A 57671-nucleotide genomic window follows, 5' to 3' on the forward strand; every position below is an offset into this window, starting at 1 on the left:
CGTAACAATTAAGATGGCATCTGCATTGTCCATATCAGCCGTCGAACATGGAATATTTAACATCGTATTATGCCCAACTTCAGATAAAGTTAATTTAATTAGCTCTGCAAGTTCTTGCGCTGCACCAAATACACTGCCGCACATTATCGTAATATTCGCCATGTTAAACTCACTATTAGTAAACTCGCTTTAACTTAACACAATGGTTTAAAAAAGCATCAATAGATAGGTTTAATAAATCAAGACGAATCTGGACTAAATAAGTTGAATAAGTGCGTTAAAGTCGGATCTATATCAGCACTAATATTTATTATGTCATTAGAGATTGGGTGTGGAAAAGATACGTTTTTTGCAACGAGTGCTAAACGGTCTAATCCTAAATGTTCTTTTGCTGCTTTATTTTGTTTACCGTCGCCATGATTTGTATCACCAATAATAGGGTGGCGAATATGGGCCATATGTCGTCTTAATTGATGTTTGCGACCTGTATGGGGTGTTAACTCAACCAATGAATATCTAGTTTGAGCGTACCTTCCAGAAGGAAAGGGTAACTCTACCTGTGCTAATCGACGCAAGCTGGTTTGTGCAGATTGTGGTTCTTTATCTTTATTGGCTTTTTTATCTGACTTTTTATCTAAAATTTCTTTTAAAGCGTAATCAATATGTAATTGTTCTGGGCAAGTACCCCGTATGACTGCTAAATAGGTTTTCGAGACTAAACCGGCAATAAATAACTCAGACATTTTACGGGCTACCTCAGATGACAAAGCAAACAATAAAACCCCCGAGGTTGGCCTATCCAAACGATGAACGGGATACACATGTTGACCAATTAAATCTCTGGTCAGTTGCATGGCAAATAAAGTTTCGCGTTTATCTATCTCACTACGATGAACTAACAAACCAGATGGTTTATCGATGGCGACCAAATATTCATCTTGGTACAAAATTGTAAGCTCGGGTGCGGTATCAAAAACAACTTTTCTCATTTACTCACCACGGCTAATAAGTTGATCGAGTGACTTAATTGTTGCTAACAGGGGGGTAATTGTTTTGTTTTTGTGTTTAAGTGACTCTTCTGCCATTGGGTAAATGTTCATGTTTGATGGTAAGTTTGTTTTGTTATTGACTAATTCAGTCATTTTAGGAATAAAGATAAACTGTAACCATTGCTCAAAACGTAAAGTATCAAGCGCGAAAGGTTCAGTGCTAGACAATTGTTCCTTTGATGGTGTCTCGTTACTCCATAAATCACATTGTTTTAAATCAATCGTTAATTGGGCTAACAAACTGGCGCATTGATGATGAATAGACATATTAATAACAATAATAAATTAAAAACCCATATTACCATCTGATTAATAATCCATATACGTCCCAACCAACAAAATATATAATGCGCCAGAAATTAAACTCTAAAGATTGTGAAAGGTTTTGTTTATGTCTGCCAGTTCTGCCAATAACCCAGTTCCAACGTTGTCTTCCTTAATGGAAAGTGCCAATGCCCAGTGGCGGGTTTATGATTCTAGGACGAAAAATCCAGTCAATTTCCAAAGCAGAATTTACCGCCGTCGAAAATGGACAAAAACCTTACCCATACCCAATTCAAAAAAAAGCACGTTTTGCTATGGTATTTTGGGACCAAGATGAAAAAGGTCCTCAAGCTAAAGAGAATCCGTTTATTTGGTTTTTACAATTTGATTTAGATGAAATTGGTTTGTTAAAACTGCAACAAAGAGATCATTATATTTCTATGGTTATTAAAGAGTTGGGCAGTAAAATGCTGGATTCGAATAACCAACAATCTGAACTTGATAATCATCCTTATAGTTTTACACCAGATCAAAACCGCCAAGCGGCGTTTAATGCAAAAGTTAAAGTTGCGCTGAAACAACCTGCTTCAATGCATTATGAACATGTACAAGCATTTTTTGCAGGACAAATTGACGCAGATAAATGGCAAGAATTAACAGTTCAAGGTATCGCTGATTTTACTGCAAGAATCGACCAAGCGAATAACGAATCTGACTTAATCAAACATTTACCAGAGTTATCTATTCAGACGTTATGTGCTATTGGTGCGACGTTGGAACATGATCAGATCGGACTAGCGTTAACGCAACGTATCGTCGAAGTGCAAAATCGAGCACTGGAAGAAAATGACAATGAACAAGTTTTACATTTATTACGTTGTCTTGCCGGAAGTTCAGCAAAAGCGATTGTTTTAGCACAGTTAAAAAAATTATTAATTAGTGCAGAAAGTGCAGAAGAAACTCTGTTTATTGTCATTGCTGGACGTTTTTGGCAATACTTCGATGATAAAGCGTTGTTGCATTTATTTTTTGAAAAAGCGGCTACCAATACTAATAAACACCTTTTTGGAGGCTTGTTTATCGACTTGGTCGCGATCCCTTCAGTGCGTCAACATATATTAAGTTTATTACGAGATCCAACTAGACCTGAAGCCGTGTCGGTAGCGATTGGAACCGTTTTTGGAAAACAATAAACGAGTTTTTAGTGAACGTTGTCTACGAAGCTTTTAATCTCATTGATAATGGCATGGACACCGTTTGCTCTTGATGGGCTAAGTTGATTTAATAAGTTGAGCTGAGCAAAATAATTATCTAGATTGAACTCAATTATTTGTGTTTGCGTTTTAAGGTTAAATGCAGCTAAAACCACGGCAATTAATCCTTTCACAATTTTTGCGTCGGATGTTGCTGCTAAACTTAATGTTTGGTTATGCCATTGATGTACTAACCACACTTTACTTTCGCAACCAGACACTAAGTATTCATCTAATTGGTGATCTATAGGTAAAATTGGTAGTTTTTTCCCTAATAACATTAGCTGTCTAAACTTTTCTTCCCAATTTTTTAGCGGAGAAAATAACTCTATAACGGCTACTTCATTTAACTCAAATTGCTCACCAAGTTCTATTATTATTTTTGGATTGGTTGGCATTAAAACCTCTCTAATTGCATTGTTAGCAGCATAATATATCTAATGATTTTTTAAGTGCGTTAATAAACCCATCTACATCTGATTTATCGTTATAAATGGCCAAAGAGACTCTTACTGTGCCATTAACTTTTAACGCCTGCATTAATGGCATTGCGCAATGATGACCGCACCTTACCGCAATGTTCTGTTCATTTAATAATGCACCAATATCAGCAACAGATTCTCCGTCAACAACAAATGAAATTACACCAATATTATTTTCGGTTGAACCTAATAATCGTACTTTGTCGATTTGTGATAATTGAGAAACCAGATAATTATATAAATCGGAGGTGCTCGCCAAGTCGTGTTGAGTTTGTTCATTTTGCATAAATTTCACTGCAGCATCAAAGCCCAAAACCCCTGATATATTTGGCGTTCCTGTTTCTAACAGTGCAGGAATTGGTCGGAAAGAGGTTTTCTCTATGGTGACCGATTGGATCATTTCCCCACCAAAGTGAAATGGATTCACCTCATGTTTGATATCTTCAGCGATATACAAAACGCCAATACCTGTAGGCCCATACATTTTATGGCCAGAAAAGGTATAAAAATCACAGCCAATATCCTGCACGTCTACCTTTATATGAGCAACAGCCTGTGCTCCATCAACTAATACGGTTGCACCTACTTGTTTGGCTAATTCAGTAAGCTGTTTAATAGGGTGTATATTACCTAACGCGTTTGAGCAGTGTTGAACTGCAACTAACTTAGGTTTTTTATCCATAAGATTCTGGTAATGAGCTAAATCAAGATCGCCATTTTCTAATACGTTCACCACTTCAAAATTGGCTCCTTTACGCAGAGCTAATTGTTGCCACGGCACAAAATTAGCGTGATGTTCTGACCCTAATACGACAATAGTATCACCATCTGAAATATGTGTTTCGCCCCAAGCATAAGCAACTAAATTTATACTTTCAGTGGTGCCTTTAGTCCAAACAATGTTTGTATCGCTTTTAGCTCCAATGAAGTTTGCTAGATTCACTCTGGCTTGTTCGTATCGTGCGGTAACTTGGTTGGCTGTGTTATACGATCCCCGATGAACATTCGCATTTTGATGTTGATAAAAGTGAGTTATAACATCAATAACAGATTGAGGTTTTTGCGTAGTCGCAGCATTATCAAGATATATGAAGGGGGTCGGTGTATTGAGTTCTTGATTGGAAAATAGAGTAAACTGGCTGCGTATTGACATAATTCATTGGGCAAATACAAAAGGTAAAACCAGTATACCATTTTGTTTTCTGCTTAACATTTTCAATTCAACGAATCTTTTTATTAGTCCCTTAATTAAAAAAAACGGAATTAAAACAAGTAATAATATATGCAGTTTCAATTTACATTAATTGATTATTAGGTAAATTGAATGTTAGCGTTTTATCAGGTGTAGTTTCGTTTTAATTTTTAGGTTGTACAATGGCAGAAGAAAACATAACCGAAATAGAGTTTAAAGGAAGGGGACGTAACGTTTTTCTTGTCGTTGTGTGTAATACAGTCACGAAATTATTAGATCAAAACACAATCGTAAACCTATTTGAGCAAAGTAAATATCGCAATTGTGCTAAACAGTTGGAAAAACTATCAGATTTTATAACCACTACAAATGAATTAATTGAGAAAATTCAACAACACCAAGACCGAATTCAAAAAGTAGACTTTCATTTTGCCACTATCCTTGATGCCAGTATTAGTTTTGAAATCAGTGAAGACTTAATGTCTGCAACAGCCAATGTTGTTACTGCACAAGGCGGAAAACGCCTGTCTATGGCTGAGATTAAAAGGGCGTGTTTAGAACACAATATTAAATTTGGCTTAAAAACCACATTAGTAAAACGATTATTAAAAAATGTCAGAGGATTGCCGCCAGGTACTAAAGTTAAACAGTTATTAGTGAAAGGTAAACCCGCCAGTGATGGAATAGATGCAGAGCTAAAGCCGAAAGTAAATATGTTCGGTGAGCAGTTAAGACAACATAGAATTAACCCAGACGGTTCGTTTAATTTAAGGGATTTAGGTGAAATAGAAACGGTTAAAAAAGGGCAAGTGGTTGCGTATAAAACACAACCTAGTAAAGGTTTAGAGGGCAAAGACATTCTCGGCAATGTACTAATCCCAACGCCAGGCAATGATTTTGAATTAAAAGCAACTCAAGGCACAGAAATTTCAGAAGATGATCCAAACTGTTTAGTCGCCATTTTTGAAGGTATGTTAAGAAAAACAGGGGAGAAATTAGTCGTTGATGACGTGTTTGTGATTAATGAGCTAACCGCAAAACAAGGCCATATAGATTTTCATGGTTCTGTGATCATAGAAGGTGACGTTGCTGCGGAGATGAAAATTGAGGCGACCGGGGATGTATATGTAGGTGGTTTTGTTGAATCAGCGATTATTCGCTGTCATGGCAACTTAACAATAATTGGCGGTTGCGTTGGACATATTGTGAATAAAGGTACAAAAAGTGAACTAGAGACTGATCTAAGTTGTGAGTTGGTTTCTGGCCAAAATATTAATGTGGATTTTGCTAGCCAAGTGTTTTTTAGATGTAAATTTGATGTGATGGCCAATAAGTATTTAGCTAATTGTAAAGTGGTGGCTAAAAGCCTAATTGTTGGTGATCCCGAAAAACCTCAGGGTAAAGTCATAGGTGGTAAGTTCACGTTAAGTAAATTGTTAAACGTTGGTATATTGGGTGGGAGCGAAACTAACATACCTGTAGATATTAATATGAACAGGGTATACGACGTATTTTTACAAAAAGAACATGAGTTGTGGGAGTGGACAAACGTCTTAGAACAACGAGTTGGAGAGTTGAAGAAAAAAATTTCAACGATAGACAATCCGACTGAAAAAACCATTGAAGATAAAAAGTTACTTATTTTAATCACCAAAGTGAAAAAATATATCTATTTCCGTCGAGTATTAATTGAAAAACGAGCAGAATATATCAATGAAATAAAAGTGTTAGCGCATAGGCAGTTATATAGAAATGTTTCAGTTAAAATTGGTCAGAAAGCCATGATCACTAATGAACGTAAAAGTGCCAGTGTGATTCGAAAGTTAGACTCCAATATAGTGATAGAACCACTGTAAAAAATTAAAATGTAGCTATAAAAAAAGGCAGCGATTAGCTGCCTTTTTTGATCCTAAGCCGAGTTTTTATCGGTCTGTAGGAGCAACATAATCACGTTTCGCTGCACCAGTATATAACTGACGAGGACGACCTATTTTTTGGCCTTCTTCGCTTAACATTTCGTCCCAATGGCTAATCCAACCAACAGTACGAGACATTGCAAAGATAACAGTGAACATGCTAGTAGGAATACCGATAGCTTTTAAGATAATACCTGAGTAGAAATCTACATTAGGGTATAACTTCTTAGATACAAAGTATTCATCTTCCAATGCAATTCGTTCTAGTTCCATTGCAACGTCTAACAATGGATCACTAACGTTTAATGCAGACAATACTTCATGACAAGTTTGACGCATAACTTTTGCGCGAGGGTCGAAGTTTTTGTAAACACGGTGACCGAAGCCCATTAAGCGGAATGGGTCAGCTTTGTCTTTTGCTCTTGCAACAAACTCAGGAATTTTATCAACACTACCGATTTGTTTTAACATGTTTAAACATGCTTCGTTAGCGCCGCCGTGAGCAGGTCCCCATAAAGATGCGATACCAGCAGCAATACATGCATAAGGGTTAGCGCCAGAAGAACCAGCTAAACGCACTGTTGATGTCGAAGCATTTTGCTCATGGTCCGCATGTAACATGAAGATTTTATCCATTGCATCAGCAAGGATAGGGTTAACTTTATAATCTTCAGCAGGTACAGAGAACATCATGTTTAAGAAGTTTTCTGAGTAAGAAAGGTTGTTGCGTGGGTATACAAACGGTTGACCGATACTGTATTTATAAGCCATAGCTGCAATAGTTGGTAACTTAGCAATTAAGCGGTACGAACTACGTTGACGTTGTTTAGGATCAGAGATGTCTAAATCATCATGATAAAAGCTAGACATAGCACCAACAACACCACATAACATCGCCATTGGATGTGCATCTACAACAAAACCATTAAAGAATGTAGCAATCTTTTCATGGATCATAGTGTGGTTTTTAATTGTATTTTCAAATGTTACTAATTTTTCAGGGCTTGGTAATTCACCATGAAGTAGTAAATAACATAATTCGATATAGTTAGAACCATCAGCTAATTGCTCGATTGGGTAACCACGATGTAATAACACACCTTTATCACCATCGATATAAGTGATTTTAGATTGACATGATGCAGTTGCTAAAAAGCCTGGGTCATAGGTGAAAACGCCTTTTGAACCTAACGTTCTCACGTCAATAACATCATTACCAGCTGTACCAGACATCATTGGCAGTTCGAATGCGTCTTGTCCAGTGATTTGAACGGTGACCTTCTTATCTGTCATGCATGCTCTCCTCAAATTGTTGTTTTATAATTGTTACTAGTCACTAAATGTATTATTGAATTCAACATTTGTCACATAGTTAATTTTGAAAATCCAGCCATTGTAACTACAAAATAGAGTAAAAAGTCAATTTTATTGCACAAATGGTGAATAATTATACGAAAGTATAACTTATTAGCTATTTTTTGTACGCATGAAATTCTTTAACACATTAAATTTAAACAGAAATTGCCATATTGATTTTGGCTATATATACTGAGTCGCACTGCACACGTATTCAATGCAGTTTTTATAAGGGTTGAACATCATTTCATTGGCGTTCATTTTTATAAATAAAATGGGGTGATTCATTTACTTATGGATCAGACATAAAAATAATAAACAGCTCGGATAGGCATGCAACCGTGAAAAAACAAAGACCTGTAAATCTAGATCTGACATCAATCTCAATGCCAGCCTCGGCAAAAGCTTCTATTCTACATCGTATAACGGGCGTTGCGCTTTTCTTCGCCTTAATATTTGTGATCGTAGCATGGGGTATTTCTTTACAATCAGCAGAAGGCTTTGAATTAGCAAAATCGCTAATGCAAGGTGTGATCGGTAAAGTTATTGTTATAGGTACATTGGCAGTTCTTTCTTACCATATTATTGGTGGCATACGTCATCTAATAATGGATATGGGTTATTGGGAAGAGTTAGAGTCAGGAAACCTAAGTGCTACGCTATCCATTGCTATATGGTTAGTAACTGTAATTTTAGCTGGAGTGTGGATATGGTGATCAATCAAGCATCATTAAAGAGAGATGGAGTCCAGGATTATGTTTCTTTAAGGGCTACCGCATTATTTATGACAGCCTATACAATATTCATTTTAGGCTTCTTTTTAACAACTCCAGTCGTTACCTTTGAAATTTGGTCAGCGTTATTCGATAACGTAGCCGTTAAAGTTTTCACGTTTATTACATTGCTTTGTATCTGGGTTCACACTCGAATCGGACTTTGGCAAGTATTAACGGACTATGTTAAAGGTCCAAAACTACGTACGTTCTTAAGCTTTGTTCTTAATTTATTAGGATTAGCTTACGTTGTAACTGGTCTATTCATATTGTGGGGTGTGTAGTGTCTATCACAGTTCAAGAATTTGATGCCGTTGTAATCGGTGCAGGTGGCGCGGGAATGCGTGCGGCCTTGCAAATTGCAGAATCAGGCCAAACGGTTGCCTTGATTTCAAAAGTTTTCCCAACTCGTTCTCATACTGTTTCTGCTCAAGGCGGAATAACAGTAGCATTGGGCAACGCCCATGAAGATCACTGGGAACAACACATGTACGATACTGTTAAAGGTTCTGATTTTATCGGTGACCAAGACGCAATCGAATTTATGTGTAAAGAAGGTCCTGAAGCCATTATTGAAATGGAAAATAAAGGATTACCTTTTTCTCGTTTTGAAGATGGTCGTATTTATCAACGTCCATTTGGCGGTCAGTCTAAAAACTTTGGTGGCGAACAAGCTGCTAGAACAGCGGCTGCTGCAGACCGTACTGGTCACGCTTTATTACACCTTTTGTACCAACAAAATGTTAAACATAAAACTACTGTTTACAGTGAATGGTACGCATTAGATTTAGTTAAAAACTCTGATGGCGCTATTGTTGGTTGTACAGCGATAGATATTGAATCTGGTGATGTTGTTTACTTCAAAGCACGTGCAACTGTGTTAGCTACTGGTGGTGCAGGACGAATTTACGCTTCAACTACTAATGCTCACATCAACACTGGTGATGGTGTTGGTATGGCGGTTCGTGCTGGTGTTGCATTACAAGATATGGAAATGTGGCAGTTCCACCCAACAGGAATCGCTGGTGCCGGTGTATTGGTAACAGAAGGTTGTCGTGGTGAAGGTGGTTACCTATTAAATAAAGATGGCGAACGTTTCATGGAACGTTATGCGCCTAATGCCAAAGACTTAGCGTCTCGTGATGTTGTTGCTCGTTCAATGATGACAGAGATACGTGAAGGTCGTGGTTGTGATGGTCCTTTAGGTCCACATCTTAAACTTAAACTGGATCATTTAGGCCGCGAAACGTTAGAGTCGCGTTTACCTGGTGTTTGTGAATTATCTAAAACATTTGCCCACGTACATCCTGCAGATGAGCCAATTCCTGTTATACCAACATGTCATTATATGATGGGTGGTATTCCAACTAACGTTAACGGTCAAGCGTTAACTAAAGCTGAAGACGGTTCTTTTGCTGAAGTTGAAGGTTTATTTGCTGTTGGTGAAATTGCATGTGTATCTGTTCATGGTGCAAACCGCTTAGGTGGTAACTCATTATTAGACTTAGTTGTATTTGGCCGTGCTGCTGGTAAATATTTAGAAAAATATTTAGGCGAAGGCAAAGGCGCAACAGAAGTAAATGATGCAGACATTGAAAAAGCATTAGAACGTTACAATCGTTGGGATTCTACATCTCAAGGTGAAGATCCAGTTCAAATCAAAAAAGATTTACAACAATGTATGCAGCTTAACTTCTCGGTATTCCGTGAAGGTAAAGCAATGGCAGAAGGTCTTGCTCAATTAAAAGAAATTCGTGAACGTTTAAAACACGCGAAATTATCTGATAATTCTAAAGAATTTAATACACAGCGTATTGAGTGCCTTGAGTTAGATAACTTGATGGAAACAGCTTATGCAACAGCGGTTGCAGCTAATTTCCGTACAGAAAGTCGTGGTGCACACAGCCGTGAAGATTTCTTAGACCGTGATGATGAAAACTGGTTATGTCACAGTGTTTATGATCCAAATAGTGAAGAAATGAGCAAGCGTGAAGTTAACATGAGCCCAGTGCATCGTGAAGCGTTCCCACCTAAAGCTCGTACTTATTAATCAGGAGAGTAACGTATTATGAAAACTTTGAATTTCTCTGTTTACCGTTATAACTCTGACGTAGACGATGCGCCATACATGAAAGACTACCAACTAGAAGTTGAAGATGGTCATGACATGATGGTACTTGATGCTCTTATTCTTCTTAAAGAACAAGATCCAACATTAGTTTTCCGTCGCTCATGCCGTGAAGGTGTGTGTGGTTCTGACGGTTTAAACATGAATGGTAAAAATGGTTTAGCGTGTATTACACCTGTTTCTTCTTTAGGCAAAGGTACTATTATTTTACGTCCTTTACCTGGATTGCCAGTAGTACGTGACTTAGTTATTGATATGACTCAGTTCTTTACTCAGTATGAAAAAGTAAAACCATTTTTAATTAATGATGACAAACAGCCGCCAGCTCGTGAATATCTTCAGTCAGTTGAAGAACGTGACAAGTTGGACGGATTATACGAATGTATACTTTGTGCGTGTTGTTCGACGTCATGTCCGTCATTCTGGTGGAACCCTGATAAATTCGTTGGCCCTGCAGGTTTATTACATGCATATCGCTTCTTAATAGATAGTCGTGATACCGCAACTGATGAACGCCTGGCTGATTTGGATGATGCGTTTAGCGTATTTAGATGCCACGGTATCATGAATTGCGTCAACGTTTGTCCGAAAGGTCTAAACCCTACTAAGGCGATAGGTCATATCAAATCGATGTTATTGCAGAGGTCAGTTTAGCTTTGATAACTGGTCCTTTTATTTAACAGATAAGACAAAAGTCGTTCCGTTTCGGTGGAAGGGCTTTTTTCATTTTTTAACTAGTAAAATTAAGTCTGTAAGACTTACAAGGATATATATCTAATGCACGAAGGTGTTATGCAAAATTGGCTTGATAGTTCGCATTTATCAGCTAACAGCATGGTATATGTTGAGCAGATGTACGAATTATTTTTAGATGATCCTACGTCTGTATCAGACGAGTGGCGTGAGATCTTCGACCATTTACCGAAAGTAGAAGGTGTTTCGGTCGAAACTAAACATTCAGATGTTCGCGACTTATTTGCCCAACTAGCCAAAAACAAAGACCGTATGGTTGTTTCTGGAGCAGATCAAGCAGATGCAAAACAAGTAAAAGTTTTGCAACTAATTAATGCTTTCCGTTTTAGAGGTCATCAAAATGCCAATTTAGATCCACTAGGATTATGGCAGAGAGAAATCGTTAGAGAGCTTAGTTTAGCTCATCACGAACTTGACGACGAAGACATGTCTCGTGAATTTAACGTAGGTTCTTTTGCTGTCGGCCAAGATAAAATGCAATTAGGTGAGTTGTATTCAGCTCTTCAAAATACGTATTGTGGCTCGGTTGGTGCAGAATATATGCACATCACTGATACTGATGAAAAACGTTGGATACAACAACGATTTGAATCTATTCAGAGTCAACCTGCATTTTCTACGGACATTAAAAAACGCATTTTAAAAGGCTTAATTGCGGCTGACGGGCTTGAGAAATATCTAGGTGCTAAATTTCCTGGTGCTAAACGTTTCTCATTAGAAGGTGGCGACGCTTTAGTTCCTATGGTCAAAGAGATCATTCACCGCGCTGGTGAACAAGGACAAAAAGAAGTCGTTATTGGAATGGCTCACCGTGGACGTCTTAATGTATTAGTTAATGTTCTAGGTAAAAAATCTGGCGAGTTATTTGATGAGTTTGGTGGGAAAGTCGACCCATCATTAACTGCAGGTGACGTTAAATATCACCAAGGTTTCTCTTCTGACTTTGCGACAGCTGGCGGCAATGTTCATTTAGCCTTAGCATTTAACCCATCACATTTGGAAATTGTAAATCCAGTTGTTATTGGTTCAGTGAGAGCACGTTTAGATCGTCATAATTGTGATAATGGTTCTAAAGCTTTACCAATTACCGTACACGGTGATTCTGCAATTGCAGGTCAAGGTGTTGTACAAGAGACGTTTAATATGTCTCAAACTCGCGGTTATAAAGTGGGCGGCACAATTAGAATTGTGGTTAACAACCAAGTTGGTTTCACCACATCTAAACAAGAAGATACTCGTTCAACTGAATACTGTACTGATATTGCGAAGATGGTTCAGGCGCCAATATTTCATGTAAATGCGGATGATCCTGAAGCGGTTGCTTTGGTTTCTCAAATTGCAGTGGATTATCGTAATACATTCCGTAGAGATGTGGTTATTGATTTAGTTTGTTATAGACGACATGGTCATAATGAAGCAGACGAGCCAAATGCAACTCAGCCGATTATGTATCAAAAAATCAAAAAGCATCCAGTTCCTCGTCAATTGTATATTGACCGTTTAACTAAAGACGGCGCAATTTCAGCGGATGAAGTGAAACAATTAACGGACAGCTACCGTGGTTTATTAGATCAAGGTGAGCGTACGGTAGAAGAATGGCGTCCAATGGAAGCACATTCGGTAGACTGGACTCCTTATCTTAACCATGACTGGGATATCGCATACGATAAAGCAGTTTCGGTAGAAAAATTAAAAGACCTTGGCAAAAAGATAACCACATATCCTGCTGAGCATAAACTACATTCACGTGTTAAAAAACAATACGATGAACGTGTGAAAATGCTTAATGGTGAGAAATTATTAGACTGGGGTTTTGCAGAAACATTAGCTTATGCAGACATTGTTGAACGTGGTACGGATATTCGTATTACGGGTCAAGATAGTGGGCGTGGTACTTTCTTCCACCGTCACGCTGTTTTGCATAATCAAGAAGATGCATCAACCTATGTACCTCTTGAAAATATAAGTAAAGAGCAGGGCAAATTTGAAATATATGATGCCGTGTTATCAGAAGTTGGTGTTTTAGCATTTGAATATGGTTATGCCACAGCAGAACCGGATTCATTAGTAATTTGGGAAGCGCAGTTTGGTGATTTTGCCAACGTTGCTCAAGTTGTAATTGACCAATTTATTTGTTCTGGCGAACAAAAGTGGGGACGTTTATGCGGCCTTACTATGTTGTTACCGCATGGATATGAAGGACAAGGTCCGGAACATTCATCTGCGCGCATGGAACGTTTTTTACAATTGTGTGCTGATCATAATATGCAAGTTTGTGTACCAACTACACCAGCTCAAGTATTTAATATGATCCGTCGTCAATCTATTAGACCAATGCGTCGTCCATTAGTGGTTATGACGCCAAAATCATTGTTACGTCACCCATTAGCTGTTTCTTCTATGGAAGAGTTAGCTGACGGTACTTATCACAATGTTATTGATGAAATAGATGATATTGATGCTAGTAAAGTTAAGCGTGTAATTCTGTGTTCAGGTAAAGTTTATTACGATTTGTTAGAACAACGTCGTAAAGATAACCAAACTGATATCGCTATTGTGCGAATTGAACAACTTTATCCTTTCCCTCATGCAGAGATGGATGTTGTTGTTGAAAAATACAAACACGTAAAAGACTTTATTTGGTGTCAAGAAGAACCACAAAACCAAGGTGCTTGGTATTGTAGTCAACATCATTTCTGGAAGTCTATTCCAAACGGGGCAAATTTAACTTATGCAGGTCGTAAAGCTTCAGCTTCACCAGCGGTAGGTTATGCATCTGTCCATGCTAAAGAACAACAAGCGTTGGTAAACGACGCATTAACGATTAAATAATCTCAAGGATTAATCATGACTACTGAAATTAAAGTTCCAGTATTACCTGAATCAGTTGCTGACGCTTCAGTTGCCACTTGGCACGTCAGTGTTGGAGATACCGTATCTCGAGATCAAAACTTAGTTGATATTGAAACTGATAAAGTTGTATTAGAAGTTGTAGCACCAGAAGACGGTGTTATCACTGAAATACTACAAGAAGAAGGTGCAACTGTTTTAGGCGAGCAACTTCTAGCTAAAATTGAAGACGCAGCTGGTGCATCTGCACCAGCCGCTGCTCCGGCTGCTAGTGCTCCTCAAGCCCCAGCTGGTGAAACTAAAACAATACAAATCAAAGTTCCTGTATTGCCAGAGTCTGTTGCTGATGCAACGATAGCTACTTGGCATGTACAAGAAGGTCAATCTGTTAGCCGTGATGAAAATCTAGTTGATATAGAAACTGATAAAGTTGTATTAGAAGTTGTTTCTCCAGAAGATGGTGTAGTGACTAAAATCATTAGCCCTGAAGGTGAAACGGTTCTTGGTGATCAACTAATTGCTGAAGTTACTTTTGGAGCCTCTGCTGCGGCAGCCGCGCCAGCTGCAGCTGAAGAATCATCATCTGCGGATGACGTTTTATCTCCTTCTGTTCGTCGTTTAATCTCTGAAAAAGGATTAGACGCTTCTAAAATCACAGGTACCGGTAAAAACGGTCGAGTTACAAAAGAAGATGTTGAAAGTTTTATGAAAGCACAAGCTTCTGCGCCTAAAGCACCGGCGCCAGTGTCAGCGACTCCTTCAAGCCAAGTATTAGGCGAGCGTACGCAAAAACGTGTTCCTATGACTCGTTTGCGTAAAACCATTGCTAAACGTTTATTAGAAGCTAAAAACTCAACGGCTATGTTAACAACGTTTAACGAAATCAACATGAAACCTATCATGGATCTTCGTAAACAATATAAAGATGTATTCGAAGAACGCCATGGTGCACGTCTTGGATTTATGTCTTTTTACGTAAAAGCCGTTGTTGAAGCACTTAAACGTTTTCCTGCAGTAAATGCATCAATAGATGGCGATGACATTGTTTATCACAACTACTTTGATGTAAGTATTGCGGTTTCTACTCCTCGTGGATTAGTAACGCCAGTATTACGTGATTGTGACAAATTAGGTTTTGCTGAAATTGAAAATGGTATCCGTGAACTAGCTATTAAAGGCCGTGACGGAAAACTAACAGTTGAAGAAATGCAAGGTGGTAACTTCACCGTTACTAACGGCGGAGTATTTGGCTCGTTATTATCAACGCCAATTTTAAACTTACCACAAGCGGCTATTTTGGGAATGCATAAAATCCAAGATCGTCCTATGGCAGTAAATGGCAAAGTTGAAATCTTACCAATGATGTACTTAGCGTTATCTTATGATCATCGCTTAATCGACGGTAAAGAGTCTGTAGGTTTCTTAGTAACAATCAAAGAATTGTTAGAAGATCCTACACGTTTACTATTAGACGTATAATAGAACAAAAAATTAGTGTAATTATTCAAATTAAGACTTTTGTCTAGTTGCACTAATCTAAGGGTGTTTTATAATACGCCCCGCATGTTATATCGGGCTACATTTTATGTAGCCTTTAACTTATAAAATAGATGGACAGAACATCATGAACTTGCATGAATATCAGGGCAAACAGTTGTTTGCTCAATACGGGCTTCCTGTATCAAAAGGCATCGCGACTGAAACTCCAGCTGAAGCAGCTGCAGCGGCAGATCAAATCGGCGGTGATATGTTTGTTGTTAAAGCACAGGTTCACGCCGGTGGCCGTGGTAAAGCTGGCGGTGTTAAGCTAGTTAAAACAAAAGACGAAATTAAAGCATTTGCTGAAAAGTGGTTAGGCAACAACCTAGTTACTTATCAAACAGACGAAAAAGGCCAACCGGTTACACGTATTTTGGTTGAACCTTGTACTGATATCGCGCAAGAATTATATCTTGGTGCTGTAGTAGACCGTTCATCTCGTCGTATCGTATTTATGGCATCTACTGAAGGTGGTGTTGAAATTGAAACGGTTGCAGAAGAAACGCCTGAGAAAATTTTAAAAGCTGAGATTTGCCCATTAGCTGGCGCACAACCTTACCAAGGTCGTGACTTAGCATTCAAACTAGGCTTAGAAGGCAAGCAAATTGGTCAATTTGTTAAAATCTTCTTAGGTTTAGCTAAATTATTCAAAGAAAAAGACGTTGAGTTAATTGAAATTAACCCATTAGTAATCACACCAGCTGGTGATTTACATTGTCTTGACGCTAAAGTAGCAATCGACAGCAATGCTGTTGGTCGTCACCCAGATCTTAAAGAAATGCACGATCCTTCTCAAGAAGACGCACGTGAAGCTGATGCTGCTAAATGGGAATTAAACTACGTTGCTCTAGACGGAAACGTTGGCTGTATGGTTAACGGTGCTGGTCTTGCAATGGGTACGATGGATATCGTTAACTTAAACGGTGGCCGTCCTGCAAACTTCCTAGATGTTGGTGGTGGCGCAACAAAAGAACGTGTTGCTGAAGCATTTAAAATCATCTTATCTGACGACAACGTTAAAGCGGTTTTAGTTAACATCTTTGGTGGTATCGTACGTTGTGACATGATCGCTGAAGGTATTATTGCTGCAGTTAAAGAAGTGGGCGTTCAGGTTCCTGTTGTTGTACGTTTAGAAGGTACTAACGCAGAAGCTGGTCGTGAAGTTCTTGCCAATTCAGACGTTGATATTATTGCAGCTCCAAGCTTACAAGAAGCTGCTGAATTAGTTGTTAAAGCTGCGGAGGGCAAATAATGTCTGTCTTAATTAATAAAGATACTAAAGTAATCTGTCAAGGTTTTACTGGTTCTCAAGGTACTTTCCACTCAGAGCAAGCAATTGCATACGGCACTAACATGGTTGGTGGTGTTACTCCTGGTAAAGGTGGTCAAGTTCATTTAGGTCTTCCTGTATTTAATACAGTTGCAGAAGCGGTTGCTGAAACTGGTGCAGATGCATCTGTTATTTATGTACCTGCTGCATTTTGTAAAGACTCTATCTTAGAAGCGGCTAATTCTGGTATTAAACTAATTGTTTGTATCACTGAAGGTGTACCAACATTAGACATGCTTGACTGTAAAGTTAAATGTGACGAGCTAGGTGTTCGTTTAATCGGCCCTAACTGCCCAGGTGTTATCACTCCGGGTGAATGTAAGATTGGTATCATGCCAGGTCACATTCATATGCCAGGTAAAGTAGGTATCGTATCTCGTTCAGGTACGTTGACTTATGAAGCTGTTAAGCAAACTACAGACGCTGGTTTTGGTCAGTCTACTTGTGTTGGTATCGGTGGTGATCCAATTCCAGGTACTAACTTCATTGACGTTTTAGAAATGTTTGAAAAAGATCCAGCGACTGAAGCAATCGTAATGATTGGTGAAATCGGTGGTACTGCAGAAGAAGAAGCTGCAGCTTACATCGCTGAAAACGTTACTAAGCCTGTCGTTTCTTATATTGCTGGTGTTACTGCACCTGCTGGTAAACGTATGGGTCACGCTGGTGCAATCATCTCTGGTGGTAAAGGTACAGCGGACGACAAATTTGCAGCATTAGAAGCAGCCGGTGTTAAAACGGTTCGTTCTCTAGCTGAAATTGGTAAAGCATTAGCAGAAAAAACTGGTTGGTAGTCTCTACTTCTAGTTAATTGATAATGTATAAAAAAGGCGCTTTTAGCGCCTTTTTTAATTTCAGGGATGAAATTATGCAGTATTTACATGGACGTATTTATACTGCCGTTTAAGGGACAAAACGATGCAGCGCTTACAGGGATCTGATTTTAAGAAGAGAATGTGCTGTAGCCTCAAGGATGAGCTGATTTTGCATGAGTGCCGTGAATACATGGATGTTATATAAATAAAGTGCGGAACGGTCGTTTAAGGGACAAAACGATGCAGTATTTAGGGAATGGAAATATTACAGCAAGATCAAAAAAGCCAAATACTGTGTTAAACACTATTTGGCTTTAAACCTTTAAACCTTAATTTTCTATTAAGATTATTTGCCGCCGTTGGCGATGATCTCTTGTGCCATAATATCCGCTACTTTATAGGTAGGCATGTTATCAGCTTTAGAACGTTCAAAGATCTCAGTTAGGGTTTGGTATATTTCACCAACTTTTGCTGTTGCTTTGTCGGCACTGTAACCATCTTCGTCTTGCTCAAAGAAGATATTGATGATGCCGCCAGCGTTAATAACGTAATCCGGTGCGTATAAAATATCTAATTCAGTTAATTTATCACCATGTCGTGGCTCTTTAAGTTGATTGTTCGCACAACCAGCAACTACTTTTGCTCTTAACTGAGGAATAGTTTCGTCGTTAATGGTAGCGCCTAATGCACAAGGCACATAAACATCAACGTCTAGTGCGTAGATTTCATCCAATGCTACCGCTGTCGCAGCGTATTCATTTACTGCTTTATCAATAGAGTCTTGGTTAATATCGGTAACAAATAACTTAGCACCATCTTTATGTAAACGTTCACAAAGGTACATACCAACAGATCCTAGACCTTGAATAGATAACTTAACGCCTGCTAAGTCATCTTTACCTAATCTGTGTTTTACGGCTGCTTTAATACCTAAATAAGTACCTAGTGCGGTAAACGGGGCAGGGTTGCCACTTTTGCCTTCTAAACCGACTACATAATCAGTAACTTGATGGGCGATCATAATATCACCTGTGGTGATATTAACGTCTTCAGCTGAATAATAAGTGCCATTCATGTTATTTAACGCATGGCCAAACGCTCTAAACAGTTCGTCAGATTTCAGTAGTTTAGGGTCGCCAATGATCACGGCTTTACCGCCACCAAAGTTCAATCCAGCTAATGCATTTTTATAGGTCATGCCTTTAGATAAACGTAATACGTCAACCAATGCTTCTTCGTCAGATGCATAATTCCAAAAACGACAACCACCAACAGCAGGGCCACAATTTGTATTGTGTACAGCAATAATTGCTTTTAAACCTGAGGCTTTATCTGAGCAGAATACAACTTGCTCGTGATCATCGAACTCAGCTTGAGAAAATACTGACAAAATCTACTCCAATTAGCATAATTTTAAACAGCGCGACTTTAGCAGAGTGATGTAAGCAAGGCTAGTAATCAATAGGGATTGAAAACAGGTCTAACCAGTGAGAATCGTAAAGAAATCGAGCTAATAAATAGGTGAGGAATTATCATTTATCACGTTAATGTAAAATGGTGTTGTGGCTTTTAAATTTATCTAAAGGACAAGCTAAGGCTTGTTTAGCAATACCAGCGTCCATAAACACATTACTAATAGCGTTAAAGCCATATTTTCGGTATTTCTCAACGTCGTCTAGTTCAGAGTCGATATAAACTTTTTTAAGCCCTTTATTTTTGGCAATCGCGAGTAATTTAGAGATAACTTGGCTGGATACATCATGTTTTCTGTGTTTCATTAAAACGGCAATACGACTAATTTTACCATTAGCACAAATTCTGCCTGTGGCGATTGCTGTATTTTCATTATCCCGTATTAATACATGTTCACAATTGCGGTCAATATTATCAAACTCAGAGTCTTGGGGGAGTCGATATTCGCAAACAAATACCTTCTCCCTGATTAACCTTATTTCATCTGCATTCACTTGCCAGTTAACGTGATCAACTTTGTAACTCATATTTATTCATCTATATACCAATATCCTTGATTTATAAGTGTAGTAACAAGTTGTATATTTTCTAGCCACTTTAATGAACTTTTTAACTGTTCCGATGTCACGTTATTTTGATGATGTAAAAAGCGAATAAAATCAATTTGATGCGATTCACAAACAAATTCTTCACCACAACAAAAAAAGCTTATTGCCGTACCATCATTATAAATTGACGTCTCTACGCCGTTCACTTTATTAATGTTTAAATTAGAATTGAAAAATAAATTCACTAAGTAGTCAGTGGTATGTTGTTCAACTTCTTCAGGGATGTCTAACTCTCTACTCGGTGCGGTTAAGCCTTGGTTTAAGAATTTTTCAAAGTGCCCGTCGTTGTTAATTAAGTCTGTTAACATCAATTGCATTTTTTTAAGTTGTGCATCATTGATTAAACTATCCGATTGATTATTTACGACCAGTTCATCATCTTTGAAGCGGGTTAAGCCTATTTCAGAGTCGATGACAAAATCTGCGAATCCACTGATTAACTCTTGCTGACTAGGCGCTCTAAATCCAATCGAATAATTAATTGCGGTTTCTATGGTTTCACCGTTGTGAGGGCTAAACGGAGGGATATAGATAATGTCGCCAGGCTCTAACACTTCATCGACAATCGCTGTGAAATCGTCAACTTGTAACAAGTCTTTGGCTTTTTCTGTTTGTTGTAACAAGGAATCAACAGCCCCAGCTTTCCAACGACGTTTACCTTGTCCTTGAACAATAAATACATCGTATTGATCTAAATGACTGCCAACGCCTGCATGAGGAGTTGAATAAGATACCATGACATCATCAATACGCCATTTAGGAATAAAGTCCACCGCAGATCTCAAATCAAATACCGTTGGGATCCATCGGTCAACCCCTTGCACTAATAAACTCCAATGACTATCACCAAGTTCATCAAATTGTTCAATTGGGCCGTGAGTCACTTTCCAATCACCGTTTTTATTGGTTACTAAACGAGAATCTATGAACGACTCCATCGCCAAACCTGCGACTTCATCTGGCGTAATAGGCTCTGCAAAATTGGGAAGGGCATTTTTAAGTACCACAGGCTTTTTTTGCCAATAGTCAGAAATGAATTCTTGTTGGGATATGTTTTGCCAATTAATGTTCATAGGTACTCGTGGTTGATCTTGGTTAAATGGAATAGAGTTTTAATAAAGCGCTTAACGCGAAAATAGTCAAACACAAAAAATGCCAGTCAACGACTGGCATTCTTGATCTGAAAAATGACGTTTAGCGATTAAACTAATTCATCAATAAAGGCGATTGCACGGCCAATATAGTTAGCAGGCGTTAATAACTTAAGTTCGGCTTTAACAGCATCAGACAATTCTAAACCGTCAATAAACTCAGCCATAACTTGCTGGTTTACTTTTTTACCGCGTGTTAAGTCTTTTAATTTTTCGTATGGTTTTTCAATGCCGTAACGACGCATAACCGTTTGAATTGGCTCTGCCAATAATTCCCAGTTATTGTCTAACTCATCTAATAAACTCTGAGCGTTCACTTCTAACTTACTAATACCTTTTAATGTAGCTTGGTAAGCAATAATTGAGTGAGCAACACCAACACCTAACGTACGTAATACGGTAGAGTCAGTTAAGTCACGCTGCCAGCGAGATACTGGAAGTTTAGTCGCTAAGTGACCATAGATTGCATTTGCAATGCCTAAGTTACCTTCTGAGTTTTCAAAATCAATTGGGTTAACTTTATGCGGCATGGTTGAAGAGCCAATTTCACCAGCAATGGTTTTTTGTTTGAAGTGTCCCATCGCAATATAACCCCATATGTCACGATCGAAGTCGATTAATATAGTGTTAAAACGTGCCATCGCGTCAAAGATTTCAGCAATGTAATCATGTGGTTCAATTTGAGTGGTGAATGGATTAAAGGTTAATCCTAAAGACGTTACAAACTCTTCAGCATGTTTATGCCAATTATGTTCTGGATAAGCTGAGATGTGAGCATTGTAGTTACCTACAGCACCATTGATCTTGCCTAACATTTCAACTTTAGCAATTTGATCACGTTGACGTTGTAGACGAACATAAACATTAGCCATTTCTTTACCCATAGTTGATGGCGTAGCTGGCTGACCATGCGTACGACACATCATAGGCATAGATTTATATTCGTTAGCAAGACGTTTTAGTTCAGATAAAATCTTGTCACAGTAAGGAAGAACAACGTCTTCACGTGCTGCTGATAACATTAAACCATGAGATAGGTTATTGATGTCTTCAGACGTACAAGCAAAGTGAATGAATTCATTAACTGCAGTTAATTCAGCATTGTCTGCTACTTTTTCTTTTAAAAAGTATTCAACCGCTTTTACATCGTGATTGGTTGTTGCTTCAATGTCTTTTACACGTTGAGCATCCGCTTCACAAAAGTTGTCAACAATGGCATTTAATAATGCATTTGCTTCGTCAGAGAAGTTTGGTACTTCTTTGATTGCGCTTGTTGTCGCTAATTTTTGTAACCAGCGAACTTCAACAACGACACGGTATTTTACTAAACCGAATTCACTGAATATTGGACGTAACTCTTCAGCTTTGCTGCCATAACGGCCGTCTACTGGAGATATTGCAGTAAGTGCAGATAATTGCATGAATTTACTTTCCTATACGTGTTTAAAGTTAATTAATTGGATGTTAATTCTTGGTTAAACGATATGACGTCTTGTAACACCGTTTTACGATTAAAGATAAAATCTCGACGCTTTCCGCCCATTTGTCGCCATAATACTGCTGCCCTGACACCCGATAACAACAGAGCTCGTACTTTATGTTGCACACTCGTTTGTTTTAATAATGCTGGGTTGCCGATGACTTGAATTTTTTGACCTAACGGACTGATAATTTCGCTGTAACAGTCAGCAAAGTTTTGAATTATAGAAGGGTCATCCAATTCAAAATGAGTAAGTCGTCTTTGCACTTCATCTAGTTTTTCTTTTAATCCTCCTAACGCAGAAGGATTTTTCAATAATTTTTTCGATATAGACATAATGCCAGCTAAATAGCGGGTAACTTCCACGTCTTTTTTGGTGGCATTACCCGATAACTGGTGTTGGACCAATTTTTGCGCCATCAGCCAGTGTTTCTATTGAGCTATACACGTCAAAGACTGATTGCGGATCGGTTGCAATGACGCCATTAAATAAACACATTAAACTGTCTTTATCTAAAATAGTTCCTTTTGAAACATGTTGGATCATTAACGCCGATTGACACATAGCTGATAACGCTATGGTTTGAGAACGTCGTGAAGTCATTGAAGTCTTGTCTGTCATGTTATCGAATATACTGCTCTATAATACCGCCACCTAAACACACTTCGCCGTCGTAAAATACTGCGGATTGGCCGGGTGTAACAGCGCGTTGTGGTTGATCGAATATGACTCTAACATTGCCGTTATCATCAGGGAAAACTTCACAATCAACGTCTTCTTGACGGTATCGAGTTTTAACAGTGTATCTACCTTTAGCCGGGCCTTTATGATCAACCCAGTTTAATTGATTGGCAATCAAACCATTAGAGAAGAGCAGTGGGTGGTTTTTACCTTGCCCAACGATTAACACGTTTCGTTTAACGTCTTTATCTACTACATACCAAGGTTGGTCGTTAAAGTCTTTTAAACCACCAATTAACAATCCTTTACGTTGGCCTAAAGTGTGATACATCAAACCTTCGTGTTCACCAACAACGTCACCTTCTGGAGTTTCAATTTTGCCAGGCTGTGCCGGTAAATACTTTTGTAAAAAGTCTTTAAATTTACGCTCACCAATAAAACAAATACCCGTTGAGTCTTTTTTATCCGCTGTAACTAAACCTTGTTCTTCTGCGATTCTTCGCACTTCTGGTTTTTCTAATTCACCAACTGGGAATAGGGTTTGACCTACTTGTTCTTGGCCAACCGCATACAGAAAATAACTTTGGTCTTTGTTTTGGTCTAATCCGCGTAACATTTTTGTATTAGTATCGTCTTTTGTTCTTCTTACGTAATGACCGGTTGCAATATAGTCTGCACTTAAAATTTCGGCTGAAAATTGTAAAAAGGCTTTAAACTTAATTTCTTTGTTACACATTATGTCAGGGTTTGGCGTTCTGCCTGCTTTGTATTCTTCTAAGAAATGTTCAAATACATTATCCCAGTACTCAGATGCAAAATTGACTGTATGCAATTCAATGCCAAGTTTTTCACAAACTGACTCTGCATCTTTTAAGTCTTCAGCCGCAGCACAGTATTCGTCATTATCATCCTCTTCCCAGTTTTTCATAAACAGGCCTTCAACTTGATAGCCTTGTTGTAATAACAAATATGCAGATACAGAAGAATCAACGCCTCCTGACATACCAACTACGACTTTTTTATTTGCATTAACTGAATTTGAATCTGACATAAAAACTTAAAAATTAACCCGTACAAAATTGGCGCGTATTCTACCATACAAGATGGATAAAAAGTATTGCTAAGGATGAGTTAATTTGAAGTTTTTAACGGGATTAACCTGATATTAATTGTAAATAAAAGTAAAGACCTCGAAGTTATTTTCAATTAGTCGATATACAAAACATATACATGTACTTAAAGGAACATAATTCACTTTTAAAGTGTTAAGTTTAATTTCTTCTACAAAATAAAATATATTGACATTAATTCAATATCCTCTACATTGTAGAGGTGTTTTTAAATAGGACTCTTTAATGTCAAAAGATAAATTTTTAGGTGAGTTTGAACAATTTGTATTGTTAGCAATTTTAAAACTTGATGAAGATGCCTACGGCAGTAAAGTGAGGCAGTTATTGTCTGAAAGCATTGGTCGAGATGTAACCATAGGCGCGTTATATACGACTCTAGACAGGTTGGAGGGCAAAGGACTATTACAAAGTAGGATAGGGGAGGCTACTTCTGAACGTGGAGGACGAGCTAAAAAGTATTTTAAAGTAACAGCTCAAGGTCAGTCAGCATTAAAACGTTCTAAACAAGCCTTGCATTCGTTATGGAAAGGTTTAGCACTTAAGGCGGTGCACTGATGGAAACTCCTAAATACAGCAGTAAATTTTTGTATTGGGCTTTGCCAAAGTCATTAAAAGATCCAGTGTTAGGGGATCTAACTGAAGAATATTTGTCGAGGACAATTCAACATCCAATTAAGGCGCGTATCTGGTTTCAAAACCAAGCGATACGATCTGCCTTTCAATTTTTATGGAAAACAAAAAAAGGGTTAATTATGTTTATATTTAGTATTTTAGTTTTTGTTGGGTTTACACTTTTTGCCATGCTGCTAAGTGGGGGGTAAGTATGTTTATTGATTTACCAAGTATTTTAATCGTATTACCGCCTGCAATTCTCTTTGGTTTGGCCGCAACATCAAAAGCCGATATAAAACGAGGACTTTCGATACTTATTTCGAATGAACAAGATTGGACTGTTATTGAATACCGTAAAGCGGCACATTTTTATAATGTGACAGGTAATTCAGCCATATTATTGGGTGCTGTGATGACATTAATTGGCTGGATAGCAATGGGCAGTAGTTTACCTGCCGATGAATTTGCAATCACTTTTGGACCCGCTTTTGCCGTTTCAATTTTAACTATGGTATTGGGGATAATGATTAAAATAATTTGTCATATAGCAGAAGAGAGGATTCGTTACGCGGCAGATTTTTATTAAATATTTTAGAGACATAAAAAACACTAACGTTAAGTTAGTGTTTTTTTGATTTATCAATAAATAATAATTAAAAGCCGAATTGAATCAAACCTACTGAGATATTAATCTTCAACAAATATCTGCATCTCTTCGCCAATTTGTTTACGCATGTCCATTAGTTTTTTAGCCGTACCGTGCTGAGCGATATCGGCTTCTGTTTTTGGTATCCATTCTGGAATTTTTTCAGGCTGGCCGTTTTGATCAACTGCCACCATAATGACAATACAATGTGTGGTTAATCGACGGTTTAATGATTTAGGGTCACAAGCATTTACTTCAAGGGCAATATGCATAGATGAAGTACCGGTATAAATTACTTTAGCTTCGACTTCCACCAAACTTCCAACATGAATAGGGGCAACAAATCGAATGCCACCGGCATAAGCCGTTACACAATAGCGACCACTCCAACCCGCAGCACAGGCGTAAGCTGCTAAATCTATCCACTTCATAACGGCACCACCATGAACTTTGCCGCCAAAGTTAACGTCTTGAGGTTCGGCTAAAAATCGTAAAGTGATATCACGTTGAGGTTGGTTCATATTGTGCTCTGTTAGGTGAATTGGGGTTTATGCCTTTGATATTATGTCAATTTGGTCTAAACACCAAGTTTTACAACCAGTTATAGTTATTCGTAAACGCTATAATAAATTTGTTTTTAATTTACAGTTTTAACAAGGTGTATTGACCATTAGGAATATCATCAATTGTCCATTCCCCCACACGATACCGTATAAGTCTAAGGGTTGGGTGTCCTATATGGGCTGTCATTCGCCTAACTTGTCGATTACGGCCCTCTGAAATTGTGATCTCTAACCAACAATCTGGAATGTTTTTACGTTCACGGATTGGAGGTTCTCTGTCCCACACTATTTGTGGCTGTTCAATTATCTTAACTAAGGCAGGTTTAGTCATGCCGTCGTTTAATTCAACACCATCTCGTAATTGTTGTAATTTTTTTCATCTGGGATGTTTTCAACTTGCACCCAATAACATTTGCTGGTTTTGTGTTCAGGACTGGCAATTTTGTTTTGTAATTGTCCATTGTTGGTCAACACCAATAAACCTTCACTGTCACGATCCAAGCGCCCTGCAGGGTATACACCTGTTATCGGTATGAAATCTTTTAAGGTTTTTCTTCCATCGGCATCGGTGAATTGAGTCAGCACTTGAAAAGGCTTATTAAACAAAACAACTTGTGTCTGCTCTGGTGCTTGATTAATTGATTTTTTATTTCGATTAAAAGAGGGTGAGGATTTATGTTTAACCACACCAGAGGTCTGACCTGATCGACTTGCAACTTTAGGCCGGTTCTGAGACGTAGATTTATTTTTATTACTTTTAAATTTGGTCTTATTTGAAAAATTCATATCAGCTATTTGGATAAAATGCTTTCATTAATGGCCTGTATTTTATAGTATTCACACCCAAAATTCAGACTTAATTCTAGTTTGTTTGGAATTGTTTAAATTTCGAACGATTATGTAAAGTTAAACTGTTTGAATTAGCTAAATGTTGTAATTAAACAACACTTGATGATTATCGTCATCGGCATTAGCTAATTTTTCAGACATTCACACTGTACAATGTAGGGAAAAACAATGACATCTAAAATCATCTATACAAAAACAGATGAAGCGCCAGCACTAGCAACGTATTCATTTTTACCAATTGTTGAAGCTTATAGCGCGACAGCCGGTATTGAAGTTACAACAAGTGATATTTCATTATCTGCACGTATTATCGCAAACTTGTCAGATTTTTTACCTGACGACCAAAAGATGAATGATGAATTAGCGTATTTAGGCAATGTAGCTAAACAGCCAGATGCTAATATCATTAAACTTCCAAACGTTAGTGCGTCAATCCCTCAATTAAAAGCAGCTATCGCTGAATTACAAGCTAAGGGTTATGCCTTACCTGAATTCCCAGAAGATGCTAAAACTGACGAAGAAAAAGCAATTAAAGCAAGTTATGCCAAAGTATTAGGTTCTGCAGTAAACCCGGTATTACGTGAAGGTAACTCTGACCGTCGTGCTCCAGGCGCTGTAAAACAATATGCTAAGAAAAACCCTCATTCAATGGGTGCTTGGGCTAAAGACTCTAAATCACATGTTGCGCATATGAGTGACGGTGATTTCTTCGGAAGTGAACAGTCTACAACGGTTGAGAAAGCGGGTTCAGTAAAAATTGAATTAGTATCAACCGATGGAACAACTCAAGTACTAAAAGAAGCGTTTGATGTTTTAGAAGGTGAAATCATCGATGCAACCTTTATGAGTGTTGCTAAATTACAAGAATTCTTAGCTGTTGAAATTGCAGACGCTAAAGAAAAAGGTGTTTTATTCTCGGCTCACTTGAAAGCCACTATGATGAAAGTATCAGACCCAATTATCTTTGGTCATATCGTTAAAGCTTTCTATAAAGATGTATTTGCTAAACACGGTTCAACGTTTGAAGAATTAGGTGTTGATGTTAAAAATGGTCTTGGTGATGTTTACGCTAAAATTGCAACTTTAGACGCAGCTAAACAAGCTGAAATCAAAGCAGACATCGAAGCGGTTTATACGACTGCACCAGATATCGCTATGGTTGACTCTGACAAAGGTATCACTAACTTACACGTACCATCAGACGTTATCATCGACGCATCTATGCCTGCAGCAATCCGTAGCTCAGGTCAAATGTGGAATGCAGCTGGTAAATTACAAGATATGAAAGCGGTTATTCCTGACCGTTGTTATGCTGGTATCTACCAAGAAACAATCACATTCTGTCGTGAAAATGGTGCATTTGACCCTTCAACTATGGGTACGGTACCTAACGTTGGCCTTATGGCTCAAAAAGCGGAAGAGTATGGTTCACATGACAAAACATTTGAAATTCCAACTAGCGGTACTGTAAAAGTAACGGACCAAGACGGTAACCTTGTTTTTGAACATAATGTTGAAGCAGGCGACATTTACCGTATGTGTCAAGTTAAAGACGCACCAATCCAAGATTGGGTTAAATTAGCGGTTAACCGTTCTCGTTTATCGGGTATGCCAGCGGTATTTTGGTTAAACGAAGCGCGTGCACATGACGCTCAAATCATTAATAAAGTTAACAAATATTTAAAAGATCACGACACTGACGGTCTAGATTTACGTATTCTTACTCCAGAAGCTGCTGCTCGCTTTACATTAGAGCGCTTAAAGAAAGGTGAAGATACTATTTCTGTAACGGGTAACGTATTACGTGATTACTTAACTGACTTGTTCCCAATCTTAGAATTAGGTACTTCAGCAAAAATGTTATCTATTGTTCCATTAATGAACGGTGGTGGTTTGTTTGAAACAGGTGCAGGTGGTTCAGCTCCTAAACACGTTCAGCAGTTCGAAAAAGAAAACCATTTACGTTGGGATTCACTAGGTGAGTTTTTAGCGCTAGCGGCTTCTTACGAGCATTTAGCTAACACAACGAACAATGCTAAAGCGCAAGTTTTAGCGGACACGTTAGATAAAGCGACAGCTAAGTTCTTAGACAACAACCGTTCTCCATCACGTAAGGTAAATGAACTTGATAACCGTGGTTCTCATTTCTACTTATCTATGTATTGGGCACAAGAATTAGCAGCACAAACTGCTGATGCTGAATTACAAGCTAAATTTAGCCAAGTTGCTGAATACTTAGTAACAAATGAAGCTAAAATTGTTGCGGAATTAGCAGAAGTGCAAGGTGTTGCTATGGATATCTCTGGTTATTACAAACCTGATGATGCAAAAGGCTTCGCGGCAATGCGTCCAAGTGCAACATTTAATGAAGGTTTAACCTTAGTTAAATAACTTAAGCACTGACTTGTCATTGGAAAGCCAGAGAACTATCTCTGGCTTTTTTGTATAGAAACTGACGAAATTGATTAAAGATACAAAATTATACTAATTGGAGATTGAATTAGTTTGCTTTTGTGATTAAAGTCAGAACATAAATATTTGATCAAGACCGAGAAAAAGATGAAAAAATTAGCTAGTGTATTAATCGCAACTGTTTTAGCGTTCGGTGTTAATGCTAATCAAAATCAAAGTTATAAACTTATTACTGTTTCTACTTATTTAAACTTTTACCTATTAAACTTAAATGCTTGTGAAGATTATCACCCATCTACACGTCAAGCGGCATATAAAGCAGAAGCAACCTTATATCCTTATTTTGAGAGCCTAGATAAAAAAGTATCAGCATTAAAAATCGATCAAGACGATAAAGATGCAATTGCTAAAACGGTATCTGCTCGTAGAGATAAACTTAATACGCAAATCGCAGAAGGCGAGTTTACAATAGAACATTGTAACGCTGTGGTTAGAATCGTAAATGAAGGTTTAGACCCAACAATCTTAGCTTCAATTAAATAATTACAATTAATTGTCGAAAAAAAACCAGCTAAACGCTGGTTTTTTTATTGGTGAATTTAATAACCGATTAAAACAGTGATTATTTTTTCAAACGTTTTTCAAAAAAGGCTTTTTCCTGTTCTTTAATTTCTTTTATCTTTGGTAAAGCCATACCAAGCTCACGTCCTCGGTAACGAGCAAAATAGGTATTCCCTATAAACGCCCCCGTCAATAATACCACTTCAATTATGATCAGCCCAATGTGACCTGTGTATGTCCATAACGCGGTTAATCCATGAATATAACACCACATTAATACAAAGTTACTCCAAGCATAAGTGTATGGATTTCCTTGTATTAGCCCTTTAATTGCAAATAACATTGGTAACCAAAATAAGGTCATTGGTATATAAGACGCCGCATCAGGGTTAGGTTCTAACAATACAAAAAGGATAGGGTAATAAACAACTAATAATAAATAACTGGTTAATCCTAACCGTTTCAGTTTTTTTACAAACTGAGCCATAGGTGCATTTTTAAAAGCATCTTGTACATTTTCAAATTTTTGCATGAATTTTTCTTTTGTTAGTTAAATGATTGGTTAAGGAATTGAACAAGGAGTTAACCTAACTTTTGAGCAGTTATGGCGAGTCGCTGCCCCAGGGTTTTACAAATGGCTACTTCACTGTAGGTTAGTTCGTTTGACGAATTTAACCCGGATACATGACTTGCACCGTAAGGCGTGCCACCGCTGGTTGTATTATGTAATTCAGGTTCAGAGTAAGGTACGCCCATAAGTAACATACCATGATGTAACAAAGGCAAAGATAGAGTTAATAACGTGGCTTCGTTGCCACCATGTAAACTTGAACTTGAAGTAAAGACACATGCCGGTTTATCAATTAAATCTCCACTTAACCAATTGATAGATGTGCTTTCCCAAAAGGTTTTAAGAGGGGCGGCCATGGTTCCAAATCGACATGGGCTTCCCATGGCTATCCCTAAGCACGAAACCAAATCATCTTGTGTTACCAAAGGGTAATCGGATTCGGTCTCATCTCTAGCAGATACCGTTCTAATTTTAGCTTCTATTCCTTGGCTTTCTATTCCTTTAGCAATTTGTTTTGCCAAATTTAATACCGATCCATGCCGTGAGTAATAAAGCACTAAAATAAATGGTGAAGTTGTCATTGTCATCAACTTATAAAATGGCCAATACGTTTTCTGGAGGACGACCAATAGCCGCTTTATCTCCATTGATCACAATAGGACGTTCAATTAATTTAGGGCTATTAGTTAAGATAGTGAAAATCTCATCATCAGTGAGCGATGTATTATCTAACCCTGTTTCTTTGTATTCTGTTTCTTTTGAACGAATAATATCTCTTACGTTAACGCCGAGTTTTGACACCACTGAAGCTAACAACTCTTTGCTTATTGGTGTTTTTAAGTATTCAAATACCTCAGGTGTTACACCATTATCTTCCAACAAAGCTAATGTTTGACGGCTTTTAGAACATCTAGGGTTATGAAAAATAATGATACTCATTAGTTAAAATCCTTTAATATTTTTTATGTATTTATCACGTTCACGATATTTAATTTTAAGTGCTTCAATTCGTTTAACTTCAGCTTTTTGTTCAGCCGTTAATAAGTTTAATGCTAAATCTACTGACTTCATTGCACTTCGATAATCAGATCTTAGCGCTGACAATTCGGCACTTGTAATATGATAACGAATTAGATTTTCATCCGCTTTATATGCGTCGCTTAATAATTGCGTTGCCAAAAAGTCTCTAGGTTTTACTAACAAATAATACTCTAAAATGCTGATGGCTTTTTTGGTGTTATTACTTTTTAACAACACATTGGCGTAGTTTAACGTAACCACGGAATTATTGGGTCTTAATTGATAGGCATACGTTAACTTTTCAATGATTTTATCTGGTTTGCCTTGGGCGATATAAAGGTCTGACTGGGCATCTAAAACATATAAGTTGTTGGGTGATAGCTGATCTAATTCATCTAACAATGCAGCGGCTAAACTTAATTTCCCAGTATCTAAATACGCTAACGCTAAGCCATATTGCGATGCAAACTGTTTATTACCATGCTGTTTTTTTACTAAGTCTTCAAATAACTCAACGACTCGCTCTTTATCATAAATATATCGGGCTAAAATACGTGCTCGCATTAATAAGAAGTCTATCGAGTCGGCATAAAACTTTTTGGTGTATTGTTGTGCACGTAATTTAGCGTCTGTCACACGAGAATCGGCTAACGGATGGGTAATTAAAAAGGGCGCTAATTTTGTTTGATAACGCTGTTGCTCTTGTAACTTGCCAAAAAACTCAGCCGCCGCATATGGGTCAAAACCGGCTGTCGCTAATACGTTCATGCCAATGTTGTCAGCTTCTTGTTCGTTACTTCTGGTGTAGTTGATCATTGCTTGTTGTGAACCCGCCGTTGTCGCCATCATCGAAGCCATCATAGCTTGCGGGCTGATAGCGGCTAACAAGATAGAACCAACAATGCCAGCCAGAGTCATATTTGATGTTTGTGCTGACGCTTCTTTTCTTCGAGCTAAATGACGTTGAGTAACATGCGCTATTTCATGGCCTAACACAGAGGCTAATTGACTTTCCGTTTCGGCATTAGCGATTAACCCAGTATGCACTCCAATATAACCACCATAAAATGCAAACGCGTTTATATCTGGACTGTTGACGGTAAAAAAAGTAAATGGAAATTTTACATCTTGAGAGTTGGCTACTAACTTGTTGCCAATCGAGTTTATGTATTCCATCACAAGGGGATCATATAACAGGCTCGCTCGACCTTGTAATTGGTTAAATATGATTTCACCAAGCTGTTTCTCTTTCTCAATACTTAATACAGTTAATGCCGAGGCCCCTAAGTCTGGTAGTTCGTTGTTATCAGCAAAAGAAGAGGCCACAAAAAAAAGACTAAGGGAAAAGGTACAGGCGGAAAATAGAGATCTTATTTTTTTATACATAGACTACTTTTAGTTATTAATTAAGTTTAAAACGACGAGTTAGCGTGCGATGAGATTAAAATAAGTCTTTATCTTCTATTTGACTCTTAATTACATCATTCGCTGCAAAATCAGGATTGGTACTTTGTTTACTAAAGGCTTCTTTAATTGTCATACCTTTAACGGCATATACGTTCACTTCTTGTTCTAACATTGAAATGATTTTACATACTACATTGTATGCATGAACGATAAGCGCCATATCAGCGCTGTCGCCATTCTTGTTATTAAAGGCAATAAACTTATGCAGTTGTGGAATCCTTACCAATACTTTCATTTGTGACGGATCCCAAACATCAAACTCCATATTTGGATCACCATTACGGTACTCGTCAATTAGTATGTCTTTGATGTAAGGTAAGGCTATTAGTTCATAACCTTGTGCATTAAAAACATGATAAAGGCAGATCCTAGGTTTTTTAAGTGGTTGAATTAATTCAATGTGGTCGACTTTATTAATATCAATAGTGGGATCAATACCCAAGTTGTCGTAATTCCAATTACGACGATTAACGATTCTTTTATAGGCATTATCAAAGCCATAAGTGATAAAACCTTCGGCTTCTGCAACGGCATTGGCAATCAAGTGAAAGAAGGCTGGAATTTCACCCCAATTAATTTTCTTTTTAAACGCATTAATATCCTTAATTGAAGGATCATCCGGCAATTGTGAATTTTCAGGATACAGTGACATCTAAAATAGTTACTCTTAAAATTACTTTGGCTACAAGTATTAAGTATTGTGGTAAATTAATGAAGTAATAAATAAATATATTAGATTAAATTTATGATATTTGATGGAAAAGGGCTTAAATGTCCTTTGGCATTTGTTAAAGCCAAACAAGGTTTAATGAAAAATAAGTCTAAAGAATTTCTGTTTGATGATGAAATTAGCCTATACAATTTTACTTCTTACCTAGATAATCAAAACATACTCTACCAATCAATAGAATTAGATGATTGTGTAAAGATAAAAGTCGTCGGCGATAAAGTATAAAGTGAAGGAACAATTAAGACATGTTTGATGTATTTAAACAGTGGTACAAGAAAAATTTCTCCGATCCAAACGCAGTGACCTTAATGTTAGTAATTGTGCTTACAGCAGGACTGATTACTTTATTTGGTGATTTGCTCACCCCAGTATTTGTGGCCATCGTATTTGCGTTTTTATTAGAATGGCCGGTAAAAAAAGCCACTCAGTTAGGTTTAAATCGTAACCTGAGTACCACATTAGTTATTACTATTTTTATTGGCATTATGACAACAATATTTGTTATGGCGATACCTGTTATTTGGAAACAGAGCATTGGCCTAATAAAAGAGTTGCCTGACATGATGGTGCATATAAAACGTTATATTTATACCTTACCTGACTTATACCCAAGTTTAGATCCTGCGCTCATTACCAATTTAATCAATAACTTTGACACCAAGTTAGTGTCAGTTCTAGAAAATTCAGTACAAACGATAATGGCCTCATTAACGGATGTTGTTGCTATATTAATCTATTTGATTTTAGTGCCTATGATGGTGTTTTTTATCATTAAAGATAAAAAAGACCTATTAGCGGGTTTTGACAAAATAATGCCAGTGCGCAGACGTTTAATAACCCAAGTGTCCAACGAAATGAATGAACAGATCATCAATTATATACGTGGTAAAATGATCGAATTGTTTATTGTCGGTGGCGCTACCTATATTGCCTTTGCCATTATGGACTTAAGATATGCAGCCGTATTAGGTTTGCTCGTTGGTTTATCGGTGTTAATTCCATATATTGGTGCCGCAGTCGTAACTGTACCGGTTACCGCCGTCGCGTTATTTCAATTTGGATTAACCCCTGACTTTTATGCTGTGATGATAGCGTATGGTGTTATTCAAGCGCTTGATGGTAATTTGTTAGTACCATTGTTGTTTTCAGAAGCAGTAGATTTAAATCCAGTTTACATCATAGTGGCGGTGTTATTCTTTGGCGGGCTTTGGGGTTTTTGGGGCGTGTTTTTTGCCATTCCATTAGCATCATTAGTCAAAGCAGTTATTAATGCGTGGTCAGTGAAAAGCGTGCCTGAAAATATACAGACAGACACGTGCAATTAAGTTAAAAAAGATGTAAAAAAAGGCTCATATATTAATGAGCCTTTTTTGTATTATTTTTCTGAAAATAGATTGAGGTAACTCAATATATATTCATAATTAAAGTATAAGAATTTTCTAATATGATTATACTTGGTATATATTAACGACTAGCTCCATAACGTTAACGTTCAAATTAGCTAATTTATCACTATTTAGGTTTAGGCATTAGATGACAAAGAATTTTAATAATCCATCATCTCCACTTTCGCCGTTTTTCAGATCGTTATTTTTTCCAACACTTGTCCTTATTATGGGCATGTTTTTATCCATTTGGGATCATCTTCAATTTCAAAAAGAAACCAATGATAATATTCAGGTTAAGTTAGATCAGCGCATCGAATACATCAGAGATGGTGTGGCTGAAAAATTTAATTTATATAAATACGGTTTAAAAGGTCTACGTGGCGCAATAGTAAGCGCTGGAGTACAGGACTTTGATTACCTCAAGATGCAAAATTACATTAACAGTCGTGAGCATGAAATTGAATTCCCAGGCGCTAGAGGATTTGGGGTATTAAAAAAAATACCACAAGCTGAAATAAAACAGTTTGTGGTAGATGCAGCACGAGAGAGGCCTGATAAACACTTTCAATTGAAGCAGTTAACTCAACATAATGATGATGTATTTATTTTGCAATATATAGAGCCAGAGATAACCAATAAGCAGACAATCGGGCTTGATATTGCATCAGAACCCACACGGCATAAAGCGGCAATTAAATCCGCATTAAACAACAGTCCAACATTAACCGCACCAATAATATTAGTTGAAGAAGACCAAAGTAAACGCCAGGGTTTTTTATTATTATTGCCGGTTTACAGTCAGAACAAAATTCCTGAAACACCAGAACAACGTATGCAAGTTCTATATGGTTGGGTATCGGCTGTCTTATCTATTGATGAAGTATTAACGTCATTCTCTGGACTTTCTAAAGACGTTAATTTGAAAATTTACGACGTAACTGAAAAAAACGTCAGTGAGTTTTTTTCATTTGGAAAAAATATATCTGAGGTGACACATCAATCTGAAACCACTATAGATCTATTAGGTAGACATTGGATGTTTGAGTTATTGGTGGATGATTCTTATATTGAAACCTTAAATAACTCTGAGTTTAATGAGTCATTTTTTGCCATTATTATTATCACTTTATCTATCGTGCTTATTATTTACATCGTGCAACTGGTTTTTCAACGAAGAAGGTTAGTGATTGACAAAGGCATTGAACAAGAAAATATATTAAAACTAGCAAATCAGAATTTGGAACGTAAAGTCAATGAACGCACGTTAGAGATCACCAGATTAAGTTCATTACAAAAAAGCATTCTAGAAGCCGCCAGTTATGCCATTATTGCGACGACAAAAGAAGGCATGATAATGGCTTTCAACCCAGCCGCTGAAAAATTATTAGGTTATAAAGCCAGTGACGTTATTGGAAAAATAACACCAGCACAATTTCATATTGAACAAGAAGTGGTAATAAGGGCATTAGAATTAACGGAAGAGCTCGGGCAAGAAATTAAACCTAGTTTTGACGTGTTTACGATCAGAGCTAGTTTAGGGTTGCCAGAATTGAATCGGTGGACTTATCGAACTAAAAGCGGTGATGAAATACCAGTAAATTTAAGCATTACCGCTTTAACGGATGGCAATAACCAGCAAATCGGATTTTTAGGCATAGCCTATGATCTTACTGAGCAAATTAAACAACAAACGGCATTAGCTAAAGCAAAAGAGATTGCAGAGAAAGCGAACCGCTCTAAATCAGAATTTTTAGCTAATATGAGCCATGAAATTCGAACTCCAATGAATGGATTATTTGGAACCTTACAATTATTAGAAAACAAAGCACTTGATGAGGAAGGAAAAAACTTATTAAGTAAAGCAATCTACTCGACTAAGTCTTTAACGACCATCATTAACGATATTTTAGACTTCTCAAAGATTGAAGCTGGCAAGTTTGCACTTGAAATCATTCCATTTAGTTTAACTGAGTTAATCGATAACTTAGCGACTGGATTAGAAATTGAAGCTAATAATAAAAAGATAAATTTAGAGATTATCAATAACATTGAAGATGACTACTGGTTTGGCGATCCAACTAGAATAAGCCAAATATTAATAAATATATTATCCAATGCCATTAAGTTTACTACTGAAGGGATAGTCAGTGTAGAAGTCATGCAAGATAAGGGGACAGAAGGCGTTGTATTCACAGTTATAGATACGGGTATTGGGATTAGTGATGAAGCGCTTCAGCGGCTGTTTGAGCGGTTTGAGCAAGCGGATAATTCAACCACCAGAAAGTTTGGTGGTACTGGACTCGGGTTGGCTATCAGTGATTCTTTAGTAAAGTTAATGAATGGCAAAATAGGCGTTGAAAGCACATTAGGACTCGGTAGTAAATTTACCATTCAAATACCATTAACCCATGCGAATGAAAGTCAAATAAACTCACCTAATGCAGTAATTGAAGCGTTAAATTTACAAGACAAAACCATTTTAGTTGCCGAAGATAATGCGATTAATCAGCTGGTTGTGGTTACTATGTTAAAACAAACTAACGCTAGAGTAGATGTGGTAGATAATGGTCAAAAAGCAATAGACTATTGTTTAGAAAATCGTCCAGATCTCATTTTAATGGACATTCAAATGCCAGAAGTTGATGGCGTAGAAGCATGCACTGAGATTAAAAGTAAAAATAAAGATCAAAAAGTTGTGGCGCTAACCGCTAATGTATTTACCGAAGAGCGAATACAATATGAATTATTATTCGACGGCTATTTGGCTAAACCGATAGAAAAGCAGGCATTATATAAAATGTTATCAACCCTAATAACCTAGTGCCGTTTAGCACATACAATAAAGGCTCATTATATAAAAGAGCCTTTTTTGTATATTAGGTATTATTTTGCTAATTCGTTTAATACCTCTAATACCACTTCATGATGGTCTTTAGTTTTAAACTTGTTAAAGAAATGCGTAATTGTGCCATCTTGGCCAATAAGGAAACTAAGGCGATGAATGCCATCGTACTCTTTGCCCATAAACTTTTTTAGCCCCCACACACCAAACTCATCCGCAACTTTGTGATCTTCATCTGATAGTAGAGGGAAGTTTAACTCGTCTCTTTCTGTGAACTTAGTTAATCGTTTAACCGCATCAGGACTGATCCCAACTGCAACTGTATTTAATTGATCCAATTGCGTTTTTACGTCTCTTAGATTTTGTGCTTGAACGGTACAACCTGGGGTCATCGCTTTTGGATAAAAATAAACGAGAACTTGTTTGGTTTTTAATGTTTGGGCTAAATCAAACACGTCGCCATTTTGGTCTTCTAGTTTAAACATAGGGGCTTTATCGCCAACATTAAGTGTATTCATAATTTTCTAGCCTATTGATGGTTATATTTTTGTGTTCAAAATTGGTTTATTAACTGAGCGTGTGATGATTGTTATTGCTCTATGGTGATTGGATTAAAAGAGCATGTCATTGCTAAATTTTTACATAAAGCTTCGCAGCCTGAAATCACGGTATCTAACAGTAATTTATCTGCCAAATCGATTCTAATTTCGGCCACTTGCCAATCTTTGCCGTCTTTTTGTGTTGCTTTTGATTTTAAACTACTGATACCCACTTTATGTTCAGCAAAAAAGCTAGTGATCTGGCGAATGGTGCCTGAGCTGTCAGGGCCATCAAATACCACTTGATATTGTGCTCTTTCTAAACCTTTATGCGTGGCGGTACGTTTCATCATCGTCAGTAAATTAAGTGACATAGCTAATGGTGGTAATTGCACTTCTAATTTTGTTAATGAAGTATTGTCACCGGCAAGCAGCATTATCATGGTGAATTCGCTGCCAAAAATGGCCATTTTACTGTCAAGTATGTTGCATTTACATTGAGTTACTAAGCCCGTTAGTTGACTAACTAAGCCCGTTCTATCTTTACCTATAACAGTAAGTACTAAATGTTGGGTGGGAGTATTGGAAAACGGCTGGGTCATTATCTAAAAGTCACAGTATTGATTGTATTATATCGGGCAAGTTTAACATATAAGGATAAAAACACACCAGAAGGTTGAAAGACGCTTGTTTTGTTATCACTGCCTGAGTAACATAGCCGGCTTAATATCAGGAGGGATCATGTCGTCCACAGTAATTAATAATTTTTCAGGTTGTTTTGTCGCATTAATCACACCTATGTTCGAAAACGGTGATGTGGATTATATGGGCTTAAGAAAATTGGTTGATTGGCATATAGCCAGTGGTACGGATGGCTTGGTCATCTTAGGTACTACTGCAGAAACAGCCACATTAACTGAGCAAGAACAAGCTCTTATATTGGACGTTGCCATTGAACAAAATCAAAAACGCGTACCAATTATTGTTGGAAATGGTTCAAATTGCACCCGCTCTATGATTGAGAAAACAAAACAGTTAGATAAACTGGATATTGACGGCTATCTAACGGTAACACCTTATTATAATAAACCTAGCCAAAAGGGCATGGTTGAGCATTTTAAAGCCGTTGCTGGCGCCACGACAAAGCCAATCATTATATATAACGTACCATCACGTACCGGTGTAGACTTATATAACAAAGCGGTTTTTGAATTAATGGAAGTTGAAAACATTGTTGGTATCAAAGACGCAACAGGCGATTTATCTCGTGTTACAGCGATGAAACAACAAGACCCTTCATTTCTATTATTCAGTGGCGATGACTTAACATCACAACATTATGTTTCTCTTGGTGGTGATGGTGTTATTTCGGTCACCGCCAATGTTGAACCAGAACTAATGCACAAAATGGTTAAGGCAAGTAAAGCGGATAACCAAAAAGAGGCTGAGTTATATGATGAAAAACTTTGTTTATTACATCGTGATTTATTTATTGAGCCAAATCCAGTACCCGCTAAATGGGCGTTAAAAGAAAAAGGACTCATTTCTAGCGATATGGTTCGATTACCTTTGTTAACGATGGAACCAAATAACCATCAGACCATCAAACTAGCTCTACAACACGTAAATTAGTCATTCGGAGTACTAAGTGAATTTTATCAAATTAGCAGCTGTAACAGTTGTATTATCGTTTACCACAGCTTGTGTATCATTTTTTGATGAGCAAAAAAACGAGCAAACAGACCGAAAGTCTGCCTTGGTATTACCTGAAGGATTTAGTGATCCTAAAAAGAGTAAAGAATATGATTTACCCGTTGTTGAGTCTTCAGCCGATACAGATGGCGAAATGACATCACCAACCACGGTATTAGTTATTTTTGACGGGAGTTGGTTAGACGAACAAGATACTCATCCTGCAAAAATTAAAGTAGAGAAACCAGAATTAGTAGAAAACTTTGCTAATTTCATCGACGAAGGCATTCAGTCTTTTGCAGAGCAAAATAACCTCACGTTAACAAAAAACGCTAACGGTTATCTCGTTGAGCAACTTATTGTTGAAGACGACGGTTATTGGTTTATAGAAGATTTAGTTGAAGTTGAACGTTTTTCTTACAACGTGGTTGTTAATTTAAACGAACAAGGTCGTAGCGGAGATGTAGCTATCGACATGTTAGATTACCAAAAAATAAGCCAAGACTTAGCGCCAAACCACGCAGTACGTTATAGAAAAGAAGCATTAGCCGCAGAAACGTTAAACAACTTAATGTTGGAACTGGACTATATCTATCGTGTTAAATTGTTGAAAGAACGTGCGTCGTTAGATATCACCTTAGCGTTAGTTAAAAATGTTTCTGGTAATTACGTGATCAGATCACAACAAGACATTAAATATGTATGGTCACAAGTAGACGATATCATTGAAGAGCTTGGTTTTGATATTGAAGAGTCAGACAAAGACTTGCATATATTTGATGTTGTTTATAACAAAGCCAGCGACTCTATATGGCATCGTTTATTCTCATCAGATTACTCAGGTAAATTAGATATTGAGCCTGGTGAATATGAGGTGGCACTGACCACAAGTACCACAGGTGTGAATATCAGCTTCCGCTCTAAGAAAGGTACATTCTTAGACCAAACAAGTATGGAACAACTATTCCAGTTAATGCTAGAAGTGGTAAAAGACGAAGAAGCTGAGCTTTAATTTCTAGAAAATTAACATAGTAAAATTCAGGCGCTCATTGAGCGCCTTTTTTGTTTTTAACCAAGACTCGGCGACTAATTATACATTCAATTCAAATTGGGATCTTAATCGGATCTTTTGCTTGAAAATAAGCACTTTAGCCCTTATAAACAGCTTAATAACTATAATGAGTCATGAAGACATTCAGAGAGCCTATGCCTGCTTTAAATCGAATTATTTTAATCAATACCCACATGAGTGGCATCGTAGAATTAAAACTAAATGGTCACACCAATATTTGCGGCACAAATGCCTCTGGTAAAACAACATTACAACGACTGATCCCTGTATTTTATGGTGAGTATCCAAGTCGAGTTGTGCCTGCTACTCGTGACAGTTTTGAGCGTTGGTATTTGCCAACAGAATGCAGTTACATTATTTATGAATATTTCAGAGACAATGACGAAACTTGCCAAGTTGTATTAAGTTCTGGCGGTACGGGTGTTGATTTTCGATTGATCGCAAAAGGCTTTGATATTGAAGATTATGCCAAAGCTTCATTAACCGATGAGCGTCATGTTATTCCACCAAAAGAATTAAGCCGCGACATTAAACGCCAAGGCATTATTTGTAGCCGCATATTAAATACCAAAGAATACAAAGCCATTATTCAAAATGATCGCAGCGTGTTATCCACCAATCGTGATTTACCGGGCTTAGCGCGTTTATTTAGTTTGTGCGAACAAAACGCCAACTTACGCCATATAGAAAAACTAGCCAAAGCAGTGCATTCCAAAGAAGGAAAAATGGAAACCATTAAAGCTATGGTTGCCGCTATTTTGGAAGAAGACGGTGTACAGCCGGGCGAGACGAAACTTAGCCACAATAAAGTAGAAGAGTGGATACGTGAATGTAAATTAATTAAAGGCTTTGAAGATATTCGCCCTGAGTTCAGTAAATTAGAACAAGCGCATTTTGAGTACGGTGAAAACAATCAAAGATTGGCTCAGTTAAAACAACAATATTCGTTAGACCTTTCTAAAGTAGCGCAAACCATTGCAGAAAATGAAGCCTTGTTAGAAGAAGTGATCTTAACCATTAAGCAATCTGAAGCAACGTGGTCAGAACAAAGAGACAGCTTAAACCAAACCTTATCTTCAGCCAAAGCTGACAGTCGTAAACTAGAGTCTGAGTTAGACGCGGTAGAGCAGCAATACGATGATTGGCAAGACAAAAATATTGATGAGTTAAGTCAAAACCTTGAAAACTTTCCGCGTTGGAAAAACGAACTTGAAACCAATGAGTCTCGTTACACCCTGTTAACGGAGAAACATCAAGATATTGAAGCCAGTTTTCACAAACGTAAAAGTGAAGTACAAGAACAACATAATCAAGAGTTAGAAGGGTATAACGAGCAAAAAGACGATGCCCGAGATCAACTCTCAAGCAAAAATGCAGAGCAACAAACGCAACTATTAAACACTCAACAAAAATATAAAGATCAAATAGCGGCGACTAATGTTGATTATCAAAATCAGCAACATGAATTAAAAAACCAGATCACCGAAATTAATACTTTGGCGAACAATGTAGGTTTCACCAATCAAGAACAAAACCAAGTGGACATCTTTGAACATACCATCAAAGAAGCCTCAAGCATTGAAGACAGTTGTCGTGACCGTTTACGCCAAGCCAATAACGAATTAAGCCAAGCAAAAATGGCTAGAGACAAAGCCAATAAAGAGCTTGAACAAACCCGTAAACAATTTGCAGAACAACAAATACGGGTAGAACAAACAGAGCAGTTATTGTACCCAGGTCAAAATACCTTATTGGAGTTTTTACGTCGTGAAAAGTCAGGTTGGGAGTTTGAGTTAGGTAAAGTTATTCATCCTGATCTCATTAAAACGTACGGACTTACATCCAAGTTTAGCTAATGCGGATGACAAAAGTTTATTTGGTATTGTACTTGAGTTAGGCAGTGTTCCACAGCCGGATTATGCAGAGTCTGAACATGAACTGAAAAGTCGTTTGGAACAAGAGCAAGAAAAACTAAGCAATATTATTGCTGCACAAGACGTGGCCGAAGCTAAATTAGTTGAAACCAACAAAACCGTACGCAACGCAGAAATGCTGCAAACTAAGATCAGCACAGAGTTAAACAATGCGGAATTAAGCCGTAAACGTGCACAACAAGATAAAGACGATACGTTAAAAGAGTTTCATCAAGCTCTGCAAGAACGTAAACAAGGTTACACCAGTAAACTGGCTAAACTTAAGTCAGACAGTCAGAAGTTAACCTTGTTACAACAAGAAGCGATAGAAGAGCTACAAGACCAACAGCGCGAAGCTGAAATGGAGCTTAGTTCGCATTGGCAATTGGTGATCAACGACATTCAACAACAATTGGCGCAAGTGGAAACCCACATTGCACAATGTCGTAGTTCATTAAAACAAGAACTATCAAAATTGGATAACTGGTTAAAAGACGAGTTAGCTAACCGTGGTGTAGACGTTGATGTAATAGGTCAGTTAAAGCGTGATATCACTAAGTTAAAACAAGACATTCAAACAACTGAAAAGAACAGTCACTTAGTGTCTGAATACAAACATTGGTACAACACCTATTACATGGGCCATAAAGTGAAATGGCAAGAGCAACTTGCTGATGTGCGCAAACAAGTCAGTGACACCACCCGTGAATTAGAGAAACAACAAACCACCTATAAACAAAATGTTGAGTTAGCTAAGTCGAAACAAATTCGATTTGAGAAAAGCTTAAAAGAAGCTAACGAACACGAATTTGAATTAACTAACATTAGTAAGCAGTTAGTAAAAATAAAACTGCCAACAGCTGAAGTGAACCAAGACAACAGCTCTATCTCCCAACGTATTAATGAAGGTCAAACACGTTTAGCAAAACGTGAGGAATTAACCGCCGACATTAAAGCGTATGTAGAACACTTTGACCAAAAGATTGCAGCGCAATCAGGAACTGGTTTTTACGATACATGGGAACACAGCCGTGCCGAGTGCTCTGTGGTTAACGAACAAGGCATACGTTCACTGGATCATATTCGTTTGGTTGGGCATTTGGACCGTTTCATAAATGAATTAGTCCCTCAACGTGTCAACGGTATCCGTGAACAAGGTCGTATATTTGGTTTAGCCTTGTCTGAATACTATAAGTTGTTAAAAGACATAGAAGGGCACATAGGTGGCCAAAGTAAGCGCATCAGTAAAGAAGTTGATGAAGAGCTGTTTTTAGATGGCGTGTCTGAGTCTGCGGTTAAAATACGCTCTAAAATTAGTGAGCTTGAATTCTGGCCTGAACTCCAACAGTTTAACCAATTGTATACCGACTGGATCAGTGAAGGTGCCCATGACTTACCAGGGGACGATTACGCCTACAGTATGCGCCGTGTGATGGATATTTTAGGTCGTTCTGCGTTAACTGGGGGCATTAGTAAGTTATTGGATATAGAACTGCATATCAAAGAAGGCAACAGCGACTTAGTTATCCGTACAGACAGACAATTAAACGAGTCTTCAAGTCACGGTATGGCGTACCTTATTTTATGTAAATTCTTATTGGCCTTTACCCGCTTATTACGTGGTAACAGCAAAACAGTTATCCATTGGCCAATTGATGAATTAGGCACGTTACATCAGAGCAACATCAAAAAGATATTTGATGCCTGTCAGAATAACAATATCCATGTTGTTGGTGCGTTCCCAAATCCAGAGTCAGAAGTTTTGACCTTATTTGAAAACCGCTACTTAATAGATAAAAACAAAAAACAATTACAAGTAGTTCAACCTAAAGTGAGCGCGATTACTAAGTTGTTAAAATCCAAAAGCTCTGGTGCAGAAAGCACTGATGCCAAACAAGTTGATACAACACAAGGAGCAGGCGCATGATCACAGAACAAGGTCGAGTATTAGAGTTATTGTTGTCGGGTCAATTTGTTTGTGCCACTACCGACGAAGATGCATTTCGTTATTTGCAGTCCAGTGTTAATAGAGAGCTGGTGGATCAACAATTAAATGTGCTTAACCGCCATCTATCCAGTGCCGCTGACGGAGAAGTGTATTTCTGTTCTTATCAGTCTATTGGTGAAACCGAGCGTAAGGTATTGGCAACGCAATTTAACGACATATCAAGTAACTTATTACCTTTGATTGAATGGTTATTGTTAGTGCAAGAAACCATGGGCACAGACGTACCGTTAACCCAAGGCACGTTAATACGTTTACAAGAAGTGCAAACCGTTGTTGAAGACACACCGGCTTATGCTGAGCAGCTTGGTAAAATATCTCGTTATGCCATGTTTGGTTCAAAAGCCAACGAGTTAGATTCGCAGCTTAAACTCATCTTTAAACGTTTGGTTGAGTTAGGTTATTTGGTTCGTCCCAATATGGATAAACAAATTTACTGTGCCACCGGCAAGATTGATTATTTATTTGATGTACTTAAGTTTATTGACGAGACAGAAAACTTGTCGTTATCTGAACGTGCTGAAGACTCTATAAACCAATCAAGTTTATTGTAGGCAACCATGAATATTAACTTAAATAAGTCAGGGGTTAGCTTACTTAACGCGCTGAGTAATCATTCTGAATTGATCATGCAGGCGTATTTTAGTGGCAGTGTTAACGAAGCTGAATATTCACCCAACATCATACAAAGCTTAATTGATTTAAAAGTATTATGGCGACCTGAGTCGGATGTGCAATTACGTTTGCGCCCGTCACTTAGAACCTTATTAGAAGAAAGCCTACAAGATGAAAGCAATCGTCAGATTGATGCCAATATTGGTAACTTATTAGCCACGTTAACCACCCAAGCGGAACATTACAAAGAAGCCTTAGCACATCAAAAATATCATGAGTCCCAAGCGCATTTGTCAGATTTAACAGAACATGTATATACGTTAACGGAAACCTTATCGACTAACGTACGTTTGTTATGGTCGCGTATAAGCAATGAGTTTGGTTATGTCAGTTCGGTGGATGCCAAAATACGTGAAAACGAATTAGCACAAACGCAAGTAACCGACATGTTAAATCAATTGTCTATGTTCCACTTTGACGCGTTAAGCCAGTTGGCTGGCAGTCACAGAGAGTTACGTCATTTATTGGTGATAACTTTACAGTCAGCCTTTGCAACCAGCACTCAAGAGCTGAGCTTAGTGCAAAGTAAGTTACTTGAACTGTTAGGTCGATTTAGAGAGTTCAAAGGCCGTACCCGCTTGCTTAAAGGCTTTATGTTACACATGGAGCAAAAACCAGACTTTACACCCGTTAATTACTCTACTTTATCTCAAGTACCAAGCTTGTTTAACCGTGCAGATGGCATTATTAAAGTCGCAGCACCAGATATACATAATGTTGAACATGAATTTGAATTAACTTCTTTGGTTAATAGCTTACGTACGGTTAATCGATTATGGCAAGGTAAACTTAACCGTGAAGTGGCCAACCCGTTAATTCTAGAACAAGAAACGTCGGTGTCATTGGAAGAAGACTTGTTAAAAAATGCAGTAGAAAATTATTTTTGTGAAGTAATTGATTCGGGACAAAATACCCGAGCATTGGATTATTATAACAATCACAATTTAACCTTTGATCAAGAAGTGTGGATTTACCAAGTACTTGGTGCCTTTCAAGGATTACCCGACAGCGAACGCCAGTACTTTGATATCGATTTAGAAGGTGTACCGCACCAAGTGTTTGATGGTAACTTTATCATTCAAGACATTGAATTAGGTTTGCGCTAACACTGAACATATCGGGTTAGCACCATAAAAATATAGTTAATCACATAGGAATACCCATGAACCCAATTATCCAAATATTAAAAGAATTTAATGTAAGCCAAGAACAGATCAACGACTTGTTTAAAACCTTAACAGAAAACCCAATGGCCGCAATGATGACCATTCAGCAGTTAGGTATTCCACCAGAAAAGCTGCAATCGTTAATGGGTTTAGTGATGACAAATCCTGGGCTGATTAAAGAAGCGGTTGACGAGTTAGGTTTAGATTTTTCAAAAGTAGAACAAGCAAAAGAAGCTTTAAACAAAGAGAAGTAAATGAGGTTAGAGCTGCGAGAGTCGAGCTACGAGCTACGAGAGTCGAGTTACGGGTTTCGAGTTACGGGTTTCGAGTTGAGAGCTATGAGTCAAGAGCTTAGCTAATCAATCAGCCGTTGGCACTTATTGCTAACGGCAATTCATCTTATTATTAACCCATTTAAACTGTTAATTTATGAGCTACCTGTTTAAGAGCTACCAATTTACGAGCTTAGTATGCGCCTAGATAAATTCATCTGTAAAAGTACCCACTTTACTCGTGCTGAAGCTAGAGCGGCTATTCGTGATGGGCGGGTAAAAGTAAATGGTTGGTACGACTGTCACGAAGCCACACAAGTGCATGAAAACAATGTCATGACCTTAGATGGTGAAATACTGCAAGCCCGTGCGTCACGTTATTTAATGTTGCATAAACCGGCAGGTTTTGTCAGTTCAAATGTCAGTGGCCGTTATCCGTCTTTATTTAACAATTTAACCCATGATGATGACAATTTGCATATACAAGATGTTGAAAACTTACATATAGCAGGGCGCTTGGACGCAGATACCACAGGATTAGTCTTGATCACAGATGATGGTCGTTGGTCTTTTAATGTCATATCACCAGCGCGTGAATGTGAAAAAGTGTACCGAGTCAATTTAAGAGATCCAATAACAGAAGACGCCATCAAACAGCTAGTTAATGGTGTGTTATTAAGAGGCAGTGAACAACTCACACTTCCAGCAAAACTAACCGTAGTGAATGAAAAAGAAGTGTTGCTCACCATAACCGAAGGTAAATACCATCAAGTAAAACGCATGTTTGGTGCAGTACGCAACAAAGTATTGGCATTACACCGTGAAAAAATAGGGCCGTTAAGTTTAGATGTTCCATTGGGACAATGGCGTTATTTAACGGCAGAAGAGGTTGCTTATTTTTATGATGAGTAGAAGCAGCTATAAGCCTTAACTTTAGCTGACACGACTCATCAGTAATGTTTATTAAGGCTTTTTATTTGTTGCCGTTTATTAGGGATGACTTTACCGATTGTTCTGTTATCACCACATAAATGCCGATATTTTTCTATTAAACAAATAGTCACTAAATACTCTCGTTGCAGGGGTATTTTGTTTCATAGCGGCACCAAAACAAACGTGCATTGGTAATAAATGTTCTTCTCTGGCATGACATGCACGGGCTGAGGGCGCTTGCTCCCATTGAATTAAATCTTGTTTAGATTGCTCCATGTCATTAGCGGTTAATGTTTCATTGAGCCAATTATCAAACTCTATGCTCTCTTCTAAGGAACCTCTAAAGTTATGGAATGACATTCCCGAGCCAACAATCAACACGCCTTGTTTTCTAAGTGTTGATAACGCTTCACCAATCTTGATATGTTCTTTAGGGTTTAAAGAGCGTAACAAAGACATTTGAACCACTGGTATATCTGCATTTGGATACATCAACATTAATGGAACAAAAGTACCGTGATCATAGCCTCTATTCATGTCTAAGTTAGACTTAATACCCTTAGCTTTAAATAAGTCAGCAATTTGATTTGCAACCTTAGGCTCACCAGATGCAGGATATTGATATTGGTAAGTCTCTTGCGGAAAACCGCCATAATCATAAATCATACCTGGCTGAGGCGATGACGAAATACTAACATTGTGAGATTCCCAATGTGCCGTGATCATTAAGATCACTTTTGGAGTTTCAATGTTGTTATGGATTTGGCTTAAATACGCAATCAATTCTTTGTGATCTGCATCACCAAGAAGCGGCATAGGGCCGCCTCCATGGGGAATGTATATAACAGGCATCAAAGCAGATTGAGCTTGATTTGATGTGTTTATATTCATTCTATTATTTGTTCCTTACGGCGATTAACGATTATATTAACTAATAGTATAGCTAAAACAATAGCTGGTACTGCGTTAGCTGCACCGTCATAAACTAAGTGGAAGTAAATTGCACCTCCCATAATAGCGACTAACCCCGAAGCTGCATAAAGACTGAACTTTTTAAACCAAACCCCTATAGCGCCTGCAAATTCACTGGCACCAATAAAGTAACCAAACCAAACCGGTAAACCCATAGCGGCAAATGACATATGCATTTGTTCAACACCGGCTAATTTAGCTATTCCAGCTGCGGCAAAAGCAAATGTAACTAAACCTAATGATCCGTACATTGCATATTTTTTAATTTTACTCATGTTATTACTCCAGTATATTTAAGTTAGATAAACCAAGTGTTGGCTTAATCAGTGGAGGAATATTAAAGGGTGTAGAGGTAAATAAATATTGAATGTTTTTGCATAAAATGTAAATTAAAAGTTTACATCGTGGAGGGGCTAATGAAACTTGATCAACTTACTATGTTTGTTAACGTAGCAGAGCTAGGTACATTGAGCTTAGCTAGTGCAAAGTTACACAAAACACAACCGGCAATCAGCCAAAGCATTCGACAGTTAGAGTCGTCTTTTAATCTAGCCTTATTTAACCGAACAGGCTATCGATTAGAACTGACAGACGCCGGAAATGTATTGTATCAAAAGGCAATCCACCTTTTAGACGAGGCGACCGCATTACAGCAAGTTGCAGAAAATATAGCGCTAGGTAATGAGATCAGTATTACCATTGCAATCGAAGCTTCGTTTAATTTAAAAGGCATTTTGCCACTATTGGAAAATGTGCAGGCGCAGTTTCCAGATACTCAAATCATAATTAAACAAGAGTATCTAACTGGCGCTATTGACGCGATAAATAATCAAGATGCCACTTTGTGCATCAGTCCGCAGTCTCATATTATGCAAGTTGACTCTCAAACAGAAGGGCACTTTTTAACTAAAGGAACTTTATTAAATGTAGCCTCACCGAGATTAATTAGCAGACACCCTAATCTAACAACTCGAAAAGAGTTGTTAAATGAATATCAAATCATTGTACAAGACTCAGGTACAGGCTCTAAAAATAAAGAGTGGGGTGTGCAAGAGGGTCAACGTAGGTGGTATGTAAATGACTTCTCGACTAAAAAAATGTTAATAGAAAGTGCAATGGGCTGGGGCAAACTGCCAGATTATATTGCCGAGCAAAGTTTGAAAGATGGAAGACTGGCGTTATTAAAGTTAACGGACGCTCGTAACGAAGTTCAGATGGACTATCACATTATGAAAAATAAATCTAAAACGTTAGGGCCGGTAGCCCAGGCTGTTTGGCAGCAATTTAAACACTATACTTTTAATCGTTTTTAAAACTTCTTTTTGCCATAAAATTCAAAGGTTATGAAATCTTATATGGACCTTTTGCTGATTGATGATAAACAAAATAACAAGGCCACCCACCTCAATTTGACAGTTATTTAAACTGCACTAGACTTGTTTGTACCTATATTGATACATGGGGGTTATTATGCCTAGACCCAGAGAATTTCAAATTAGCTTATCGGATACGCCGTATTATCACTGTATCTCTCGTTGTGTTCGTAAGGCATTTTTATGTGGTGAAGATAAACAAACCCATCAATCTTATGAGCACAGAAGACAATGGGTAGAAGATAAGCTGTTATTTCTCCCTCAAATATTTGCTATTGAAGTCTGTGCTTATGCAGTCATGAGTAACCACACACACCTTGTATTGCATGTAAATGAACAGCAAGCACTTAACTGGAATACAACAGAAGTTCTAACTCGTTGGCATAAGGTGTTTAAAGGCACATTACTGACACAAAAATATCAGTCCTTAGCAGAAAATGAACGTGATACGTTAAGTCAATCAGAGCTTCTAGCCATAGAGCAAACCACCGTTATTTACAGAAAACGCCTAATGGACATAAGTTGGTTTATGCGCGTGTTAAATGAAGGTATAGCAAGACAAGCGAATAAAGAAGATAACTGCACAGGGCGATTCTGGGAAGGACGTTTCAAATGCCAAGCCCTCTTAGATGAGTCAGCCTTACTTGCCTGTATGGCATATGTAGATTTAAACCCAGTAAGAGCCAAAATAGCAACCACACCAGAAAACTCTAATTACACCAGCGTAAAGCAACGCATTAAACATATAATCCAAAACCAACAACAACCAAGCACATTAAAACCATTTGTTGGTAACTCAAGAAAAGATATGCCAAACGGTATTCCTTTTGAACTAAATGAATACATAGAATTAGTAGAGGTGACAGGACGTTGCATAAGAGAAGATAAAGCAGGGCATATAAACAACAACCTACCAAGTATACTCACACGCTTAAGCATAGAGCCTGAGAGCTGGTTAATAATGACCAAGCAATTCACCAAAGTATTCCATGGTGCAGTAGGTAATGAGCATGTATTACAAAACCTCAGTGAGAACTTACAACTAAAACGACGACCAAACTTATCGAGTTGTAGAAGATTGCTAGCTTAATACCCAAAAAAGCCAGTAAAAAAAATAACCAAAAAGACAAAATATCAAATCAGAATCCACTGAGATAAGTGCATATCTAACATTCAACCCAAAAGTTAAAAAATAGCCAACAAGACGAGTGAAAACGTACAATTACACTCAATATTTCAAATTAAACTTCGATTAAAAATCTAGAACTTATTTTAAATTTACAAATTGTTTAAGTTTAATTTAAGGTGGGTGGCAATGTTATTTTTCAAATTAAACTTCGATTAAAAATCTAGAACTTATTTTAAATTTACAAATTGTTTAAGTTTTATTTAAAGTGGGTGGCAATGTTATTATTCAACCCAAAAGTTAAAACAAGCCAAAAAGACGAGTAAAAGCGTACAATTACACTCAATATTTCAAATTAAACTTCGATTAAAAATCTACAACTTATTTTAAATTTACAAATTGTTTAAGTTTCATTTAAAGTGGGTGGCACTGTTATTTTTTAAGTTTCATTTAAAGTGGGTGGCACTGTTATTTTGTGTTATTTGGCAATGTTATTTTGTTTAGGAGTTAATAATGGATATTGATGAAGATAAAATAGATGAAGCAGCATTGGCTTTGATGTATCTCACATTGCATGACCATTATCGAGTTTGGAAGCAGATTGACTGGGAAGTAACTAATAGGTTACATGACAAAGGTTTAATATGTGATCCTGTAGGTAAAGCCAAATCAGTTGTATTAACAGACGAAGGTCTTAAGCAATCTGAAGAGTTGTTTAATAAGCTATTTTCAAAAGATAAATAGTAGACTGGGCTTATAACTAGCTAAGTTATAAAAAGTTAACAGTGACACCCACTTTAAAACTTGCACATTAAAACTAAGCTGTTGTTCTTACTTTTTCTATTGCATCAAGCTTTGCTTAATTAATAGCTATATTATTAACGAGAAGCTGAGTTTTTAGTAACTCGCTTCTCGTACTTTTCTTTACAACTAGTTGCGACGACATTCTTCCTGCTTATTACTGGCTTGTGCGCTTACTGAGCCGCATCCCATTCTTGTTGAGTTGCTTTGGATTTTTGATTTTCCATCATGATCAACCATTTACCGTTCTTTTTAACGGATAAGGTCGTTAAGTGAGCGATAAAATCTTCAGTTACACCTTCGTCATCAGTGGTGCTGTATTTGAACATGCCGGTTTCATGGGCGGTATTGTCACTAACAAATCGTTTAGTCCAGACAAACTTTACACTGGCTTTCATCTTTCCATTTTTTGTGTCGTCAAAACCTTGTTTCCAACGAGCGAGTGCTTGTTTGATTGAATAACTGTTTTTACTAAATCCGCTCACTAAAATGGCATCTTCATGATATCCCGCGCTGTATTGTTCAAAATCACCGTTAATGACGGTTTCAGACAGCTGTTGCCAAAATATATCTAATTCTTTGGTGGTGTTGTCATTGGCCGTTACGGTTGAAGTGATAAGCAGTAACGCCATGCATAAGAAAGTTTTAAGATTAATCATATTTATTGTTCCCATTAAAATATAAACCTTGTATCTCGTTTTATAACATTGTCTGTAAACGATTGTTAGTTTTAGATTAAATATGCATTTTTATGTGGTTTGGTTAACAAAGTTATTTTGAAACCAATGCGTTTTTAGACAATTCAATATAGACTAAGGTTATAAACCTACCATTTGGATATGTATCTCTATTACCATGGAATTAAATAAAGCATTTCGCCTTAGTCATGATCTTCTAGGCCCAACTCTTAATTCAGAAACGATAAAAAAATTGATGCTGTCAGAGGTAGACGTCAATATTAATTTTATTGGCCAAAAAAGGGCGCAGCACGCCTTAGAATTTGGTTTAGACATGAACATGACAGGTTATAATTTATTTGTCATGGGTGAGCCTGCTACAGGCCGTCACACCTTAATAGATAACCATTTAAAACAAGTGGCTAAAATTAAAAGCACGCCACATGAATGGTGTTATGTAAATAACTTTGACGATACGCGTACCCCAAACTATATCCGTTTAGCCGCAGGGGAAGGCAAACAATTTATTGCTAAAATAGAATCCTTTATTGATGATTTATTGGATACCTTCCCATCGGTTTTTGATAATCCGTCTTTTCAAAGAAAAAAACGTGTTATTGAGCGCGAATTTAATGACAAATACGAAAAAGCGTTAGAACAGGTAGAATCAAAGGCATTAGAAAATGGCTTGGTATTATTTGAAGAAACGGGTGTCGTTAGTTTTGCTCCTGTGGTTCAAGGCAAACCTTTAACCGATGCAGAGTTTTCCCAATTAAAAGAAGAACAACGCCAGCAGTTTTATGTACGGATTTCTGAGTTAGAAGTATTCTTAAATGAAAAACTATTAGAGCTACCACAATGGAAACGTGAAGCGTCGGAGAAACAACGTAAATTAAGTAAAGAGACCATAGAAAATGCGCTGCGTCCGTTATTAAAAGACTTAGAGCATACTTATGCGGCTGACATAGGGGTTATTAGATACTTTAAAGAGATGCACGATACGTTAGTTGAGTTAGTACAAGAATGGCTAGCCGATGAAGCGGACGAAGAAAAAAACAAAGAAGATGTAGACGTTAGACAAGTCCTTGAAGATCAACTTATTCCCAATGTATTAAATGTGCGTACCAGCGGTGATGGCGCCCCAATTGTTTACGAACCTAACCCTTCATTTCAGAATATATTTGGCCGTATTGAATACAGTTCAGTGCAAGGTTCTGTGTATACCAGTTACAGAATGATACGCGCAGGGGCTTTGCACAAAGCCAATGGTGGTTATTTGTTGATTGAAGCCGATAAATTAATGCAGCAACCTGCGGTTTGGGAGTCTTTAAAGTTGGCGTTAAAAAGCCAAGAAATAAAGATGGAAACCCCTACAGGCGAAGCCAATATAGTTAATGCCTCGAGTTTAACGCCACAAGCAATCCCAATGGATATAAAAGTAATTTTAATGGGCAGTCGTGAGTTGTATTACTTAATGCAAGAATATGACAACGAGTTTAACGAACTGTTTAGGGTATTGGCGGACTTTGAACATTTCATACCGTTAAACGACAAAGTGCAATTTGGTTTTGTGCAAAAAATAAAACAGTATGCCTCTGAACATCATTTAGAAATATCCGCCGATGCGGTAGAAGAATTATTTAAATTTAGTTTTAGACAAGCGTCACATCAGCACAAATTATCTGCCCGTTTTGCCGATGTATTAGAGTTATTAAGCGAGTCTCAATTTTACGCTAAACGTGATGGTGACACAGAGATCCACCAAAATCATGTGATCAAATCATTAGAAGGTAAACAGTATCGTACTGGGCAAATTAGTGAGTCGTTTTTGGAAGATATCCAAGAAGGACAAATACTGATTGATACCTGTGGTTATCAAGTGGGTAAATTAAATGGATTAACCGTGTTAGAAATAGGCGATACGGTATTTGGTACTCCCGCACGTATTTCAGCCACTGTGTATGCGGGTTCAAACGGTGTAGTTGATATTGAACGTGAAGTTGAACTTGGTAAAGCCATTCACTCCAAAGGGGTAATGTTACTTAGTGGTTATTTGGGCAGCAAATACGCTCAAGATTTTAGTTTGTGTTTTTCTGCCAATATTGCACTTGAGCAAAGTTATGGTCATATAGATGGTGATAGCGCAAGTTTGGGTGAAGTTTGTGCATTAATTTCTGCCATTACACACATTCCACTAAATCAATCTATCGCGATCACAGGTTCCATTAACCAACATGGACAAGTGCAATCTATTGGTGGAGTGAATGAAAAAATCGAAGGCTTTTTTAAACTGTGTTTAGCCAGAAAGTTAACCGGAGAGCAGGGCGTAATTATCCCTAAAACCAACTGCATCAATTTAGTGTTATCAACGGAAGTGATCAATGCAGTCGAAGCTGGCCAGTTTCACATCTACGCCGTCGATGAAGTGGATGACGCATTAACTATCTTAACCGACAAACAGGCTGGGGTTTTATCTTCAAGAGGGCGCTACCCAAGAGATTCGGTTAATGGTATTGCCGCACAACGCTTACAACGCATTGCGGATATTGTTAATGGCGAAGATGGTGAATAAACAACAGAGTACTTCCACAAACAGCCACAAAAAAAGCCGATAGTTCGGCTTTTTTTGTGTTAATAATATCTGTATTAATTACTTATTAAATTCACACTCTTTTTTATCGTCAGAGTCTTCTTCAAATTCATCACAAGGGTCTTTACTGGTATTAATACCTAAACTTGCAACTAGGCCATCTACCGATATTTCAGTAATGCCATCGTCATCAAATTTGAAGTTAATTTGAGCTAAGGTATGCTGAAAGAAATAATCTTTGCCATCAATAGTTAAAATATAATCGCCTTTGACGGGTTTATTTAACACTTGTTTTTTTAGGCTAAAATTATGCTCACCTAAAGTCAGCGTGAAACTTTTAAATTGATCCTTAGAAAACTCTTGTATCCATACATAATTATTACTTTTTAATAACACCGCAAAAGAATAACTTTCCGGTTGACCAGATACCGCAAAGGATTGACTACCAACAACAAAGGTATGATCAAAATCTTTATGGCTATAAGACAAAGGAAAGTCTACTTCTTTCACCGCCCCAGAAGGGAAAGTGAGTTTAAGTTTACCGTCTAAACTAAAGTCAGCAAAACTAGGTACACTTGTTAACAATAACGTAGTGATAAATACCAAACGTGAAATAGTTTTTAACATTGATTAACTCTTCGTGTAATTAAGTTTTATGTTGATAAATATAGACGATATTTAAACTAAGTTCTTGTAACGTCTACATATAATTTTAACGACTGGCCAGGTCTAATGTATTTCTTTAAGTCTAATTGATTCCATTTTGCGATGTCGACTACTTTGACTTTGAACTTTTGTGCGATTCTGGCTAATGAGTCACCGTTTCTTACCTTGTAGGTAATGGCACGCATCACTGCACTTTCAGCTTGGTGTTTTGTAGTTTGGTTTTTCCAAATAACCAGCTCTTGACCCGGCATGATTGGATCCGTAGGCGCTATGCCGTTCCATTTAGCCAGGCTACGAATGTTGACGTCGTATTCGCGGCTAATATCCCACATGGTATCGCCAGATTTAACCGAGTGTTTTATTTTGGTAGAACCACGTTTTTTATTTTGTGTTTTTGTTAAACGATTATCAGCCGTTAAGCTGTATTCATCAAGGGCTTTGGTTGATGTTGGGATCAATAACGCTTGGTTCACTCTGATGATGTTACTTTTAATGTCATTTACATCAATTAACACACTTAATGACGTATTAAATTTTTCTGCAATGCCACCTAAAGTATCACCCGATTTCACCACATAACGCTGCCATGACATACGTTCGTTTTTAGGTAATTCAGCCAAGTTTTGCTTGAAGATGTCAACTTTTTCAACAGGTACTACAAACTTATGTGGCCCTTTAGGATCCGTGGCCCATTGGTTGTAACCTGGATTTAATCTGTGTAATTCGTTTAACTCTAGTTCAGCAAGTTGTGCCGCTTTAGCTAAGTCAATTTGGCCTTTGGCATCAACAATTTGAATATGCGGTTGATTTTTAATTGGTGTCCAACTGATCTCAAATTCTTGATGACGTTTTAATAAGTCGGATAATGCTAATAATTTAGGTACATAACTGGTGGTTTCTTTAGGTAAATCTAATGACCAAAAATCCGTAGGTAAATGTTTTTTACGATTACGTTTAATTGCTCTTAAAACTCGACCTTCACCTGAATTATAAGCGGCGATAGCATTTAACCAATCACCATCTAAGGTTTTATGTAAGAAAGATAGGTAATCCAGTGCGGCTTTAGTTGCCGCAACAACATCACGACGTCCGTCATACCACCAAGATTGTTTTAATTTGAAACGGTTGCCTGTGCCTGGCACAAACTGCCATAAACCCGATGCACGACCATGAGAGTAGGCAAATGGGTCAAAAGCACTTTCAACGATAGGTAATAACGCCAGTTCAATTGGCATTTGGCGTTTTTCAATTTCTTCAACAATGAAAAACAAAAAAGGTTCAGCACGTGCGGCAATACGTTTGAAGTAACTTGGG

General features: G+C 37.6%; 56 protein-coding genes and 1 pseudogene (2 of these 57 running past the window's edge). 30 read left to right on the forward strand and 27 right to left on the reverse strand.

The window, feature by feature from the left end; all coding sequences use genetic code 11:
* From RT723_RS17725 to RT723_RS17735, 3 genes are all read right to left on the reverse strand, one after another.
* Positions 1–162, reverse strand: the 5' end (the start) of a protein-coding gene (locus tag RT723_RS17725; RefSeq protein WP_315948477.1) for a flavodoxin domain-containing protein. It extends 279 nt beyond the left edge of the window; the window shows 162 of its 441 coding nt (coding positions 1–162); it begins with the start codon at positions 160–162; the stop codon falls past the left edge of the window.
* Between the two features lie 77 nt (positions 163–239).
* Positions 240–989: a tRNA pseudouridine(65) synthase TruC gene (gene truC, locus RT723_RS17730; RefSeq protein WP_315948479.1), complete on the reverse strand. Its 750-nt coding sequence runs from the start codon at positions 987–989 to the stop codon at positions 240–242.
* Positions 990–1316 carry a YqcC family protein gene (locus RT723_RS17735; protein WP_315948481.1) on the reverse strand — a complete coding sequence of 109 codons (327 nt, stop codon included), beginning with the start codon at positions 1314–1316 and terminating at the stop codon, positions 990–992.
* A 203-nt stretch (positions 1317–1519) separates the two neighbouring features.
* Here RT723_RS17735 and RT723_RS17740 point away from each other — a divergent pair, with 203 nt between their 5' ends.
* On the forward strand, positions 1520–2506 hold the full coding sequence (locus RT723_RS17740) for a DUF3549 family protein (protein WP_315948483.1): 987 nt from the start codon (positions 1520–1522) through the stop codon (positions 2504–2506).
* A gap of 8 nt (positions 2507–2514) precedes the next feature.
* Here the strand turns inward: RT723_RS17740 and RT723_RS17745 are convergent, their stop codons facing one another.
* Positions 2515–2964, reverse strand: coding sequence for a SufE family protein (locus RT723_RS17745; RefSeq protein ID WP_315948485.1), 450 nt, complete (start codon positions 2962–2964; stop codon positions 2515–2517).
* A gap of 22 nt (positions 2965–2986) precedes the next feature.
* Positions 2987–4201, reverse strand: a complete 1215-nt coding sequence (locus RT723_RS17750) for an aminotransferase class V-fold PLP-dependent enzyme (RefSeq protein ID WP_315948487.1) — start codon at positions 4199–4201, stop codon at positions 2987–2989.
* A gap of 221 nt (positions 4202–4422) precedes the next feature.
* Here RT723_RS17750 and RT723_RS17755 point away from each other — a divergent pair, with 221 nt between their 5' ends.
* Entirely contained in the window at positions 4423–6096 is a 1674-nt protein-coding gene (locus RT723_RS17755; protein ID WP_315948488.1) for a flagellar assembly protein A, read from the forward strand.
* 66 nt (positions 6097–6162) lie between these two features.
* Here RT723_RS17755 and gltA read toward each other — a convergent pair whose 3' ends face one another.
* Positions 6163–7449 carry a citrate synthase gene (gene gltA, locus RT723_RS17760; protein WP_216054741.1) on the reverse strand — a complete coding sequence of 429 codons (1287 nt, stop codon included), beginning with the start codon at positions 7447–7449 and terminating at the stop codon, positions 6163–6165.
* A 404-nt stretch (positions 7450–7853) separates the two neighbouring features.
* On the opposite strand from gltA, the gene sdhC reads away from it, so the two are divergent.
* From sdhC to sucD, 8 genes are all read left to right on the forward strand, one after another.
* Positions 7854–8228 carry a succinate dehydrogenase, cytochrome b556 subunit gene (sdhC, locus tag RT723_RS17765; RefSeq protein WP_216054742.1) on the forward strand — a complete coding sequence of 125 codons (375 nt, stop codon included), beginning with the start codon at positions 7854–7856 and terminating at the stop codon, positions 8226–8228.
* Positions 8222–8569, forward strand: coding sequence for a succinate dehydrogenase, hydrophobic membrane anchor protein (gene sdhD / locus RT723_RS17770; RefSeq protein WP_216054743.1), 348 nt, complete (start codon positions 8222–8224; stop codon positions 8567–8569). The genes sdhC and sdhD overlap by 7 nt, the downstream gene beginning before the upstream one ends.
* Positions 8569–10335, forward strand: a complete 1767-nt coding sequence (gene sdhA / locus RT723_RS17775; protein ID WP_315948492.1) for a succinate dehydrogenase flavoprotein subunit — start codon at positions 8569–8571, stop codon at positions 10333–10335. Before sdhD ends, sdhA begins: the two co-directional genes overlap by 1 nt.
* Before the next feature lie 18 nt (positions 10336–10353).
* Complete coding sequence (locus tag RT723_RS17780) at positions 10354–11067, forward strand: succinate dehydrogenase iron-sulfur subunit (RefSeq protein ID WP_216054745.1); 714 nt, start codon at positions 10354–10356, stop codon at positions 11065–11067.
* Between the two features lie 123 nt (positions 11068–11190).
* Complete coding sequence (sucA, locus tag RT723_RS17785; RefSeq protein ID WP_216054746.1) at positions 11191–13998, forward strand: 2-oxoglutarate dehydrogenase E1 component; 2808 nt, start codon at positions 11191–11193, stop codon at positions 13996–13998.
* Positions 13999–14013: 15 nt separating this feature from the next.
* Positions 14014–15495 carry a 2-oxoglutarate dehydrogenase complex dihydrolipoyllysine-residue succinyltransferase gene (gene odhB, locus RT723_RS17790; RefSeq protein ID WP_315948495.1) on the forward strand — a complete coding sequence of 494 codons (1482 nt, stop codon included), beginning with the start codon at positions 14014–14016 and terminating at the stop codon, positions 15493–15495.
* 145 nt (positions 15496–15640) lie between these two features.
* The gene (gene sucC / locus RT723_RS17795) at positions 15641–16807 is read left to right on the forward strand and encodes an ADP-forming succinate--CoA ligase subunit beta (protein WP_216054748.1); all 1167 of its coding nucleotides are present in this window, start codon (positions 15641–15643) and stop codon (positions 16805–16807) included.
* The gene (gene sucD, locus RT723_RS17800; RefSeq protein WP_315948497.1) at positions 16807–17679 is read left to right on the forward strand and encodes a succinate--CoA ligase subunit alpha; all 873 of its coding nucleotides are present in this window, start codon (positions 16807–16809) and stop codon (positions 17677–17679) included. The genes sucC and sucD overlap by 1 nt, the downstream gene beginning before the upstream one ends.
* 367 nt (positions 17680–18046) lie before the next feature.
* On the opposite strand, the gene RT723_RS17805 is transcribed toward sucD, so the two are convergent.
* From RT723_RS17805 to mnmA, 7 genes are all read right to left on the reverse strand, one after another.
* Entirely contained in the window at positions 18047–19090 is a 1044-nt protein-coding gene (locus tag RT723_RS17805; RefSeq protein WP_315948498.1) for a Leu/Phe/Val dehydrogenase, read from the reverse strand.
* Between the two features lie 154 nt (positions 19091–19244).
* Complete coding sequence (locus RT723_RS17810; protein ID WP_315948499.1) at positions 19245–19700, reverse strand: GNAT family N-acetyltransferase; 456 nt, start codon at positions 19698–19700, stop codon at positions 19245–19247.
* A 2-nt stretch (positions 19701–19702) separates the two neighbouring features.
* Entirely contained in the window at positions 19703–20854 is a 1152-nt protein-coding gene (locus RT723_RS17815) for a cupin domain-containing protein (RefSeq protein WP_315948500.1), read from the reverse strand.
* Positions 20855–20982: 128 nt separating this feature from the next.
* Positions 20983–22353, reverse strand: a complete 1371-nt coding sequence (purB, locus tag RT723_RS17820; RefSeq protein WP_315948501.1) for an adenylosuccinate lyase — start codon at positions 22351–22353, stop codon at positions 20983–20985.
* Positions 22354–22385: 32 nt separating this feature from the next.
* On the reverse strand, positions 22386–22832 hold the full coding sequence (locus RT723_RS17825) for a DUF489 family protein (protein WP_315948502.1): 447 nt from the start codon (positions 22830–22832) through the stop codon (positions 22386–22388).
* A complete protein-coding gene (locus tag RT723_RS17830; RefSeq protein WP_315948503.1) occupies positions 22795–23034 on the reverse strand; it encodes a DUF489 family protein in 240 nt (79 codons plus the stop codon). The genes RT723_RS17825 and RT723_RS17830 overlap by 38 nt, the downstream gene beginning before the upstream one ends.
* A gap of 1 nt (position 23035) precedes the next feature.
* Positions 23036–24145: a tRNA 2-thiouridine(34) synthase MnmA gene (gene mnmA, locus RT723_RS17835; protein WP_315948504.1), complete on the reverse strand. Its 1110-nt coding sequence runs from the start codon at positions 24143–24145 to the stop codon at positions 23036–23038.
* Positions 24146–24449: 304 nt separating this feature from the next.
* Between mnmA and RT723_RS17840 the strand changes: the two genes are divergently transcribed.
* The 3 genes from RT723_RS17840 to RT723_RS17850 are packed head-to-tail and all read left to right on the forward strand — an operon-like array spanning position 24450 to position 25422.
* Entirely contained in the window at positions 24450–24779 is a 330-nt protein-coding gene (locus RT723_RS17840) for a PadR family transcriptional regulator (RefSeq protein ID WP_315948505.1), read from the forward strand.
* Positions 24779–25045, forward strand: a complete 267-nt coding sequence (locus RT723_RS17845; protein ID WP_315948506.1) for a hypothetical protein — start codon at positions 24779–24781, stop codon at positions 25043–25045. Before RT723_RS17840 ends, RT723_RS17845 begins: the two co-directional genes overlap by 1 nt.
* 2 nt (positions 25046–25047) lie before the next feature.
* Positions 25048–25422, forward strand: a complete 375-nt coding sequence (locus RT723_RS17850; protein ID WP_315948507.1) for a hypothetical protein — start codon at positions 25048–25050, stop codon at positions 25420–25422.
* 101 nt (positions 25423–25523) lie between these two features.
* Here the strand turns inward: RT723_RS17850 and RT723_RS17855 are convergent, their stop codons facing one another.
* Together RT723_RS17855 and RT723_RS17860 are read right to left on the reverse strand one after the other, a co-directional pair.
* Positions 25524–26003, reverse strand: coding sequence for an acyl-CoA thioesterase (locus tag RT723_RS17855; RefSeq protein ID WP_315948508.1), 480 nt, complete (start codon positions 26001–26003; stop codon positions 25524–25526).
* A gap of 121 nt (positions 26004–26124) precedes the next feature.
* Positions 26125–26831: pseudogene (locus RT723_RS17860) on the reverse strand (pseudouridine synthase).
* Positions 26832–27062: 231 nt separating this feature from the next.
* On the opposite strand from RT723_RS17860, the gene RT723_RS17865 reads away from it, so the two are divergent.
* Both RT723_RS17865 and RT723_RS17870 read left to right on the forward strand, forming a co-directional pair.
* Positions 27063–29285, forward strand: coding sequence for an NADP-dependent isocitrate dehydrogenase (locus RT723_RS17865; protein ID WP_315948509.1), 2223 nt, complete (start codon positions 27063–27065; stop codon positions 29283–29285).
* Positions 29286–29453: 168 nt separating this feature from the next.
* The gene (locus RT723_RS17870) at positions 29454–29849 is read left to right on the forward strand and encodes a hypothetical protein (RefSeq protein WP_216055044.1); all 396 of its coding nucleotides are present in this window, start codon (positions 29454–29456) and stop codon (positions 29847–29849) included.
* 79 nt (positions 29850–29928) lie between these two features.
* Here RT723_RS17870 and RT723_RS17875 read toward each other — a convergent pair whose 3' ends face one another.
* The 5 genes from RT723_RS17875 to RT723_RS17895 are packed head-to-tail and all read right to left on the reverse strand — an operon-like array spanning position 29929 to position 33577.
* Entirely contained in the window at positions 29929–30399 is a 471-nt protein-coding gene (locus RT723_RS17875) for a DUF2069 domain-containing protein (RefSeq protein WP_216055045.1), read from the reverse strand.
* A gap of 50 nt (positions 30400–30449) precedes the next feature.
* The gene (locus tag RT723_RS17880; protein ID WP_315948510.1) at positions 30450–31019 is read right to left on the reverse strand and encodes an NAD(P)H-dependent oxidoreductase; all 570 of its coding nucleotides are present in this window, start codon (positions 31017–31019) and stop codon (positions 30450–30452) included.
* A 10-nt stretch (positions 31020–31029) separates the two neighbouring features.
* Positions 31030–31377, reverse strand: coding sequence for an arsenate reductase (glutaredoxin) (arsC, locus tag RT723_RS17885; RefSeq protein WP_315948512.1), 348 nt, complete (start codon positions 31375–31377; stop codon positions 31030–31032).
* Positions 31378–31380: 3 nt separating this feature from the next.
* Positions 31381–32844, reverse strand: a complete 1464-nt coding sequence (gene bepA / locus RT723_RS17890) for a beta-barrel assembly-enhancing protease (RefSeq protein WP_487379622.1) — start codon at positions 32842–32844, stop codon at positions 31381–31383.
* Positions 32845–32899: 55 nt separating this feature from the next.
* The gene (locus RT723_RS17895) at positions 32900–33577 is read right to left on the reverse strand and encodes a hypothetical protein (RefSeq protein WP_216055049.1); all 678 of its coding nucleotides are present in this window, start codon (positions 33575–33577) and stop codon (positions 32900–32902) included.
* A gap of 93 nt (positions 33578–33670) precedes the next feature.
* On the opposite strand from RT723_RS17895, the gene RT723_RS17900 reads away from it, so the two are divergent.
* From RT723_RS17900 to RT723_RS17910, 3 genes are all read left to right on the forward strand, one after another.
* Positions 33671–33880: a sulfurtransferase TusA family protein gene (locus tag RT723_RS17900; protein WP_315948514.1), complete on the forward strand. Its 210-nt coding sequence runs from the start codon at positions 33671–33673 to the stop codon at positions 33878–33880.
* A gap of 20 nt (positions 33881–33900) precedes the next feature.
* Positions 33901–34980: an AI-2E family transporter gene (locus RT723_RS17905; RefSeq protein ID WP_216055051.1), complete on the forward strand. Its 1080-nt coding sequence runs from the start codon at positions 33901–33903 to the stop codon at positions 34978–34980.
* Between the two features lie 208 nt (positions 34981–35188).
* A complete protein-coding gene (locus tag RT723_RS17910; RefSeq protein WP_315948515.1) occupies positions 35189–37864 on the forward strand; it encodes a CHASE domain-containing protein in 2676 nt (891 codons plus the stop codon).
* 62 nt (positions 37865–37926) lie between these two features.
* On the opposite strand, the gene bcp is transcribed toward RT723_RS17910, so the two are convergent.
* Together bcp and RT723_RS17920 are read right to left on the reverse strand one after the other, a co-directional pair.
* A complete protein-coding gene (gene bcp / locus RT723_RS17915) occupies positions 37927–38403 on the reverse strand; it encodes a thioredoxin-dependent thiol peroxidase (protein WP_315948516.1) in 477 nt (158 codons plus the stop codon).
* A 71-nt stretch (positions 38404–38474) separates the two neighbouring features.
* Positions 38475–39026 carry a glycine cleavage system transcriptional repressor gene (locus RT723_RS17920; protein WP_315948517.1) on the reverse strand — a complete coding sequence of 184 codons (552 nt, stop codon included), beginning with the start codon at positions 39024–39026 and terminating at the stop codon, positions 38475–38477.
* 139 nt (positions 39027–39165) lie between these two features.
* Between RT723_RS17920 and dapA the strand changes: the two genes are divergently transcribed.
* The 8 genes from dapA to RT723_RS17960 all read left to right on the forward strand — a co-directional run bounded on the left by dapA (position 39166) and on the right by RT723_RS17960 (position 48131).
* Positions 39166–40056, forward strand: coding sequence for a 4-hydroxy-tetrahydrodipicolinate synthase (gene dapA, locus RT723_RS17925; protein ID WP_315948518.1), 891 nt, complete (start codon positions 39166–39168; stop codon positions 40054–40056).
* A 16-nt stretch (positions 40057–40072) separates the two neighbouring features.
* Complete coding sequence (gene bamC, locus RT723_RS17930; protein ID WP_315948519.1) at positions 40073–41128, forward strand: NlpB/DapX family lipoprotein; 1056 nt, start codon at positions 40073–40075, stop codon at positions 41126–41128.
* A gap of 173 nt (positions 41129–41301) precedes the next feature.
* The gene (locus RT723_RS17935) at positions 41302–43044 is read left to right on the forward strand and encodes an ATP-binding protein (RefSeq protein WP_315948520.1); all 1743 of its coding nucleotides are present in this window, start codon (positions 41302–41304) and stop codon (positions 43042–43044) included.
* Positions 43045–43069: 25 nt separating this feature from the next.
* Positions 43070–45028, forward strand: coding sequence for an ATP-binding protein (locus RT723_RS17940; RefSeq protein WP_315948561.1), 1959 nt, complete (start codon positions 43070–43072; stop codon positions 45026–45028).
* Positions 45025–45660: a hypothetical protein gene (locus RT723_RS17945; RefSeq protein ID WP_315948521.1), complete on the forward strand. Its 636-nt coding sequence runs from the start codon at positions 45025–45027 to the stop codon at positions 45658–45660. The genes RT723_RS17940 and RT723_RS17945 overlap by 4 nt, the downstream gene beginning before the upstream one ends.
* Positions 45661–45666: 6 nt before the next feature.
* Positions 45667–46887, forward strand: a complete 1221-nt coding sequence (locus RT723_RS17950) for a phosphoenolpyruvate carboxylase (protein WP_315948522.1) — start codon at positions 45667–45669, stop codon at positions 46885–46887.
* A 56-nt stretch (positions 46888–46943) separates the two neighbouring features.
* Positions 46944–47201 (forward strand): DUF2999 family protein, encoded by a 258-nt coding sequence (locus tag RT723_RS17955; protein ID WP_315948524.1) that lies wholly within the window; start codon positions 46944–46946, stop codon positions 47199–47201.
* 216 nt (positions 47202–47417) lie between these two features.
* Positions 47418–48131: a pseudouridine synthase gene (locus tag RT723_RS17960; protein ID WP_315948525.1), complete on the forward strand. Its 714-nt coding sequence runs from the start codon at positions 47418–47420 to the stop codon at positions 48129–48131.
* A 108-nt stretch (positions 48132–48239) separates the two neighbouring features.
* Here RT723_RS17960 and RT723_RS17965 read toward each other — a convergent pair whose 3' ends face one another.
* Together RT723_RS17965 and RT723_RS17970 are read right to left on the reverse strand one after the other, a co-directional pair.
* Positions 48240–49043 (reverse strand): DODA-type extradiol aromatic ring-opening family dioxygenase, encoded by an 804-nt coding sequence (locus RT723_RS17965; protein ID WP_315948526.1) that lies wholly within the window; start codon positions 49041–49043, stop codon positions 48240–48242.
* Complete coding sequence (locus RT723_RS17970) at positions 49040–49399, reverse strand: DoxX family protein (RefSeq protein ID WP_315948527.1); 360 nt, start codon at positions 49397–49399, stop codon at positions 49040–49042. The genes RT723_RS17965 and RT723_RS17970 overlap by 4 nt, the downstream gene beginning before the upstream one ends.
* 141 nt (positions 49400–49540) lie before the next feature.
* On the opposite strand from RT723_RS17970, the gene RT723_RS17975 reads away from it, so the two are divergent.
* The 3 genes from RT723_RS17975 to RT723_RS17985 all read left to right on the forward strand — a co-directional run bounded on the left by RT723_RS17975 (position 49541) and on the right by RT723_RS17985 (position 52367).
* The gene (locus RT723_RS17975; protein ID WP_315948528.1) at positions 49541–50437 is read left to right on the forward strand and encodes a LysR family transcriptional regulator; all 897 of its coding nucleotides are present in this window, start codon (positions 49541–49543) and stop codon (positions 50435–50437) included.
* A gap of 157 nt (positions 50438–50594) precedes the next feature.
* Positions 50595–51587 (forward strand): transposase, encoded by a 993-nt coding sequence (locus RT723_RS17980; RefSeq protein WP_315948529.1) that lies wholly within the window; start codon positions 50595–50597, stop codon positions 51585–51587.
* Between the two features lie 549 nt (positions 51588–52136).
* On the forward strand, positions 52137–52367 hold the full coding sequence (locus RT723_RS17985) for a DUF6429 family protein (RefSeq protein ID WP_315948530.1): 231 nt from the start codon (positions 52137–52139) through the stop codon (positions 52365–52367).
* A gap of 230 nt (positions 52368–52597) precedes the next feature.
* On the opposite strand, the gene RT723_RS17990 is transcribed toward RT723_RS17985, so the two are convergent.
* Entirely contained in the window at positions 52598–53083 is a 486-nt protein-coding gene (locus RT723_RS17990; RefSeq protein ID WP_315948531.1) for a YybH family protein, read from the reverse strand.
* Between the two features lie 196 nt (positions 53084–53279).
* On the opposite strand from RT723_RS17990, the gene RT723_RS17995 reads away from it, so the two are divergent.
* Positions 53280–55673, forward strand: a complete 2394-nt coding sequence (locus tag RT723_RS17995; protein WP_315948532.1) for a Lon protease family protein — start codon at positions 53280–53282, stop codon at positions 55671–55673.
* 78 nt (positions 55674–55751) lie between these two features.
* On the opposite strand, the gene RT723_RS18000 is transcribed toward RT723_RS17995, so the two are convergent.
* The gene (locus tag RT723_RS18000; protein WP_315948533.1) at positions 55752–56318 is read right to left on the reverse strand and encodes a hypothetical protein; all 567 of its coding nucleotides are present in this window, start codon (positions 56316–56318) and stop codon (positions 55752–55754) included.
* A gap of 56 nt (positions 56319–56374) precedes the next feature.
* On the reverse strand, positions 56375–57671 hold the 3' portion of the coding sequence (locus tag RT723_RS18005; protein WP_315948534.1) for a lytic transglycosylase. It continues 320 nt past the right edge of the window; only the last 1297 of its 1617 coding nucleotides appear in the window; the start codon falls outside the window, past its right edge — the gene reads right to left on this strand; the stop codon is at positions 56375–56377.

Source organism: Psychrosphaera aquimarina, from assembly GCF_032461525.1.
Taxonomy (GTDB): Bacteria; Pseudomonadota; Gammaproteobacteria; order Enterobacterales; family Alteromonadaceae; genus Psychrosphaera; species Psychrosphaera aquimarina.

Bases quoted from the DNA above. Each gene is read 5' to 3' on its own strand.
- RT723_RS17980 (WP_315948529.1), top strand. From the start codon at position 50,595: ATGCCTAGACCCAGAGAATTTCAAATTAGCTTATCGGATACGCCGTAT.
- truC (WP_315948479.1), bottom strand. From the start codon at position 989: ATGAGAAAAGTTGTTTTTGATACCGCACCCGAGCTTACAATTTTGTAC.
- RT723_RS17850 (WP_315948507.1), top strand. From the start codon at position 25,048: ATGTTTATTGATTTACCAAGTATTTTAATCGTATTACCGCCTGCAATT.
- RT723_RS17945 (WP_315948521.1), top strand. From the start codon at position 45,025: ATGATCACAGAACAAGGTCGAGTATTAGAGTTATTGTTGTCGGGTCAA.
- RT723_RS17875 (WP_216055045.1), bottom strand. From the start codon at position 30,399: ATGCAAAAATTTGAAAATGTACAAGATGCTTTTAAAAATGCACCTATG.
- sucA (WP_216054746.1), top strand. From the start codon at position 11,191: ATGCACGAAGGTGTTATGCAAAATTGGCTTGATAGTTCGCATTTATCA.
- RT723_RS17865 (WP_315948509.1), top strand. From the start codon at position 27,063: ATGACATCTAAAATCATCTATACAAAAACAGATGAAGCGCCAGCACTA.
- RT723_RS17995 (WP_315948532.1), top strand. From the start codon at position 53,280: ATGGAATTAAATAAAGCATTTCGCCTTAGTCATGATCTTCTAGGCCCA.
- RT723_RS17740 (WP_315948483.1), top strand. From the start codon at position 1,520: ATGATTCTAGGACGAAAAATCCAGTCAATTTCCAAAGCAGAATTTACC.
- RT723_RS17755 (WP_315948488.1), top strand. From the start codon at position 4,423: ATGGCAGAAGAAAACATAACCGAAATAGAGTTTAAAGGAAGGGGACGT.
- RT723_RS17905 (WP_216055051.1), top strand. From the start codon at position 33,901: ATGTTTGATGTATTTAAACAGTGGTACAAGAAAAATTTCTCCGATCCA.
- RT723_RS17880 (WP_315948510.1), bottom strand. From the start codon at position 31,019: ATGACAACTTCACCATTTATTTTAGTGCTTTATTACTCACGGCATGGA.
- RT723_RS17845 (WP_315948506.1), top strand. From the start codon at position 24,779: ATGGAAACTCCTAAATACAGCAGTAAATTTTTGTATTGGGCTTTGCCA.
- RT723_RS17830 (WP_315948503.1), bottom strand. From the start codon at position 23,034: ATGACAGACAAGACTTCAATGACTTCACGACGTTCTCAAACCATAGCG.
- RT723_RS17750 (WP_315948487.1), bottom strand. From the start codon at position 4,201: ATGTCAATACGCAGCCAGTTTACTCTATTTTCCAATCAAGAACTCAAT.
- arsC (WP_315948512.1), bottom strand. From the start codon at position 31,377: ATGAGTATCATTATTTTTCATAACCCTAGATGTTCTAAAAGCCGTCAA.
- RT723_RS17745 (WP_315948485.1), bottom strand. From the start codon at position 2,964: ATGCCAACCAATCCAAAAATAATAATAGAACTTGGTGAGCAATTTGAG.
- RT723_RS17955 (WP_315948524.1), top strand. From the start codon at position 46,944: ATGAACCCAATTATCCAAATATTAAAAGAATTTAATGTAAGCCAAGAA.
- sdhD (WP_216054743.1), top strand. From the start codon at position 8,222: ATGGTGATCAATCAAGCATCATTAAAGAGAGATGGAGTCCAGGATTAT.
- sucD (WP_315948497.1), top strand. From the start codon at position 16,807: ATGTCTGTCTTAATTAATAAAGATACTAAAGTAATCTGTCAAGGTTTT.
- RT723_RS18000 (WP_315948533.1), bottom strand. From the start codon at position 56,318: ATGTTAAAAACTATTTCACGTTTGGTATTTATCACTACGTTATTGTTA.
- RT723_RS17970 (WP_315948527.1), bottom strand. From the start codon at position 49,399: ATGAGTAAAATTAAAAAATATGCAATGTACGGATCATTAGGTTTAGTT.
- bcp (WP_315948516.1), bottom strand. From the start codon at position 38,403: ATGAATACACTTAATGTTGGCGATAAAGCCCCTATGTTTAAACTAGAA.
- RT723_RS17895 (WP_216055049.1), bottom strand. From the start codon at position 33,577: ATGTCACTGTATCCTGAAAATTCACAATTGCCGGATGATCCTTCAATT.
- RT723_RS17870 (WP_216055044.1), top strand. From the start codon at position 29,454: ATGAAAAAATTAGCTAGTGTATTAATCGCAACTGTTTTAGCGTTCGGT.
- RT723_RS17910 (WP_315948515.1), top strand. From the start codon at position 35,189: ATGACAAAGAATTTTAATAATCCATCATCTCCACTTTCGCCGTTTTTC.
- RT723_RS17735 (WP_315948481.1), bottom strand. From the start codon at position 1,316: ATGTCTATTCATCATCAATGCGCCAGTTTGTTAGCCCAATTAACGATT.
- RT723_RS17975 (WP_315948528.1), top strand. From the start codon at position 49,541: ATGAAACTTGATCAACTTACTATGTTTGTTAACGTAGCAGAGCTAGGT.
- RT723_RS17935 (WP_315948520.1), top strand. From the start codon at position 41,302: ATGAAGACATTCAGAGAGCCTATGCCTGCTTTAAATCGAATTATTTTA.
- sucC (WP_216054748.1), top strand. From the start codon at position 15,641: ATGAACTTGCATGAATATCAGGGCAAACAGTTGTTTGCTCAATACGGG.
- RT723_RS17780 (WP_216054745.1), top strand. From the start codon at position 10,354: ATGAAAACTTTGAATTTCTCTGTTTACCGTTATAACTCTGACGTAGAC.
- mnmA (WP_315948504.1), bottom strand. From the start codon at position 24,145: ATGTCAGATTCAAATTCAGTTAATGCAAATAAAAAAGTCGTAGTTGGT.
- RT723_RS17855 (WP_315948508.1), bottom strand. From the start codon at position 26,003: ATGAACCAACCTCAACGTGATATCACTTTACGATTTTTAGCCGAACCT.
- purB (WP_315948501.1), bottom strand. From the start codon at position 22,353: ATGCAATTATCTGCACTTACTGCAATATCTCCAGTAGACGGCCGTTAT.
- RT723_RS17825 (WP_315948502.1), bottom strand. From the start codon at position 22,832: ATGGCGCAAAAATTGGTCCAACACCAGTTATCGGGTAATGCCACCAAA.
- bepA (WP_487379622.1), bottom strand. From the start codon at position 32,844: ATGTATAAAAAAATAAGATCTCTATTTTCCGCCTGTACCTTTTCCCTT.
- RT723_RS17920 (WP_315948517.1), bottom strand. From the start codon at position 39,026: ATGACCCAGCCGTTTTCCAATACTCCCACCCAACATTTAGTACTTACT.
- RT723_RS17840 (WP_315948505.1), top strand. From the start codon at position 24,450: ATGTCAAAAGATAAATTTTTAGGTGAGTTTGAACAATTTGTATTGTTA.
- RT723_RS17900 (WP_315948514.1), top strand. From the start codon at position 33,671: ATGATATTTGATGGAAAAGGGCTTAAATGTCCTTTGGCATTTGTTAAA.
- RT723_RS17960 (WP_315948525.1), top strand. From the start codon at position 47,418: ATGCGCCTAGATAAATTCATCTGTAAAAGTACCCACTTTACTCGTGCT.
- RT723_RS17965 (WP_315948526.1), bottom strand. From the start codon at position 49,043: ATGAATATAAACACATCAAATCAAGCTCAATCTGCTTTGATGCCTGTT.
- RT723_RS17950 (WP_315948522.1), top strand. From the start codon at position 45,667: ATGAATATTAACTTAAATAAGTCAGGGGTTAGCTTACTTAACGCGCTG.
- RT723_RS17815 (WP_315948500.1), bottom strand. From the start codon at position 20,854: ATGAACATTAATTGGCAAAACATATCCCAACAAGAATTCATTTCTGAC.
- dapA (WP_315948518.1), top strand. From the start codon at position 39,166: ATGTCGTCCACAGTAATTAATAATTTTTCAGGTTGTTTTGTCGCATTA.
- odhB (WP_315948495.1), top strand. From the start codon at position 14,014: ATGACTACTGAAATTAAAGTTCCAGTATTACCTGAATCAGTTGCTGAC.
- RT723_RS17810 (WP_315948499.1), bottom strand. From the start codon at position 19,700: ATGAGTTACAAAGTTGATCACGTTAACTGGCAAGTGAATGCAGATGAA.
- RT723_RS17985 (WP_315948530.1), top strand. From the start codon at position 52,137: ATGGATATTGATGAAGATAAAATAGATGAAGCAGCATTGGCTTTGATG.
- RT723_RS17990 (WP_315948531.1), bottom strand. From the start codon at position 53,083: ATGATTAATCTTAAAACTTTCTTATGCATGGCGTTACTGCTTATCACT.
- gltA (WP_216054741.1), bottom strand. From the start codon at position 7,449: ATGACAGATAAGAAGGTCACCGTTCAAATCACTGGACAAGACGCATTC.